This window comes from Staphylococcus coagulans (assembly GCF_002901995.1).
In the GTDB taxonomy this organism is placed as follows: Bacteria; Bacillota; Bacilli; order Staphylococcales; family Staphylococcaceae; genus Staphylococcus; species Staphylococcus coagulans.
On record NZ_PPQN01000020.1, the window covers coordinates 1 to 54,157 of the forward strand.

Below are 54,157 nucleotides of genomic sequence, written 5' to 3' on the forward strand. Positions count from 1 at the left end.
CCCCCGCGAGCCGTTAAGCCCCTGTCGGTTTTCAAGACCGATCCCTTCAGCCAGACTTGGGTATTCCTCCGTGTAACGAGCACATAAATATATTATTATAGCTCGTTCACATTGTCAACAAGAATTTTACAAAAATGATACAAAACTTTTTTCATTAATATCATTAATATATTGATGGACTGAAGCAGCCACTTCACGCCCTTCTTTGATTGCCCAAACGACTAAACTTTGACCTCTTCGTGCATCACCAGCTGCAAAGTATTTCGCTTGATTTGTCTGATATTCCTTAGTATCAGCCACTATTTTTTGTCGTTCTACTTTCAAATTTAAGGCATGTGCAAGCCGAGGTTCTACACCTTCAAAACCAATCGCAAGTAACACAAGATTCGCAGGGATAAAAATTTCTCGATCATCACCTACGATTGTACCGTCAGCTCTATCTTGTTGGACTTGCGCGTATATACCGCGCACATTTCCGTTTCCATCCAAATCAAAGCGCATCGTTTGAATACCATATGCACGGGGTTCCTGACCATATTTTGCTTCATACTCTTGGTGCGCATAATCTTTTTTCAATACAGGTTGCGCTAATGGCCAACTGTAATTCATTTCAAAACGTTCTGGTTTTCGAGCTTTACGGTTAAATTGAACAATAGATTCACAGCCATCTCGTAATGCAGTTGCGACACAGTCGGCACCTGTGTCTCCATCACCGATGACGACTACCTTTTTCCCTTTTGCTGTAATCGTTTGTGTATCCAACTCGCCTAATAAAAGTTGTGTTTGTTCAGTTAAATAGTCCATTGCGAAGTGAATACCTTGTCCCATACGTCCTTCTAGTGGTAAGTCACGTGCTTTTTCAGCACCTGTACAAACAACAATGGCATCATATTGTTGATCCAATTCACTTTTAGTAATGTCTTTTCCAACTTCCACATTACATTTAAATGTGATACCCGCTTCTTCTAACAAACGAACACGTCGAAATACGACCTTTTTATCTAGTTTCATATTAGGGATACCATAAGTCAGCAAGCCGCCGGGTCTCGCATTTTTTTCATAAACGACTACGGTATATCCTAATGCGTTGAGCTCTTCAGCGGCAGCTAACCCAGCCGGGCCGCTTCCGATGATCGCAATTTTTTCATCTCGTCGTTGTTCTGGTTGACGTGCTTTGACCCATCCTTGCTCAAACGCTTCATCAATGATTGTTCTTTCAATACCTTTAATAGCGACAGATTCGCGATTAATCTTCATTACACATGATGCTTCACAAGGTGCAGGGCAAACGTACCCTGTAAAGTCAGGAAAATTATTTGTTTCTGATAAACGCGCATAAGCATTTTTAAAGTCACCGCGGTATGTGAGATCATTCCACTCAGGTACATAGTTCCCGAGCGGACACCCAACAGTTTCACGTCCTACGAGTTCACCGACCTGACAGAATGGCGTACCACAATCCATGCAACGCGCCCCTTGCTGTTGTGCCTCTTCTTTTGTAAAACGTGATTGATATGCTTCATAGTTTTCAATACGTGTTGTTAAAGGAACTTCCGCGAGCTTTTGTTTGTGATATTTCATAAAACCTTTAAATTCACCCATAGTTAGCCTCCTTTAGTACACTGGAATACGTTCTTCTTGCGTAGTTCCTTCTATAGATCCATTATCATTGAAAGCAGCTAATAGCGCTTCATCCTGTGAAGTCATCCGTTGCTGATGATAGTGAATTTTTTGCACCATTTTCTTATAATCTTTAGGAATTACTTTTACACATGCTTTTAATTTCGCATCAAAATCAGATAAAATGGCAGCCGCTTTTTGACTGTCTGTATATTTCAAGTGACGTTGAATCATCGCTTTTAGCATTTCTTTCTCTTCCTCATCCACAACTTCATCAAAATCAAGTGAATCCAATTGATTCTGTGCTTTGAAAGTAGCAACATCTGATGGGAAAATGTAACTCACGCCACCACTCATACCTTGACCAAAGTTTTTACCCACATCACCTAAAATGACCACACGGCCTCCTGTCATATATTCAAGACCATGGTCTCCTACACCTTCGACGACAACGTGGACACCACTATTACGAATGCAAAAACGTTCGCCCGCGCGACCATTAATATAAGCTTCTCCTTGCGTCGCACCGTAAAAACAAACGTTACCTACAATAATTTCATTTTCACGTGCAACATTCGGTGCATCAATGACAATCTTACCACCTGATAGCCCTTTACCTACATAGTCATTTGCATCTCCAGTATGTTGAAGTGTCAAACCTTTCGGCATCCATGCCCCTAAACTTTGACCACCATGTCCTGTCGTTTTTGCAACAATGGTATCCTCTGGCAAACCTTTCAAACCGTAATTCCGCGTAATTTCACTACCTGTGATCACGCCCACATTACGTTGTTCATTTACAATTTCAAATTGTCCGACAAAGTGTGTTCCTGCTTCAATATATGGTTTTGCGGCTGGCAACAACTGGTTCAAGTCAAAACCATGTTCTAATCCATGCTGTTGTTCAATCACTTTTGTACGTGTACCTTCATTTTGATAAAGTAAAGTTTCTAATTTCATCTCTCTTGCTTTAGGATGATGATAAGCGACAGAAGAACGTTTGAGTAAGTCTGTACGTCCAACCAGTTCATCCACTGTTCGAACACCTAATTCAGCCATGATTTCTCTTAATTCTTCGGCCACAAACCGCATATAATTAACCACATATTGCGCTTTACCAGTATAAAGCTTACGTAAATCACCATTTTGTGTCGCAATACCTACTGGGCAAGTATCTTTGTGACATACACGCATCATGATGCATCCTAGGACGACCAATGGCGCTGTCGCAAATCCAAACTCTTCAGCACCAAGCATACAAGCATAGGCGACATCTCGTCCTGTTAATAACTTTCCATCTGTTTCTAAACGGACACGTGATCGTAAATCGTTCAACATGAGGGTTTGATGTGTTTCAGCAAGACCTAGCTCCCACGGCAATCCCGCGTGTTGAATACTCGTTTTCGGCGAAGCACCTGTTCCGCCATCAAAACCACTGATGACAATTTTATCAGCAAATGCTTTTGCCACACCGGCCGCAATTGTTCCGACCCCAGATTTAGAAACCAATTTAACTGTAATATCCGCATCACGATTAACATTTTTCAAATCATGAATTAACTGTGCAAGATCTTCTATAGAATAGATATCATGATGAGGGGGCGGTGATATCAAACCGATTCCCGGTGTCGAACCTCGAACTTCTGCAATCCACGGATAAACTTTACTGCCTGGTAGCTGGCCCCCTTCCCCTGGTTTAGCACCTTGCGCAACTTTAATTTGAATCTCTTTCGCATGTTGTAAATAATGGCTCGTCACCCCAAAACGGCCTGAGGCAACCTGTTTAATCGCACTTTTGTAATCGCGGCCATCTTCTCTCTCTTCGTAACGTGAGCGTGCTTCTCCTCCTTCACCACTATTACTTTTTCCGCCCAATTGATTCATGGCTTCTGCAAGCGTTTGGTGGGCTTCTTGAGAGATAGAACCATAACTCATTGCACCTGTTTTAAAGCGTTTAACAATTTCGTCGACCGCTTCCACCTGTTCAATATCAATTGATTGTTGCGCTTTAAATGTGAATAAATCACGAATGTGACTACTTGTTTGTTCATTCGCCACTTTAGAAAAAGCTTTAAACTGTGCATAGTCATTCTCGCGACAAGCATGTTGTAACAATCGTATTGTTGTCGGATTAAATGTATGATGTTGTCCTTGTTGTCGCCATTGGAAAGTGCTTCCTGGGTCAAGCGTTTGACCTTCCACCGTTTGACGCGCTTTATTTTCTGCATCTAAAGTTTCAATTGAAATACCTGATAATTTCGAAGTTGTCCCCGTAAAATATCGATCAACCAGTCTCTCAGATAACCCTACTGCCTCGAATATTTGTGCCCCTTGGTAACTTTGTACCGTTGAGATTCCCATTTTAGCCATCACTTTAATCAGACCTTCAGACAGTACCGCATTATAACGTGCTACATTTTCAGCAACAGTGCCCTCAAGACGTCCTTGGGTCGTTAAATCAGCAACCGTATGTTGTGCTAAATAAGGCACTACTGCATTCGCACCATATCCAACTAAACAAGCGAGGTGATGTACCTCACGCGTTTCCCCAGAACTCACCACTAAGCTGGTCTGCATTCGTAAGTTTTCACGAATGAGGCGTTGATGTATAGCACTTAAAGCCAATAAGGCAGGCATTGCAAAAGTATCACTTTGACGAACATCACTGTCATCTAATACAATTACTGTCGCCCCGCGTCTTACTTCTTGAACCACATGATCCCCTAACGCTTCTAATGCCGTCTCTAGACCCTCTGTATATCCGGTTGAAAGATAGGATGTTTTTAGTGTTTTAGCAACTTCATCCAATTGCGCATGTGTTAACACAGGATGCTTTAACTGAACGCGTTGTAACGCCTCTGGACTAGGATTCAACAAGTTTCCTTCTCCACCTAAATAACTGAGCTCACTTGTAACAATTTTTTCTCTATAAGCATCTATCGGCGGATTTGTCACTTGCGCAAATAATTGTTTGAAATAATTGAAGAGTGACTCGGGCCGATGATTTAACACGGCTAAAGGGGCATCGTAACCCATCGCGCCGATAGGATCTTTACCACCTGACACTAATTCCGTTAAATATTTATCTAGTTCTTCTTTTGTATAGCCATATCGCTTTTGCATCGCGAAAGCTTCGTCTGTTGTTAATTTATCGTCTTGATAAGGAATTGTTTCCAAATTAAGGTTAAGTTGGTGTGTTTCAAGCCATTCTTGGTACGGATATTGTTGTGCGATTGTTGTTTTCAGTTCATAGTTTTCAATCACTTTATGTTGATTAAAATCGACTAAAAGTAATTTTCCTGGGTTCAACTGTCCTTTAAATGCTACGTCTGCTTCATCTACATCAACGACACCGACTTCCGAAGAAAATACAATTTCGTTCTGCTTTGTAATCGTATAGCGACCCGGACGCAAACCATTTCTATCTGTTAGTGCCCCTAGCTTGTCGCCATCGCAAAACGAAATCATAGTTGGACCATCCCAAGGTTCCATTAAATAGCTATAAAATTCATAAAAGGCCCGAACTTTCGGATCATTGCTTTTGTTATATAGCCAAGGTTCCGGAATGAGTAGCATGGCTGCTTGCTCAGGTGGCATCGCTAAACTTAAAAATTCAAGCGCATTATCAACAATTGCCGAGTCGCTTCCTGTTTCATCAAGTATCTCTTCCACTTTCTCATGTTCTTCGCCAAAAACAGTCTCGATTAAACGACGTTGACGTGCACGCATCCAATTCACATTTCCTCTAATTGTATTAATTTCACCATTATGCATAAGCAAGCGATTCGGATGGGCGCGTTCCCAACTTGGAAAAGTATTCGTACTGAAACGGGAATGTACTGAACCAAACTTGGATACATAGTCTTGTTGTTGTAAATCGATATAAAGACGTTTAATTTGATCTGAACGTAACCATCCTTTATAAACGATTGTTCGACGGGATAAGCTTGTAAAATAAAGGCCCAATCCCTGTTCATGACTATATTTTTCAATCTGTTTGCGAGAAAGATATAAGGCACGGTCGAAATTTTGGGCCTTCTGGTTTGAGACAAAGATTTGCTGAATGGCTGGCATCGTATCCGCTACGCGTGTAGCCAAGCATGTTATATCAACAGTCACTTCACGATAGCCCAACACTTGCAACCCTTCGCTTTCAAATATGGATGCAAATGCTGACGCGTGTGGCGTGTCAGAAATCAAGTCTCGTGAAAACATCATTCCAACAGCATAGGCGCCCTCTTTAGGAAGTGAAAATGATGTCACTTGGTTAAAATATTGATATGGAATTTCAGTCATAATGCCCGCGCCATCCCCAGTAATACCATCTGCGCTAATTCCTCCACGATGATCTAAGCGACGTAACATTTCTAAAGATTTTTCAACAATAGCATGTGAACGTTCATTATTCATGTTGGCATAAAATCCAATACCACATGCATCGTGCTCTTCGCGACTGTCATAGAGTCCAATTTTTGTATAGTTAGAATTATTAGACATTTCTGACACCTCTCTTTAATAGTATTCTAACTATAGCGGAATCCTATTCATCACATCAATATATACTTGAGATGAAATCTATCTCATTTTGAGATAATATAAAAATGAAGGGGGAATTTTTATGGAGCTTAAACAGTTGAAATACTTTGTAGAAGTGGCTAAGCGTGAACACATTTCAGAAGCGGCACTCGAACTCAATGTTGCACAATCAGCAATTAGCCGACATATGCACAACCTAGAAGTCGAGTTAGGAACTTCGCTTTTTTATCGTAGTGGCCGCAACATTTTCTTAACGACTGAGGGGAAACAATTATTAAAACATGCGCAATCGATACTTGAGCAAGTGGATCACACATTATCTCAATTTCAAACACAAGTTCAACAAAAGCAAAGCGTTTTTACAATCGGCTATGTCAATGGTTCAATTGGCCAAATTTTACCACAAGTGTTACAAACCATCGAAACAGAACTGGCTTTATCACTTGTACCTACCTTATTAGATGAAGAAACAACTTTACCCTCCTTGCAATCACAAGATATCGACTTAGCCCTGACAACAGCAACCATTCATGATAATACACTAGAAAGCCTGCCCCTTTTTGAAGAAACATACGTGCTTTATGGGGGTACACACGCCCCTATCATGAACGTTCCTAATCCACCGCTCAGCTATATACTCAAACAACCTTTGTACATACACGAGCCTTTGCCTACTGACCTAAAATTATATTTAACAACACATGCTGAGACACCCGTACATATCATTAATAATCCGCAATTTGCACGATTTATTTTACAAAATCAAAAAGGCTTTGTACTTGCACCTGCTTTCATCAACTTATATAGTCAAAATCAACAGTGGAAAAAAATTTCATTGTCACATACAGATATCAAAAAAACATTTCACCTTGTATATCGACGAGATTTACAAAAACCATTATTAAATGAGGTCATTAAAATTATAATGACCCATACACAACAACGTTCGATTTATCACTAAGGAGACTTATTATGAAACAAAAACGTCATTTATGGAATTACTTTATCGCGATTTGTATTATTCTCGCGTTATTGGCAATTCTCTTCACTCGAGTGAACACCTCTTTTTATCGGATACCGATTGGAGAAGTCGTTCATGTCGACCAACATCACAGCGAAAAATCTGTTGATGATCAACATAATCGAGACACTAAATATCATGATGTCCTGAAAATTAAAGTTTTAAATACATCTAAAAAGGATCAAATTGTACACGTCGATCACCTATATAACGCTTCTCAAACCGAAGCACAGGCTTACCAAGTGGGCGATAAAGTACTACTCCATATAGATAAAGCAGGTAAAGATAACTTTATTATCGAAAAGAAACGCGATACTGTAATTGTCACAATTGTAAGCTTCTTTCTCATTGCACTAATCATTGTGGGGCACCGCATTGGCTTGCAATCGATTATTTCATTATTGATTAATTCTGTTGCGATTTTACTAGCCATTAGCCTGTATCACGCAAATACGAATCTCAATTTGTTTCTATTGATGTCCGGATCTATAGTTATAGCAACCACCTTAACGCTTTGGCTCGTCATCGGTTGGTCTATGCGTACCGTTGTCACCATTCTTAGTACATTGTTAGGCACCTTTATTTGTATATTTATCGCATGGTCTGTTATTTCACTCACAAATAGCCAAGGGATTAAATATGAAACCATGAGCTTTTTGACAATTCAACCTAAAACAGTCTTTTTAACCTCTGTTATGGTAGGGACTTTAGGCGCAGTTATGGACGTGGCTATTACAATATCTAGTGGTATGTATGAAGTGCTACAACGGGCGCCTCATATTTCAACTGAGCGTTGGGTTTTGGCCGGCCGTAATATCGGACAGGATATCATGGGAACAATGACAAATATTTTATTATTTTCTTATCTCGCAGGTAGCCTCCCAATGCTCTTACTTTATTTAAAAAATGGGAATACCCTCACCTATAGTATTTCTATGAACTGGTCTTTAGAAGTTTCACGTGCCATTACAGGCGGTATAGGTATCGTCTTAACAATTCCATTAACAATCCTACTCATGCAAGTATGGTTGAAATGGTTAGGAGGCAAGCATCAATGAACGCAATTGTGATATTAAGTTTAATTTTACTCATACTGATGCTCGTTTTTGGAGGCCGCAGTGGCTTCGTTTCGTTTTTAACACTGTTTTTAAATTTTATTGTACTTTTCATTGCGATATTATTTATCGTATTTCGCGCGCCAATTTATTTAGTCACGTTTGTCTTTTGTATCATCATCGCTGTGATTAATCTTTTTCTACTTAACAAGTTCAATATAAAGACACTTGCAGCGTTCATTTCTAGTATCGTGACGACTTTATTAATGATTGCTGCGATTTATCTCTCCGTTCACTGGGGCCATTTACAAGGTTTTACGCAAGAAGAGCAAGACGAAACCTATGTCTTTTCATTGAATATTGGGATTGATATGGAGCAGTTTATGATTTTTACAGTCATTCTCGCCGTCATTGCTGCAGTGATTGACTTAGCCATTACCATCAGCTCGCCTGTTTTTGAGTTACACGAAGCGAACCCTTCATTGACAAGGCGTGAACTCTTCCAATCAGGCATGCGTGTAGGACGTGAAATATTAGCCACTTCAGCGAATACGATTTATCTCGCATTACTCGGTGGCTCAATGACAATCGTCTTTTGGTTTTTCAATTTACACTATAGTTTCGGTCATCTGATTAATGCGAAATTATTTGCACAAGAACTAGTAACTATCGTATTAGGCGGTATTGCCATAGCCGTTTGTATTCCAATCACTTCTATTATTACTGCATGGTTAGTGAAGCAATATCACCACTAAATCATCCTTATACAATTTCAAAAGCGTAAAGCAACAGGTTCGAGGCTGGGACATCATTCCCGGTCTCGCCTTTTCTTGTTTGAGTATATATTGAGTTAAACCTTCTCCCTCTAAAAAAGCGCGTTTAGAATGCTACTTATGCCCAGGTTCATGCCTTTTAACCGCTCAATTATTAATCGAAGCGCGTTTCGGGTAAAACTTATGACGAGGTGAAAAATAATGACAACGATTCATATCCACGGTGCACGACAAAACAACCTAAAAGATATTCACGTCAACATACCTAAACATCAGTTGACGGTTGTCACAGGAAGATCTGGTTCTGGTAAGTCGTCACTCGTTTTTAATACAATAGCAGCAGAATCCGAACGCTTATTAAACGAAACTTATTCAAGTTATATCCAACATCAACTCACACAATATGAAAAACCAGCCGTCGATCAAATTGAAAACTTACCTGTCGCAATGGTTATTAACCAGAAAAGGCTCGGCGGTAATTCTCGCTCCACAGTGGGCACAATATCAGATATTTACGCTTCTGTACGCTTATTATGGTCCCGTATCGGTGAACCTTTTGTCGGATATTCTGATATTTTTTCTTTCAATCACCCAAACGGAATGTGTGAAACATGCCAAGGACTTGGCTATGTTGAAGATATTGATTTGAACGAATTGATTGATTTCAATCGTTCTTTAAATGAAGGTGCAATACGTTTTCCTTCTTTTAAGCCAGACAGTTGGCGAGGAAAGCGTTATCGCTATTCTGGATTGTTTGATAATGATAAAAAATTAAAAGATTATACACCTGAAGAGTTTGATACATTTCTATATACAGAACCAACACGTTTGAAAAATCCCCCTCCAGAATGGCCTAAAACTGCAAAATTTGAAGGATTAATTCATCGTTTTCGTCGTTCGTTTTTAATCAATGATAATTTTGAGAAAAAACGCTTTCTAAAAGATGTCCAGCGCGTCGTTCATCAACATACATGTCCTGATTGTCACGGCCAACGCCTCAATCCAAAAGTGCTCAGTTGTAAAATCAACGGCTTAAGTATTGCAGACTTTACTGCATTAACGATAGATGAAGCGCTCCCTTTTTTAGAACAGCTTCAAAGTGATAAAGCTGCCTACATTATTGCACCATTAAAAAATCAGCTTCAGGCCTTACATGACATTGGTCTCAATTATTTAACCTTGAACCGTGAAACGCCTACATTATCTGGCGGTGAATCACAACGTATTAAACTGATTCGTCACCTGAATACACCGTTGACAGATTTAGTTTATATTATCGATGAGCCCAGTGTTGGATTACATCCTGCAGATATTGAAAAAATCAATGAAATCATGCTGAATATACGTGACAAAGGTAATACAGTGATTATTGTCGAACACGATCCTGATGTCATTAAAATTGCGGATCATATTATCGATATCGGTCCGGGGGCAGGTAAAAACGGTGGACAAGTTACTTTTGAAGGGACCTATGAGCAACTCAAAAAATCAAACACAGATACAGGACGTGCATTGACGCGCACACATCAACTTAAGCCTGCAGTCGCTCATTACCAAGATTGGTTTCATCTCAATCATATCAGTCATAATAATTTACAAGATGTGTCTGTCTCTATCCCTCAAAACGCACAGACTGTTATTACCGGTGTGGCAGGTTCAGGAAAAAGCTCCTTAATTAAAAGTGGCTTTGTACAAAACCCGAATGCAATTTTCATCAATCAAAAAGGGGTTCACGCATCTAGCCGCTCCAATTTATTAACGTATATGGGCGTATTTGATGAAGTTCGTGCCTTTTTCAGCCAAAACACAGGTTTGAAAAAGGCGATGTTTAGTTATAATTCTGATGGCGCTTGTCCAAATTGCAACGGTAAAGGGGTACTCAAAACAGAACTTGCCTTTATGCCGTCATTTTCTCAAACATGCGAAGTATGTCACGGTACGCGCTACCGTCCAGAGGTATTAGAAGCAAAAGTCGAGGGGTATTCTATTGCAGATGTATTAGCACTTACTGTCGAAGAAGCCATCTCACTTTTCAAAGATGAGACAACCATTTCAAAATCCTTGATTGCACTCCAAAAAACAGGACTAAGCTATATGACTTTAGGACAATCATTAGACACACTATCTGGCGGTGAAATCCAGCGATTAAAACTGAGTCGCTATATGACCGAACATGTTTCAGGAAAAATTTTTATTTTTGATGAGCCTACAACAGGCTTACATGAAGATGATATTCCTATTTTACAACAACGATTTGAACAACTTGTTCAAGATGGAAACACTGTGATTTTAATCGAACATAATTTAACAATGATGACCCAAGCAGATTGGTTAATTGATATTGGCCCGGGCGCTGGTACACAAGGCGGTCAGATTTTATTTAGTGGCCCGCCTCAACGATTAATTGAAACGACACATTCCGCAACAGCACAACATCTTGCCGACTATATCCATCGTCAGTCGTTTTAAAGCTTCATCTAATTTACGAGCATACGTATTATTTTCTAACATAAAAATATGGGTATGAGACTACGAAATCAAACTGATTTCTGGCTCACACCCATGTTTTTTTATAACATTATTATAAATAATTAGGCCATGCTACCTTTTGCTTTAATCACGATAGAATTACCTGGGTAAAACGCAACTTGTGTTGTTTTAGCATCAAAAATTTCTCCAGATTTTACATGATCGCGAATCGCTTTATCACTATGTTCTACTTTATCGACAAGTAATGTCAGATTAACTAATTTATTATGGTCATCAATGCCGATAATGACATCATTTTTTTCGTAATATGTGATGCCTTTTTTCGCATAATATTTTTTCAAGTCTTTTCCAAGTGCTTTTTCCACATCAGCACGTGTGGATTGACCTACTTTTAAACCTTCATATTTAAAGTTATCTGCTTTTAGTGCTTGATAAAAGTTTTTATCTTCTAAAGCATTGTTAGACTTATAATTAAATACACCTTTGTAAGTGTAGTATGGGGCTTTTTGCGCTGTTGCCGCATGCGCATCCGTAGGCAGTTGTGCTCCTACTGATGTTGCACCTAATAGTGTCCCCACAGATAAACTTGTTGCAATGACTACTTTTGTCATTTGATTCATTTTGTATCACTCCTCTATATTTCTCGACACAATCCAAACTGAATAAGATGACTCAATCATTCTCATATTAATCAAGTTCAAAAATTTACTCAATTTGCCTACAATTCAATCATTGATATATTAAATTGTTTCTTGATTAAATGATAACAAATTCATGTCATACTTTCACTTACAACAGTTTACGCTATGCAATATCCCTTTTCATCAGCCCTGAGTTGGGTATTTTAACCATTTTAGTATATTAAATGATTATTGGAACGCGAAAAATGATATCGCCCACACCCATTTTAAGTTTCCGAAAAGTCGTTTAACTCACACTATATAAAAGATACTAAAGGCGGATCGATTGATAAAGCGTAGCCCTCTACCTTTTGCTTAAAAATGGCGATAATTGGCAGTGTGTAGAGGTTATAAGCGTACAATGTATATATAAAGTTACCAAAAATGGTATACTATGTAGCATAATTCAATATAGATGGGGGTTATTATTCTATGGCAAAAAAACCTAAAAAAACGTTAAGTCTCTTATCAGGCGCATTGTCTGGCGCGAGTATCATTGTCGATGCTTACAACACTTATATCTATCGTTCAAAAAACAAAAAATTAAGCTATATTTCTATTGGCATCGGTGTAGCAGATGTACTGCTTGATTTTTACTTGTCATTCGGTGCCAAAAGCAAAGCTGGAAAAGCATGGTCTATGTTTTCAATAGGACGCCAAGTCTATAGCTCTGTGCAAAAACTTAAAGAAATTCAAGCGCGTTCATAATTTGTGAGAATGAGGCAGCTGACTTGGATTGGGCACAACTTGTGACTAACAACTGCGCAATCCAAATGTCGTCTGTCTCATGTTTTAGTTTTAATGATAAGCTTTATAAATAATCCGCCATGGCCCTTGATACATCAATTTATAAATATTTTCGACTTGTTCATCAATTGTACTCCGTGCCTCATCCATCACCCAAGCGCGCATTAACGACCACATACTCCCCAAAACAAAAGCATGGAAATATCGAAATGGAATCCCTGCTATCTCCTTGTCATTAGGTAAGAAACTTTTCAAATTAAGCGCAATCATTTCTCCAATCTTCTGTTCAATTTCATAATTGCGTCCCATGGTTAATAAAACACGATACCGATCAAGATCATCGTGCATGATTGTTAAAACTGCTCGTGGTATCTCTTTGAACACGATTGCTGCTTCCTCATCATTCTCAACTGCTTTAAGACGCACTATTTTTTCATTAAAATTGATCTGCATCTGCTCAATCATTTCTTGTTCAATTTGATCGAGTAAATCATACTTATCTAAATAATGTTGATAAAACGTAGCACGATTGATATCTGCAACATCTGCAATTTGATTCACGGTAATTTTATCTAACTTTTCCGTTTTCAAAAGTGTAATCATCGCATTTTTTATTGCCACTTTCGTTTTACGAACTCTTCTATCCATCAAAATAATCTCCTTTACACAACAATTTCATACTATATGTTGGTTAATCAGCACTTTGCCATCAATTGAACATTGTATCTATTTTAATATCTATTATAATAACATCACGAACAATAAACAACACAACGTTGCATAAAGGAGGTCATTTTATGAGTAATCGTAAATTATGGATTGTACCGCTCATTACGGTAACCATTTTATTAATTTTAGCTACTGCATTTTATCCTGCATATAACCCAAAACCTAACAACGTTCCTATGGCGATTGTTAATTTAGATAAAGGGACACACATACAAGATAAAGAAATCAATATTGGTAAAAAATTAACAGAAAAATTAAAAGACAACAAAAATGAAGAAATTCAATGGCATGAAGTCAAAGATGCCAAAAAAGCGCAAGATGAAGTACGTAAAGGCACTTACGCTGGCGCAATTATTTTAGAAGATCATTTTTCAGAACATGCTTTAAGCCCTGCTCAAACAACCATCATGAAATCTAAACAAAAAGAACTCCAACAACAAGTTGAAGAAGGTAAAATACCTCCTCAACAAATTCAAAAAATAAAAGCGCAAATGGAGAAAAAAGGACAAAAAGCTCCTTCAAAAATAGAACAAGCCCAAATCAGTACTTACATTGATGAAGGGGGTCAAGGTCAACTTGCAAACGTAACAAAACAAGTCCTGAAACAAATGAGCACGAATATTAATCAACAAGTCAGTCGTCAAAACGTTCAAGCACTTGCTCAAAGTAACGTCGATATCTCAGCTAAACAATTCGAACAGTTTTCTAACCCTGTCAACGTTGATCATCATACATTCCATCCAATTGCATCACATCAAGCTAACGGTAATGCAACTATGGTACTCTTTATGCCTGTATGGCTTGCATCAATGATTACAGCTGTCGTTTTATACTTTAATTTCAAAAACAGAAGTCAAATGTCATCTCGACATCGTCAAACTTTAACAGGCGCGTTGACTATAGGTATAGATCTCATCGCAAGTTTTGCTGGAAGCTTTGCATATGTCTATTTCCTAAGTTACGTTATGAATTTCAACTTTCCAAATCCATTCGTAACCGCAAGCTTTATTGGTTTAGCTATCTCTGGTTTCTCATTGCTTATATTAGGATTAATGGTTTGGATTGGTATACTTGCAGCACCTTTATTTTTAATACTGGTATTCTTTTCTATGCAAGCCATTTTATTACCTATTCATATGGTACCTAAATTTTATCAACAATATATTTTACCGTGGAATCCTTTCAAATTATACACAACAGAGATTAAAAATTTAGTTTACCTACACCAACCATTAGAATGGAATTCAACAATTATTGTATTAATCAGTTTTATCCTATTTGGCATTATCTCAGTGTTAATCAGTCACTACACTAAAAAACATATTCCTTATGTGAATACGATTTAAATTAAAATATTTAACATTTAAAGGATGCCCTCTAACACATCCAGATTGCTAGAGGGTATCCTTTTTATGACAATCACTTCACGTGGAACAAAAATACATTTAATTCATTGTCCCGAATAGCTGAAATCGTTCGGGATAATAAGTTAATTGACTGAAGTAAAATAAAGAGCCGGTTCTTTTGTATTAAAAATAGGACTGGTGATCCAATCAATCACCAGTCCTATTGAGTATAGAGCCAAAAAAGAGGATTTCACTCATCATACTGATGAATAAAATCCTTTTATATATTAATGGATATATTTAAAGTTCGCTACATTGTAACTTGGCACTGTACGATAAGTAAGCACACCTGGTCCAGCAGTAAAATTCATTTCAGAAACTAAAATACTACCATCTGGATTCACACGTTCAACGTATGAAACATGACCATAATAACCTAAATCTGATTGTAAAATTGAACCTACTGTTGGGGTGCGGTCAATTGTGTAACCGTCACGCGCTGCATTATCGTCCCATGCATTAGCATTCCACCAGTAAGTACTGATGCCTAAACCAGCTTCCTTACGTTTGTTGAATACATACCACGTACATTGACCCCAGTCATAGTAATTTTCATGATTAAAGATGGGTGTTTGGTATTGGCGGTTAGGTGCTGTTGTTGTACCTGTAGAAGCCGCCGAACCTGAAACCTTTAATTTCTGACCTGGGAAGATTAAAAATGAATTTAATCCATTTAACTGCATAATGTTTTGATACGTTGTGCCATATTTTGAAGCGATTAATGATAATGAATCGCCTGGCTGTACTGTATAATATGTTGTCGCACCATTTGCTGCGGGTCTTGAAGGTTTAGATGGTGTTGTATGGTTAGGTGTAGATGCTGTACCTTTAACTTTCAATTTTTGGCCTGGAAAAATTAAAAATGAATCCAAACCGTTTAAGTTCATGATATTTTGATAAGTAGTCCCATACTTTGAAGCAATAAGTGATAATGAATCGCCTGGTTGCACCGTATAATATGTAGTTGATCCAGAAGTTTTTGACGGTTTTTGATGACTTGGTGCAGAAACAGTTCCACTTACTTTCAGCTTTTGACCTGGATAAATCATAAAGCTATTTAACCCGTTCAATCGCATGATGTTTTGATATGTTGTTCCATAACGTGCAGCAATACTTGATAATGAGTCACCACTCACCACCGTATATGTTGATGAATTCCCCGAAGATGACACATGATTAGATCTACCTGCAGTACTTCCTGATACTTTTAATACTTGGTTCGGAAAGATTAAATTGGAACTCAAGTTATTATAAGATTTAAGTTGTGAAATCGTAATGTTGTATTTTGTTGCAATAGACCAAAGCGAGTCACCTGCTTTAACACGGTATGTTGAAGCATTGGCATCCGCGGCTACCATTGCAGTAACAGCTGAAGTCCCTATCACTGCCGCAATGATTTTTTTATGCATTGATTTCCCTCCTTATTTAAGATAGTTATTATAAACACACCTATACATTGATAAAGTATACACCCAACACTATAAAAAATATATTTCCGTTATATGACATTATCATTACAAAAAAGAAGCCAAGGTAGAACATGACCTTAGCTTCTATAACCCCTTAAATATCAATTTATTGCATACGTCTTAAATATTCATGATTCGATTACCTATACGGTGAATACAGTCGCCTTTTAACAAACTGTATTTCAATCAAATGCCTACTTTACAGCTGATCTAATGCCTGTTTTAAATCTGCTACAATATCATTCGTATCTTCAATACCTAAAGATAATCTAACTAACCCATCAGCAATCCCCTCTTTAGCGCGTACATCTGCAGGTATAGATGCATGTGTCATAAGACTTGGTACAGAAATTAAACTTTCCACTGCGCCTAAACTTTCCGCTAATGTGAAATATTGCGTTTGTTTAACCAAATATTTCGCTTTTTCTATATCAGACACTTCAAACGAAACAATACCTGTCGTGCCGTCCGCTTGTGCTTGATGAATTTCATAATTTAAGTGTGTTGTTAGACTTGGATGATAAACAGCTTTAACATTCTGATGTTGATTCAGCATTTCTACGACAGCTAAGGCATTACGTTCAATTTGATCCATACGCAAACCTAAAGTTTTAATACCACGTACAAGAAGATAGCTGTCTTGTGGTCCAAGCACACCACCCGTAGAATTTTGAATAAAACCAATACGCTCTGCCAAGTCATCGTCATTAACTGCGACTAAACCTGCAACAACATCACTATGTCCCCCTAAATATTTAGTAGCTGAATGTACCACTATATCAGCGCCTAAAGTAAGTGGTGTTTGATAATAAGGTGTCATAAAGGTATTATCAACCACAGTCAATAATTGATACTGTTTTGCTAATTCGCTCACTGCTTGAATATCTGTCACTCTCAATAATGGGTTAGACGGTGTCTCAATAAAGAGCATTTTCGTTTGATCGTTAATTTTTGCTTCGATGTTTTTAACATCAGTTGTATTTACAAAATCAAATTCGATACCGTATCTTGTAAAGACTTTTGTCATGGCACGATATGTTCCTCCATAAACATCTGACCCGACAATAATATGATCACCTTGATCTAAAAGCATTAAGACTGCACTGATAGCGGCCATACCTGAACCAAAGGCAAAACCATGTTGACCACGTTCTAAATCAGCAATCAACGACTCTAGAGCTGAACGCGTTGGATTTGCGGTACGTGAATATTCATAACCTTGTCTTAATGCGCCGATTGCATCTTGTTCATAAGTACTTGTTTGATATATCGGTGTGGTTACTGCACCTGTATATGGATCTGTCGTATTTCCACCATGTACTAATAATGTTTTTTTATTCATTTAAATCTCCTCCATATTGAAATATTTTTTTCGACATATAACGGTCACTTCCATCCGGAAAAATGACGACAATCTTACCCTTTTGAATACGTTGCGCCACTTGAAGTGCGCCTTCTAACGCTGCACCCGACGAACTACCCGCTAATATCCCTTCATATTTGGCGAGTTGTTTCACATGCTCAAATGCCACTTCATCAGAAACCACTTCAACGACATCAATCCATTCTTTTTTCAAAAATTGAGGCCATACCTCTACACCGATGCCCTCAGTATCGTGGCTTCCCTTTTCTTGTCCACTTAAAATAGATCCTTTTGGCTCAACAACAACGGATTTAACACCATAAGGTTGTAAAGATTCAGCGACACCAGAAAACGTACCTCCTGAACCTGCCCCTGCCACAAAGTAATCCAAATTCGGTATCGCTTCAATAATTTCTACCGCAAGCGTCTCTCTGTAGGCGTCTGGATTATCTGATGTTTCGAATTGGTTTGTATAATACGCACCTGTACGCTTCGCAAAGTTTTCTGCTGCTTGGCGCGCACCTAACATCCCTTCCTCTTTCGGTGTACGATGAATACGTGCGCCTAATGCGCGCATAATATCAATTTTTTCCTCTGAAAACCCCTCTGGCGCAAAAATGACACATTGGATTTGATAATGGTTTGCGACGATTGCAAGTCCAATACCTGTATTACCTGCAGTGGCCTCAACAACCGTATCTCCAGATTGAATTCGTCCTTCTTCTATCGCATGTTCAATTAAATACTTTCCAAGTCGATCTTTTACACTGCCCCCAGGATTATACATCTCGAGTTTCGCATAAATTTGAACATCGTCATTACTATAATGTTCTAATTGCACAAGCGGTGTATGCCCAATTAAATCGAAATTCCTCAAAATTGCGCCTCCTCAATCCATTCACTACCTTAATTCTTAGTTATTCAATATGAATTATAGGTTAAATTATAATGAGATTCAATGTAAAGGCCATCAATTTTTATATTCATATTTTTCTGATAATTTAAATGAGGTTTTGCGTTATAATATATAATAAAGATAAAGGAGGCTAAAATTGTGGAAATCATCTCAAAAACAACGCTGACATCGGAAGACATTCAGCAACTTTATAAGCTATATCAAGATATTGGTTGGTTTGGCCATACGCCCGAAAATATTGGAGTCATTTACAATGCAAGCACACATATTTTTGTAGCTGTCCACCAACAAAAAATCGTTGGCTGTGCCCGTGCCCTTTCTGACGGTGTTTTCAATGCTGCTATATATGATGTGATTGTCCATCCACGCTTTCAACGGCAAGGGGTTGGTAAAAAGCTTTTACATCAACTTTGCGACACCTTTCGTTCAGTTTCCTGTATTCATCTCATTTCGACTATCGGTCATACTGATTTTTATGAATCTTGTGGGTTTAAATTATTAAAAACGGGCATGGGAATTTATCAAAAAGAAAACTTAGCTGAAACTTATTTGTACAATTGAAGGAGTGAAAGGGATGCGTATTGATACGAGATTAGGAACAATTTATGGTAAATCATATGCTGGCTTTGACGTTTTTAAAGGTATTCCTTACGCACAACCGCCAACAGGCGCTTTACGCTTTAAACATGCCCAGCCCGTTACACATTATGAGAATGACCTCTATGCGACAGAATTTGGTCATACACCGATACAACCCTTTAATTCGCTTGAAGCTTTTTTCTCTCCTTTTCAAGAAGCACCTCAACAAAGTGAAGATTGTCTCACATTAAATATTTGGCGTCCTCAATCTAAGCACGATCAACTTCTACCTGTCATTATTTTTATTTACGGTGGAAGCTTTGTGAATGGTCATAGTGCCCAAGATATATATCAACCCCAAGCGATTGTTCAACAAGAGGACGTCATCGTCGTCACATTCAATTACCGATTAGGTGCTTTAGGCTTTTTGGACTGGTCTGCAATTCATTCTGACTGGCAGGCAAACAATGGACTTTCTGACCAAATCTGTGCATTAAAGTGGGTCTATGCGCATATTTCCAGCTTTGGTGGCGATCCGCAGCGTCTCACACTGATGGGACAATCCGCAGGCGCAATGAGTATTGAGGCACTGTTACGCATGCGAAGTGTCAGACCAATGATTCGAAATGCGGTACTGTTAAGCGGCATATTACAACTCGATACGCCATACGCCGCACAACAAAAAGCGCAAATATTCAACACATCAAAGCATCGACACTTCCCCAATCAAACATGGCAAGCGTTAGATAGCGACGCTATTTTAACGTTGATGGATACGCATCAGTCACATTATGGTCCTTCAAAAGGGTTAGAATTAATTTATCAACCTGTTGCGTCAAAAGAGATTGAACCCCATTATGACCTTGTCGATATACCTGTTTTATTAGGTATCACATCATCAGAAGGTGATATCTATATTAAAAATGAACAAAAAAAATTAGACCCTTTACAATTTCAAGCGATTTTGAATCGTGCTGGTTTACCAATACCGGACCTTCATGAGATGATGACAGCACAACAACAACGTCGACTTATCACAGATTTCTATTTTAAACAGCCTTTTTTCGATCTTTTTCATAAACTTTCAAAAACGGCACCCACTTGGAAAGCTGAGTTTAATTGGTTTCGTCCTGATCACCCACGCTATGCTTCGGCTTATCATATCTTAGATTTAATTTTTTGGATGGGACGCCTCGATATTTTAGAAGCAAATGGTTTAACCCTCACTTCACATGAAAAACAACTAAGCCACCGCATGATTCACGATTTATGCCATTTTGCAAAATATGGCGAACTGAGACAGCATCAATATTATATGTAAATTTCTTCTTGTCATTCATTTAAAAAGCGTGATTGCCTGCCTCTCATCATTGAGGCAAGTTCAACCACGCTTCTTTATATTGAACCTTATTAATCAGAAATGTGCTATAAGACAAAAATGTCGAAATTAATCTGTTCAAACGAATTGTAAAATAAATACTGCTAAAATAATACATGGCAATATCCATTTTACTAATATATACCATGGATAAAATAGTTTAAGACGGTAATCACCAAATGCCTCTCTTAATGTCTCTTTTTTAACCTTATGACCAATTGCTAATGTTGAAGCAAGTGCGCCAATAGGGAGCAAAATATTTGAAACAAGAAAATCCATATTATCAAAAAGTGTACCTGCACCAAATGTTAATCCGCTTAAGCTACTGAATGACAACATTGCCGGTATACTTATCATGACCACACCTGCACCTACAAGCATCGTCATTTTGAGGCGTTTTCGATTATCATTGCGTGTCAAATTAGAGATATTTAACTCTAGCAATGAAATTGAAGAGGTCAGTGCTGCAAACAAAAAGAGGACGAGGAAAATAATATAAAATAACGTACCAAATTGAATTTTTTCAAAAACAAGGGGTAACACTTTGAATAATAAACCAGGGCCCTCTTTAGGCTGATAGCCAAAAGCCTGTAATACCGGAAATATAGCTAGCCCCGCTAAAATGGCGATAACAATATTCATAGCAACAATCGTAATTGCAGACCGCTTAATTGGCATTTCTTTAGGTGCGTAACTTGCATATGTCATCATACCCGTCGTACCTAATGATAGTGCGAAAAAGGATTGGCCTAACGCAAATAAAATAGAATCCATCGTTATATCTGTCACGCGTGGTTCAAATAAAAAGCGCACCCCTTCCATAGCACCTTTTAAAGAAAGCGATTGGGCAACAATGACAATTAAAAAGACAAACAGCAGCGGCATCATCACTTTAGATGCCTTTTCTAAACCTTTTTCAACGCCTAGCATCACGATTAAACAAGTTAGTCCTATAAATATAAGCTGTCCTATCAATGTATAGGCAGGTTGGCTAATGATTGATTCAAAACGTATATCGCTCAAATGCACGGGGCCAAGATGGATCCATTGAAGTCCTACGATTCCAATATAGACTACAATCCAACCCCCAATTACACTGTAAAAACCGAACAACAAAAATACTGTTAGATTGCCAATCCAACCGATACTATTAAGCCATTTTTGGCCCGTTAACTTTCCAAATAATTGAGTTGTATAGGTTCTACCTAATTTACCCACCGCAAATTCCATAATCAGAAAAGGGAGACCTATTAAAATAGTGAATAAAACAAACATGAATAAAAAAGCGCCGCCGCCATACATCCCTGCCATATATGGAAACTTCCACAATGCGCCTAAACCAATTGCGGAGCCTGCACTCGCTAAAATAAATCCCGTCGACGATTTCCACTGTGACTTTTGTGACAATACCTTTCACCCTTTCACTTTAATGCGTTGAATCGTTTAAGCATACTTTGAAAATATAACATATTCATTGCTCAAGAACAATCTTCTGCGACTATTTATTGAAATGGTCAATGAAATTTCAAATAGCGATTGATTCATCACTTTAATTTGATATGATTAAAGTGAATAAAAGGGGTGAGAAATCATGTCAGAAAAATTGAAAGAACGCATTTATTTAATCGCGATTATTATTAGTACTTTATGTGTTATTTCTTCTGTGTTATTTAGCCTAAGTCCTGCCATTACTGCAGCAGTCACTTTTATTTCTATCATTATATTTGCGATATTGTATTTTGTTGTACCAACTAAAAATCAAAATACACGTAATTTAAAATAATTTAACCGCTACACATGGCAAAGAACTGGGAGATAAGGTTTCAATTTCCTAAAAAACACCCCAAAATTCATTCAAACGATTTTGAGGTGTTTTTTTATTTTGGCTAGGTTACGTCCTAGACTTTGTTTTTTTTATTTTTTGAGTATATTAAAAAGAGGACTGTAAATATTTTTCGATATAGAATGCCGACTCTTCAATCGAGCGATATTCTGTGTTAATCACGGTGGCATTCAACTTTTTGAATACTTCTTCCGCATAAGCCAACTCAACTTTGATCCGTTTTAAATCGTTATAATTGGCTTGGCCGTCGATGCCTAATATTTTCATTCGCTCTGTTCGAATGTTCATAATATATTGTGGGCTCGCTGTTAAGCCAAATACTTTAATTTGCTTCTTTTTAATCGTCTCGTATGGGATTGTCACTTCGGGAACTAGTGGTATATTCGCAATTTTATAGCCTTTATTTGCTAAGTACATGCTTAATGGCGTCTTAGATGTACGTGAAACACCTACAATGAGTGCGTCCGCTTCACCTATATCCGTAAAATGCTTACCATCATCATATTTAACCGAGTATTCAATCGCATCAATACGCTTGAAGTAGTCATCATCTAATTTTCGAATCATCCCTGTTTCTTTCGTAGGAATATGACCCGTTTGCGCTTGAATATGATGAAGGAGCGACGACATATAGTCAATATATGGAATTTGATATTGGTTTGCATACGCTTGTCCCATAACATTATATTCTTCTGTCACTAGCGTCGTAACGACAATCGCATCTCTTTCTTTTGCTAACTTTAACACATGAACTAACTCTTCCTCGCTTTTGATAAACGAAAACTTTTTAATTTCAATTTGCGTCAAATCTGGAAATTGACTGACACCGGCATGTACCATACGTTGTGCCGTTTCACCTAGTGAATCAGATACGATAAAAATCGTCAATTGCCTTTTCTCCATAGCCTTATCGCTCGCTCTCAACGACACTTTGTGCGGTAGCTAAAATGGCTCCTGGTACGCGGAAAGGTGAACATGATACATAATCAATCGCCATTTTGTTAAAGTGATGAATTGATTTAGGATCGCCTCCTAACTCTCCACATACGCCAATTTTGATTGATTCATTGACCTGTTTTGCTTGCTCAACAGCCATTTTAATCAATGCACCTACCCCATTAACATCTAAAGTTTGGAATGGATCAACTTCTAAAATTTGTTGATTTAAGTATTCATTGATGAATTTTCCAGCGTCATCACGAGAAAAACCATACGTTAACTGTGTTAAATCATTCGTACCAAAACTAAAGAAATCACACACTTCAGCAAGTTCATTTGCAATCATACATGCACGCGGTGTTTCAATCATTGTTCCCATTAAAAAGTGCAATGTCTGATCTGTTGTTGTTTCAATACGTTGGATGGCTTCCACAATTTGTGTCTGTAAAATTTTAAATTCTTCTACTGTAGATACAAGTGGAATCATAATTTCTGGTTGGCAATGGATTCCCTCTTGCTGTAATTGTGCCACACTATTCATAATCGCTTCTGCTTGCATCACATAAAGCTCTGGATAGGTAATGGCTAATCGACAACCGCGATGGCCCAGCATAGGGTTTGTTTCGTGTAACTCTAATATACGTTTGTTTAATTTTTCTACTGGAATCGCCAATTGTTGTGCTACATTTTGAATTTCATCTTCTGATTTTGGTAAAAACTCATGTAAAGGTGGGTCTAATAAACGAACAATCGTTGGACGCTCGCCTGATAAACGGAAAATCTGTTCGAAATCTTCTGTTTGGTAAGCACGTATTTTATCTAAAGCCGCCTTTCTCGTTGCATCATCTGAAGATAAAATAAAGCGACGCATTTCTACAAGACGCTCTGCACCAAAAAACATATGCTCAGTGCGAACTAAACCAATTCCTTTAGCATTAAATTGATAACCAGCTTCAATGTCTGGCGTTGTTTCAGCATTCATACGGACATTGAGGCGGGCCACATCTTCTGCCCATTGCATAAATTGTTCAAAAGCTTCACTATGTTCAGCACTTGTTGTTTCAATTTCACCAACATAAAGGTCGCCTTTTGCACCATCAACAGATACCATATCGCCTTCTTGCAGTGTTTTTCCCGCATACGATACGATTTTTTCTTTTGTATTGATTTCAAGATCTGAACAACCTGTCACACAACATTTCCCCATACCGCGCGCAACAACAGCGGCATGAGATGTCATTCCTCCGTGTGTCGTAACAATGGCTTCACTTGCGATCATCCCTTCAATATCTTCAGGAGATGTTTCGGGACGCATTAAAATGACTTTTTCTCCTTGCTCCGCTTGCAATTGCGCTGCTTCGGCTGAGAAAACAATCTTACCTGTTGCAGCACCCGGGCTTGCAGGTAAACCCGCTTTAGATATCACTTCTGCGACTTCAAGTGCTTCATCTTTAAAAGTAGGATGTAACAATGTATCAATCGATTTCACATCTACTTTGTGCATTGCTTCTTCTTTTGTGATGACGCCTTCGTCTACAAGATCCACTGCAATTTGAATTGCCGCTTTAGCTGTGCGTTTACCGTTACGCGTTTGTAAAATATACAGTTTTTCATTTTCTATTGTAAATTCAATATCTTGCATATCTTTATAATGGGCTTCAAGTTGTTCTGAAACTTCGACGAAAGCTTGATGCACGTGTGGCATTTGCGCTTGTAATGTTGCAATATCTTTCGGCGTCCGAATCCCCGCCACCACATCTTCTCCTTGCGCATTTAATAAGTATTCACCAAATAATTGCGCCTCTCCTGTCACAGGATTACGTGTAAACGCCACCCCTGTTCCACTTTTAGGACCACTATTACCAAAAACCATTTCTTGAACATTAACCGCCGTACCGATATCATGTGGAATCTCATTCAAATCACGATACACACGGGCACGATCGTTATCCCATGATTTAAATACAGCTTCAATTGCTTCTCGTAGTTGGTCTATAGGGGCTTGTGGGAATGGTTTGTAAACTTCTTCAATATAAACAGTTTTATAATGCTCACATATCTCTTTCAAACCTTCTGCTGGGATATCTGCATCATTTTCGTAGCCATGTGACTGTTTATACGCATTAAAATATGTATCGAAAGCAGACATCGGAATGTGATATACAACTTCACCAAACATTTGTAATAGACGTCTATAACAATCGTATGAAAAACGGGCATCTCCAGTTTTAGCTGCCAGTTTTTCAACATTTTCATCATTTAATCCTAAATTTAAAATTGTATCCATCATACCGGGCATTGAAATTTTCGCGCCACTCCGAACCGAAACAAGTAACAAATGATCATTTGATGAAAAAGCCTTGCCCGTTCTCTCTGAAAAAGCTGCGAGTTGGGTTTCTAATTGATTTTGAACCTCATCAGCAAGTTTTTCTCCATTTTTTAAGTATTCAATACAAGCTTCAGTTGTAATGGTAAAACCATCAGGAACAGGCAATCCTAAGCGCTTCATTTCAGATAAATTCGCACCTTTGCCACCTAATAAATCTTTCATATCTTTTTGCCCTTCATCAAAAGCATAGACGTATTTTGTCATACTTTACCACCTCATTAACGTTTAATATGTCATACTAATTAATAAAAGTATGTCATATTAAAACTAAAAACACAATCAAAAATATAAGAATCATTTGATATTTTTATTTTTTGTCATAAATTCGAGAAATAATTATTTTTACTAGACCTAATATTCACTATCAACTTTGTTTTAACGTTTCAAAACCAGCCATTTAATATAAATACGGATGATTAACAAATTAAAAAGGAACCATCATTAAATTTTTAACCTGATTCCATTTAATACAAAGGCGTAAAGAAATGAAAAAGATATTCGTCACAGGTGCAACTAGCCTTATGGGTATGAAGTTATACCAACACTTAATTTAAGAAGGGTATGAGGTTGCTGGTTTTACAACTTCGCAAAACGGTAAAGCACATTTGGAACAACTCGGCGCAAAAGCCTGGATAGGTAATAGTCTCGAGCCAAAAACAATAGAACCTGCATTGAGAGATTTCAAACCTGACGTTATCATGCATCAAATTACAGATTTAAAAAATGTCGATATGTCAGTAAATACAAAAGTTCGCATTGAAGGCACTCGAAATTTAGTGGATCTGACATTGAAATATAATATTCAGCATATCATTTCACAAAGTTTAGCCTCTATGTACGCACCTGGCACCTCATTAGCAGATGAGCAGACTACATTGGATACCGAATCTTCAGGAGATAGAAAAATAACCGTCGACGGTGTTATCGGTTTAGAAAGAGAAAGTCAGCGTTTATCACATGCGGTCATTCTTAGATACGGAATGATGTATGGTGAAGGGACTTGTTATGGAAAAGGCGGTATGATTTATAATCAATTTAAAGCAGGGAAAGCTCAGGTTTCAAAAGGTATTACCTCTTTTGTACATATTGAGGATACTGTAGAAGCAGCAGTTGCCGCACTTACGTTGGAGCCTGGTGTTTATAATATTACTGATGATGAACCCGTTGGCGGGGAAGAATGGGTAAAATGGTATGCCCAACAGCTTCAAGTTTCATCAGAAATTGAATTCTCCCCTGCTCTACCTTTCGAACGTGGTGCAAGCAATCAAAAATATAAAGCAAACCAAGGGGCACTTCGTTATCCTTCTTGTCGTGATGGCATGGTCATGGATGAAAACTAATTTTACTTGAAAGATGTTCGCTATTTGCAAATGTTGATTCACAAAAGCAATTACATCACGAAAAATATTCAAATTCAATCCAACACCTCTACGATTGTCTGCATTATGACAATCATAGAGGTGTTTGTGTTTTTTTATTAAAAACAATCTTTTATCTTCATGATTAGTTATACTTTCTTTGACCTTATACCTTAACGGTTTTAATTTTGAATTTTCTGATTTTTAAATATATGTTTATATTCAATATTTTGGATTTGCGGTAATAATCTATACGATTTGACATAGAGAAAATTAAACTTGCTATAATAAACAATCCTCCACCTATTACTAATGTAAAATTAGTTCCTATACTCTTTATAAGCAAGCCGCCTATAAAACTACCGATTGGTAAAGATATTGCTGAAATACTTGTTATAATCGTAGTTAATCTAGCAAGCATATATTCAGGAATAACTTTTTGTTGAATAGAAGCTAGAGATATATTGCTTACGCTAATCGTTAAAAAGACTATTGGGAACAAGATGATAAAAGCGATATTAGGCATATAATTTATAATAACTAGCAATAAACCAGATATAACATTTAAAAGTATGAGCAACTTCCCATATCCAATATTCAATTTTTTTATAATTGGTGTAACTAAAGAACCTATAATTAAACCAATTGAAAATAATGCCATTAATAAACCGTAATAATATGATCCCCCTAAATAATTTGCTTTGAAAGGAATCCATGTATAGATAAGACCGAGTCCAAAATTGATAACACCACTCACTAACGCTACTATCAGTAATAAAGAGGACTTAATTTCTATGAGTCCTTCTTTCAAATTTTGTAAATATGTAAAATTGCTTTTCACTTTATTATTTAATTTAGGTATTTTTACATTAAACATAAAAAAACAAGCTACTAAAAATATAAACGCGTTAGTGAAGTATAATGGAACAAAAGCAACCATTGCCACAACGATACCACTTATCGAATTCATAATCACGTCTGTACCTTGATAAGCAACGCTCATAGCTGAATTAGCATTAATCAACTTTTCTTTTTTCACTAACAAAGGTATCGCTTTAGATTGCGCAGGATATCCTAGTTGTGTAAAAAACATTGCAATTGTTACTAAAGCCATCAAGCCATATACGTTCAAATAATCAATTAAGTATAAAAATGCAATTAATGATAATATTATACATTGTATAAACGGCGTGAACCTGAGCATTTTCTTTAAAGGCATCGCATCAACTAGAGGTCCAAATAAAAATGACATACATATAGGAATCATTAACAAAGTATTGGTTAAACCTACTAACAATGGGTTATGTGTCCATTGTAAGACCACCCATGTTGTAGCTACAAAATAAAGACTGTCGCCCGCATTTATCATAATTCTTCCCGCAATCAAATTAGAAAAAGACCTATTTTTATATAACCCTTCCAAAATTATTCACCCCCTATTGATAATGATAATTGTAACACAATTCTGAAAAACGGAGTGTTATTACTTTATAAATTACCAATTACAACTGTCGATTTTTTTCAAGTCACAAATAAAAATACACCTGTAAATCAAATGACTTTGTATAATTAAAATCATTTTTTATGAATACAACAATAATCATTGAATCATTTTTAAATATTCAAATTCAGTTCAATACTTCTATAATTATCTTCGCTCTGACAATCATAGAGTTATCTGTTTTTTTATTATCAAAAATTAAAATAACGGTCAGTGAATGTCTCACCAACCGTTCATATTAACAACTTCTTGTATTGAAAACATCATGTTGTGCTAAGGAGAAAGTCCTTACATGACAATTGTATTTTCTTTTTCATGAATCATTTGCACGATTTCATTTTTTTCATTCATCACTGCAACTTTTGGTGCATGTGTTTGTAATTCCGTTTCGTTAAGTTGCGCATACGTCATAATAATGACAACATCATCTACTTCGACCAATCGAGATGCGGCACCATTCAAGCATATTTTGCCACTCCCACGTTCTCCTGCGATGACATATGTCTCAAAACGTGCACCATTATTATTATTTACAATCGCGACTTTTTCATTCGGTAAAATATCTACAGCATCAAGAATATCAGCATCAATTGTAATGCTACCGACATAGTTTAAATTTGATTCTGTAACACGTGCACGATGAATTTTTGCGTTCATCATAGTTCTAATCATTTCTCTTGTTCATCTCCAATAATGATATTATCGATTAGCCGTGCTTGTGTAAACTTCACAGCTAATGATATAAAAATACGTCCTTCTATCATAACCTGTTCACGCAATTCTGGGTAGCTATAAATTGCAACTTCTTCAACACGACCACTCGTATGCATCTGAAGATATTGTGTCACTTTATCTATAATAACGCTACTATTGCGCTCACCCGACTGATATAGCGATTTCGCGAGTTCTAAACTTTTGTGTAAATGAACCGCTTCTTCACGTTCTTCCGGTGTGAGATAAACATTTCTTGAACTTTTAGCCAATCCATCAGACTCTCGCACGATATCTACACCAACGATTTGAACATCATGGTTAAAATCTAATACCATTTGTTCTACGATCGCCAATTGTTGCGCATCTTTTTTACCAAAATAAGCTACATCAGGATGGACGATATTAAATAACTTGTTTACAACTGTCACAACGCCATCAAAATGGCCTGGACGTTGTGCCCCTTCTAGAACTTCTGCCAGTCGTCCCACTGTAACATGGATACCAATTTCTCCTGGATACATTTCTTCGACTGTTGGATAAAAGACATAGTCCACACCAATTGCTTCTACCATCGCCACATCTTGATCAATTTGGCGAGGATAGGCATCAAAATCTTCATTAGGTCCAAATTGTAAAGGGTTCACAAAAACACTGATTGCTGTCACATCATTTTCCGTTATGGATTGACGCATCATCGTTAAGTGTCCATCATGTAAAGCGCCCATTGTTGGTACAAAACCAATTTTCTGACCTTTTAATTGATGTTGTTTCATCAATTGTTGCATTTCTTTAACTGTTGTAATGACCTGTGTCATGCTTCTACCTCATCCATAATTTGTTTTTTATAAGTGTATGCTTCAGAAGGAAAGACACCTGTTTTCACTTCTTCATTATATTTTTCAAGCGCAGCCATACCAATCGAGAAATCTTCGTATTGTTTTACAAATTTCGCTTGTCTTTCTACGCCATAATTAAGCATATCGTGATAAACCAGCACTTGACCATCTGTATCTTTACCTGCACCTATACCAATAACTGGAATCGTAAGTTTTTCTGAAATCACTTTTGCAAGATCACTCGGAATCGCTTCTAATACGAGTGCGACTGCTCCTGCTTGTTCTACAGCTTGTGCATCTTGAATTAATTGCTGTGCTGCTTCTTTTGTTGTCCCTTGCATTTTGTAACCTAAAACACCGACACTTTGTGGTGTTAAGCCTAAATGTGCCACAATCGGAATACCCATTTGTGTCGCTTGTTTCATAAAAGGTGTTAGATGCGCACCCTCTACTTTCAAAGCATTTCCATGACTTTCTTGGTATAATCGAATGGCATTTTGAATATCTGTTGAAGCATCAATACCTACTGAACCAAAAGGCATATCTACTACAACAAATGTATTGGGTGCACCACGACGAACAGCACGACTATGGTGTAGCATATCTTCTAAAGTGACATCTACTGTACTTTCATATCCGAGGACTGTCATTCCTAATGAATCACCGACTAAAATCATATCGATTTGAGCAGCTTCCACTTGTTTGGCGCTCGGATAATCATAAGCAGTTACCATTGAAATTTTTTCACCGTCACGCTTCATTTGTTGGATATTATTTAAAGTTTTCAATTCATTCACCCTTTAATTTTTAATATATCAATCGTAAAACATATCGCCTTATTTTTCCATTTATATTTAATATATCACAAGAATGCAAACCACATTTTTGAAAAATATTTGAACAGACATATTTTCGAAAGTGATAAATCATTCGTTTATTATCAAAACGGCCTTTACAATGTATTTTAATCGTAATACATTAAAGCATATCAGTAAATCATCCTATATTTATAAAGAAAAGAGGGCAAACATGACTAAAATTGCAGTAATAGGGCCTGGCGCTGTGGGCGCATCTCTTACCTTTGCACTTTCGCACACATTTGATGTCACTTTAATAGGCCGTAAAAATCAAACCATTCATTTTCAAGAATCGAATGCGCAAGTCCAACAGGAACTGACTGTTCGTGCTATTGAAGCGGTACAAGAACCGTTTGATGTGATTTTTATTGCTGTGAAAACGCATCAATTATCCGCTGTCATTCCAGAACTCGTCCATTTGACACATGCAAACACATTGGTGATTTTGGCACAAAACGGCTATGGTCAACTCAAACAATTAGCAGATTATCATGCTTATCAAGCTGTTGTTTACATTAGTGGTCAAAAACAAGAGCAACGCGTGACACACTTTAGAGACTATAAACTTCATATCCAGGCAGACGCTCATACAAAACAACTTGCTCAACAACTAAAAGACGCCCCGTTAGAACTTGTACTCGAAGATCATATTGAAAATGCGATATGGTATAAACTCATCGTAAATTTAGGAATTAATACTATAACCGCACTAGGCCGTGATACCGCACGTGTATTACATGATGATGCGATGGTTCAACTTTGTCGACACTTATTAGAAGAAGGCACAGCCGTTGCGCAAGCTGAAGGCATTCAGTTGGATGACAATATCGTAGACGCCATTATGAAGATTTATGCCGGGTATCCTGATGAAATGGGAACAAGTATGTATTACGACATCATGCAAGGTCAACCTTTAGAAGTCGACGCCATTCAAGGTTATATTTATCAACGTGCTCAAGCACATCAAATAGCCGTTCCTCATCTTGAAACCGTTTATACACTACTTGCTTATCAAAACGCTAAGTAAGGATGAATTATTTCCTACTCTATTTATTATTGAGTAAAATTACTGCGCTGAAATCAAATGTAACAACCGTCGCATATTAATCACAAATATAATTAAGAAGATTGAGTTACAGCTTACTTGCAAGCCGAACTCAACCCTCTTTCATTTTTTATACTAATACAGGCCAATAATCTTTAAAGGTTTAAATATTCTCTAAGGATTTTTCTGTAATCTGACTCATTTTAATATTTCTGCGTTAAGTTCTTATCAATCATCACTATTATCTCATCTACACTATAGAACTTAGGTTAGAATATATAAAAGAATTGGTTGTAATTTGTTGTATGTTGTTAACTTTCGTCAGCAACACTTTTTGACTTCGGTAACATTTAGTGATACTATAATGATAAGAAAAACACCTAGCCTAGGCTACCAACCGTGAACTAGGTGCAAAAACATAGCAACATATTAGTGATCTTCCAGACTCAAATATGTTAATCATTACAGCCTATTATATAGGTGCTCTCGTTACCCCAATAACGAGAGCCTATTTTTTTTGTATTTTTAAACAATAAGGTCACTGCATACAAAGTACCAATAATACTTATAGATATTGTTAAATAAATATCCAAGTTGATTATTATTGTCATCTGTTATCACCTCAAATCATTACATATTTAATAGCTGAGAATGATTAACACATGACTAATAGGCTTCTATGTTTTATAACCCTAATTATACCTATTCTATTATCAGATAAGTATGTCCTCCCTATTACTCGTTTTAGAAAATATATAATTTGTATCGATTGATTTCCGCATATACTTTGATTATCCATCTACCTCTATAAACTGCAATTCATAAACTGAACGGTCATCGTAACGATTAAAACTATCGATATTCCCTTTTAAATATAACGTTTGCGTTTTCCGACTCACATTATGTTGATATGTCATTTTAATTTGTAAATTTGATTCATACCCATTATTTTCAATAGTGCGATTTAACTCATCGAATACAGCTTTATTAATAGGTAATAAATAACTCTCTTTACTTGGCAAAATACTAACATACTTTCTTTGTAAAACTTGGCCTTCGTCGATAAACACTTCTATTTTAATTTGTTTTGCTGCACCCGCACCAAGATTAAATAACTTCAAAAAATCGTCTCCTATATCTGTAGAAGTTGTTGAAGCCGTATTTTTTAATTTTAATCTTTCGCCATCTCGTGTCATCAAAATCTGATTGAATCCTAGTGCAGGTAAAAAACTCATTTTCATTTGATAGAGTTGGATACTCACAGATACAAAATAAAATAACGCCATAATAAACGTCCCAATGGAACCAATTGCAGAGATTAAATTGATCATCACATACTCCTTTCGACAAAAGTTTAAAATAGTGGTTCGTAATTTCCACATTTGAGACCACTTTAAACCTTACTACACCTTGCGGACAATATAATGGATGAATATATTAAAAATTATTGACGCTTTTCTATCCCCACCGTTCATTTTCCTTACGATGCCGTTTAACAAGAATCCACTACCATATAGCAAGAGCAGATAGTATTTTTGGGTTTTCTTTGGTTTACTTAATACAAGGAGGTTAGCGCCTATGAAAGTTAGCATTACGCTTGATCCAGCGATGGCAGAGGATCACATCCATATCACTACAAAGTCTATGACTCCTGATTTACAAAAAATAGTTACAGAAATTCAAGAAGATACGCCCTATTTGAGTGTAAAAACAGAAGATAACGCCATTTACTTTGTAGACACAACAGATATTATTGCTATTTATACGGAGCAACAAAAACTTAAAATCATAACAGTAATTAGGACATTTACAATGGTAGAACGACTCTACAAAATTAAAGTTAAATTGCCTGCATCATTTATTCAGATTTCTAAAAGTGAGTTGATTAATCTCAACTATTTAAATCACATTGAAATCACATCTAGTGGTAGTTTAAAACTGATTTTCAAGCACGACTATTTAACTTATTCCTCGCGCCGTTATGTGAAATCTATTAAAGAGAGGTTAGGTCTATGAAAACAATTAAAAATAGTTTTTGTATCGGAGTGACAATCGGTGTGTTAATTTCAATTTTCATTTCGATGATTTTTAGCAATCATGAATACCATCCTACAAATCCTATTTCTACAATTGGCGAGTGGTATTATCAAACTTTTACTGAAGCGCAAATCATGCTCATTATGATGATTCTATGGGGTATTATTGGCATCTTGTTTCAATGGGGTGCAAAAATATTCGAATACGACGATACTTCATTAACAAAACGGACATTATGTCACTTTTCCTTTATGTTTTTACTTTTTCTTCCGCTCGCTTGCTTAGCAGGATGGTTCCCTTTGAAAATCACTGCCTTTGTATTTTTTGCCATTATTTATAGCTTTATATATTTCATCATTTGGGGTATCAACTACTTAATAATTAAGAAAGAAATTCAACAAATTAATCAATCGTTACAACAAAAAACTCATACGTCTAAAAAGTAACTCTTCTGTTCATCCTATTCAAGAACCACTGTGGCTGAGGTCAGGACATAGCCTATACTTCTATCAATTGTTCTAACTTAATGTTAGAAGCATCACTGTCCTACCCAACCACATGCTTTTTATATTTAAGATATGTTACTCGATGGTATAAGCTCTTTTTCTAACACTAGCATATCTCGGCATTGAATGCCTTCTTCATAAATAGGGGCATAACCTTGTCTGATAAAATAATCATGTTGTATAGCAACAATTCGGAATCCATTTTTTTGGTAGATTTTCAATTGTCTTAAACTTGAATTTCCTGTACCTATGCTTAAGTAGTGATAACCTTCATCGGCGTATATTTTTGTCAAAGTATCGAGGATTTTACGCGCATAGCCTTGCCCTTCAAATTGTGAGGACACACTCAAATTCATAATCTCCGCTTTTGTGTCTCTCTCATGCACCACAGCAATACCTACCAACGTCTTCCTTTCAATCCATCCATAACATTTCCCTGCTTCAAATACTGCTTTTACTTTTTCAAGATTTGGATCAGCCGTAAGCATTAATGTTTGAATATCCTTTGTTAAATCTGTATATTGATGCAGCATTGTTTTATCTCCCCTTTATTATTCATTCTCTCTCTATTTAAATCTGTTAAAAACAACTTTAACGTTTCACTATTATAATGAGATTTTATAGTTTAATACAACAAAATTTACAGTTACAAAATTTAATTTATGCAATTAAAGCGTGCAATAACGGGTATAAGTTATAAAGGATAAGGAGGATGTATAAAAATGATACTCTCTCATAAAGATCACCTTTATCAGATTGAAGAAAATGATTTAGAAACCACGATTTATAAAAATAATGATGCAAAAACATATACGGCCATTGAAAACATTGGTATGCTTTCACCTGACCATTTCTGTGTGATGAATTATATTAAAGTTACTCGCTACAGTGAAGCTATTTTTGAGGAACGTTTTCTTAATCGAACGTCCTACTTAGATGAAACGCCCGGGTTCGTCGCTTTGAGAGTATTGAGACCCTATGACCCACAAAATCACTACATTATTTTATCCTTATGGGATGACCGCGACAGTTTTGAAGCGTGGCAAACGTCTTCACATTATGAAAGTATACACAAAGAACATCATCAACTTGAAGGTCTCGATCAAGAGGTTATAGATTTAAATGCTTCATACCTCATTAAATTCGACATTTATTAACGCCAGTATGCAAAAGGCGTCATTCTTACAACAACACACATATAACGCTATATATGGGTTTAGGATTAAATATATGCATATGATTGAATCACAAAAACGCTCCCTTATTAAGCAGTGTATATCAATCAGCTTAATGAAGGAAGCGTTACTCATTTTTAACGTTCTATAAATTGTGGTCTACGGTCAATGCTCATCACAGTAATGATGGCCATTAAAATACCGCATATGAGATACATATTTGCATAACCTGTTAAATCGGCGATAGGTCCCATTAAGGCAGCACCTAATGATACGCCTAAATCTGCAGTTGCAATAAATAGTCCGAGAAGCATGTTACGCCCTTGCTTCGGTAACTTGAAACTCAAGAAAGACGTGAGCGTTGGATAAACCATCGCTTGTGTAATACCTATCATGATTGCACTCACATAAAGAATCAGTGCACCTAGATAAGGTCCCATCGCAATCAAGAATAAAGCAATCGTGAGCAATCCGAGTACTTTCAGCATAAATCCAACGTGCCATTTCCCGTCTGAAGGAATATACTTTCTTAAAAAGAATCTCGAAAATACGACTGTAATCGCTTGAATTGCTAAAAAGACACTGGCATGCCCAACTTGATATGTATTCACATACAATACAATAAATGTAGAAACTGCACCAAATCCAATAGAGGCAATGAGCATAATCATACCTGATTTGAATAAAAATGGGTTTTTAAACAGTTGTAAAAATACCGTTACAGGTCCATAAGGTGGTTTCTCAGGTTGTTCGGCTTGTGGTTCGTGATCTTGATTTAACGTTGCACTGAAGCCGACTACACCTGTTGTCACTGCAATGATAATCATCGCGAGTGCAAAGTAACTGAGGTTATCTAAATTCCAAATACCTACCGCTATGATGGGTCCAATAATTCCTGGTATGTAAGAGAATAGAGAATATAATGAAATCCCTTGTGAACGGTCTTCTTCAGGTAATGCATCAATAATACCAATTTGTAATGACATTGAGAAAAAGGCTGTACATACCCCTTGCATCACACGTGCTACGAAATAACCTTCAAGTCCTGTGAAGCCATACAGGATAAGTGCAAATCCATTGATCACTAAAATCCATCTCAATATTTTGATAGGTCCAATTTTAGCTATTACTTGTCCCGCCCATGGTCTAAAGAGCATCGCAGTGAGCATGTAAGCCCCCATCACGATACCAATTGTTGCGTTTGTTGCGCCTAAGTCATGACCGCGTAAAGGAATCATAACGTTAAGGATCGCATTCGCACTAAAGAAGAAGAGTGCGAGTATATATAATCTTAGAAAAGGCCATGCCAATGCACCTTTCATACAATTGCCTCCTAGTTCATAAATTGTTTTGCAAAAAGTTCGCGTGTATACGCGTGTTGCACATTGTTTAATGTATCACGATTCAATCGCTCTTGAATCTGTCCATCGTTAAAAATCACTAAATCTTCACATAAATATACAGCTGCTTGTATATCATGTGTGATAAAAATAAAACTCAATTGATGAACATCCCTTAAATGAATCAACAAATCTAAAATCTGTGATTGAATTGACATATCTAATGCACTGATGGCTTCGTCCAAAACAATATAATCGGGCTTTGTGCTAATCGCTCTCGCAATGGCAACGCGTTGTGCCTCTCCTCCAGACATCATTTGTGGGTATTTATCAAGATATTGCGCATCTAAACCAACACTTTTTAATAAATCAACCATATACGCCTCTTTATCGTTCACAGGTGATTCACATTGCCGTAACGCTTCTCTTAAAATTTGCCTCACATTGAAGTATGGGTGTAAAGAAGATTTATAATCTTGGAAAACGACACTCATTTTCCCCAATCTAACTTGGCGATGACAGACATCACGGCCATTGAGTAATACCTTTCCACTATCTGGTTTTTCAATACCTAAAATCATGCGTGCTAAAGTGGATTTCCCACTCCCACTTTCACCTATGATTGCAATACTTTGGCCTTTATCGCATTTAAGGCTAACAGATTTTACAATTTGACGCTTACGTCGTCTTTCACCACTGCGATATGATTTCGTTACATTTTGAACTTCTAACATGTCATATCACCTCTTAGCGCCTTAAAATGCTTTGAAACGCGATCACGTGCCGCAATTAAAAATTGCGTATATTCATGCTGCGGTTGATTAAAAATTTGTTCCGCTGGTCCAGACTCAACGACATCTCCATGACGCATAACGAGAACCGTATCGGCAATACTTTTAACCACTGCTAAGTCATGCGAAACAAAAAGCATGGCACAGCCAATTTTTTCTTTAATTTCGCGTAGTTCTTCAATGACTTCATACTGCGTAATTGCATCTAAAGCTGTTGTAGGCTCATCAGCAATAATCATATCCGGTTTGAGTGCAAGGGCAAGAATAATCATCAACCGTTGCAACATCCCACCAGACAATTGATGGGGATAAGATTTTAAAATACGGTTAAAATCTCTTAACCCCAACATGTCAAAATAATGTTTTAACGTTGCTGTCTGCTCTTTTTTAGACATTTTTCGATGCTGTTGCAACATCATTTTCATTTGTGTCCCAACCGTGAAAGTCGGATTAAATGCCGTACCGCCCTGTTGCATAATCATCGCAATACGTCGCCCTCTTATTTTTCGAAGTTCCTGTTCTGAGGCTTGATGAAGATTTTGATCTTGGAAAGTGACTTGGCCACTCATTCGTATATTTCGATCATTGATACCTAATAAGGCTTTACATGTAACCGATTTTCCACTCCCGCTTTCACCGATAATCGCGATGACCTCGCCGCGATGTAGCGTAAAATTACAGTGGTGGACTAAGACATCGTTTGTGTTGCCATCAATTAATGTTAAGTCTTCTACATGCATCACAGTATCTTGCATTATATCCACCCTTTCTTAATCCGTTGCTTCATTTGTTGTTTAGACAACTTAGGATCGATTGCAATTTGTAATGCATCAGATAAAAAGTTGACAGCTAATACGATAATAATAATCGTAATGCCTGGCGCAAACATAAGCTCTGGGTGACTGAACATGACTTTTCGTGCTTCATTCATCATCATGCCCCATTCTGCAGTAGGCGCCTTGACTCCTAATCCTAAAAATGAAAATCCGGAAATTTGTAATATCATGGATACCATTGAACTTGTTGAAATAATCGCAATATCTGCTAAAGTTCGTGGCAAAATATGGGTCGCAATAATACGACTGTGTGATAAACCAATTGTTCGTGCAAACTTCACATCATCTGAGTCTCTATATTGCATGACACTCGTCCGAATGATACGGCAAAACCATGCCCAACGTGTGATAATGAGCGCTACGATAATACTTTTCAAACCGATGCCCAGTACGCCGATGAGTGCTAACGTCATGACATAAGTCGGAAACGATAACATGATGTCGCAAGCACGCATAATGATCGCATCAACCCACTTACCGAAGTAACCAGAAATGAAGCCTAAAACCGTGCCTATAAATACTGAACATATAAGCGCAAATAAAACTAAAATAAAGCTCGGTCGAATCGCAAAAATAATACGCGTTAAGATATCACGACCTAAATGATCTGTACCGAGCCAATGTGCGAATGACATTCCTGCAAATTTATGATCAATATCAACTTCATTCGGCTGATAAGGTGTGACAAAAGGTGCAAAAACGCCAAGCAATAAATACATAGCGATAATTGCCAATGCCCATTTTGCGCCTGTATCTTTTAATAACCTTTGAAAGACAATCATATTAGCCTTCCTCCCTTAACCTTGGATTCAGCCACATATTGATGACATCTGCAAGTGTATTAAAAAGTATAAATAAGACAGAAACAACAAGCACATAAGCTTGGATAATTGGAAAGTCTTGTTCAAGTACGGCTTTCACGCTTAACTGCCCCATACCCGGCCATGCAAAGACATTCTCTATCACGACCGAACCACCTAAAATCAATGGTATAGACATACAAAAGATAGAGACAACGACTTGCATCGCATTACGTGCAACATAAAGCAAAAGTTTAGATGTCGGGACACCCATTGCACGCATATATAAGACATAATCTTGATCCAATTGTTGAATAACAGCACTACGCACATTTCTAAAATATATCCCTGTATACCCTAACGTAATAACAAGTACCGGTAGGATATAGCTTTCTGGTCCTGTCAATCCTGATGTTGGAAGTATGTTCAGTTTGACTGAAACAAAAATAATTAAAATCGCAGCAAGCCAATATGAAGGGATTGCAGTTAAAACAAATGCTGTACTTCGTGTGACACGGTCGAACCATGTCCCACGAAATAAAGCAGTCACAATACCAAGTAACATAGATAATAGAATAATGACTACACTTGATACGAGTGTTAATTTAAGCGTGTTAAAAAATGCTGGCCATAATCTTAAACTCACATCTTCGCCGGTCACAAAACTATGACCAAACTTTAACTGCACTGCCGATTTGAACCACTCCCAGTATTGCACAATAAAGGGATCATTCAGCCCATACTTTTCACGTGTCTGTTCAACCAAACTTTGTGAAATATTTGGAACTTCTTGTGCATGTAAAATAACTACAGCTGGATCTTCATTCGACAAATGTGTTAAAGCAAATGTGAGAAAGCTAATCACAATTAACAATGGTACGGTCAGTAACAAACGTTTGATTACACTGTATACCATACGTTAGGCATCCTTATTTATATTCCATTTGCTCAAATGGTAATTCATATTGTGATTGTTTGAATGAGATATCTTTTAAATCTTTAGGTGCAACAACTGTCATACCACCATGAGAAATCGGAATGAAAATCGCTTCGTCATGAACAGTTGTTAAAATATCTTTATATTTTTCTTTTTGAGTTGTAGCATCTTGTGTTGATAATGCTGTATCAATATCATCGAATAATTTTGATTTTTCTTTAATACCAGAAACTGCTGATTTGTATCCTGTATCTGCTTTAAATGCAGAAATTGTACTTTGTGGGTCATATTGTAAGCCCCAAGTTTGGTTGAATAATAAGTCATAATCACCTGAAGTACGGCGTTCAGCAACTTTATCAGAAGTTTCGCCTACAATTTTCAATTGCATACCGATATCTTTTGCTTTCGCTTGTATAAATTCAGCTTCTTGTTTTTGTGAATTTGAGTGGTTGTCATAATATAACTTCATTTCTAGTTTTTTACCATCTTTTTCACGAACTTCGCCTTTTTTAGATTGTTTCCAACCTGCATCGTCTAAAAGACTTTCAGCTTTTTTCAAATCAAATTCACGTTTTGGTAAATCGATATTCGCATGTGGCACGTTTTTTGAGAATAATTGTGATGCAGGTTTTTCAGTTTTATCTAAGATTTTTTCTGAAATTCGTTTTTGGTCTACACTATGCCATAATGCTTCACGAACCGCTTTGTCTTGCGCAGGACTATCTTTTTTACCAGAGTTCGCAACAATCATTTTAGTGTTCATTGGTTTACTACGCTTCAACTGGTAGTCGCCTTCGTCAACTAATTTTTTCATTGCTTCATTATCTACGTTGTCAGTTCCACGGTCATCTGTAAATGCAAAGTTAACTTCACCTTTTTGAAGAGCTAAGAATGATGTTTCACCTGCTGGTAATACTTTTGCAACGATTGATTTTAATTTAGGTTGTCCACACCAGTAATCATCATTACGTTCGAATTTAGCTTGTTCGTCTTTTTCATGTGATTTCAACTTATAAGGACCTGTACCTACATAAGATTTCAAACCATCTTTCGTACCGCCATCTTTAAAAGCTTTTGGTGACACAAACACAAATGGGCGTGTCATCGCTAATTCTTCTAAAGTTGCATTGTAAGGTTCTTTAAGTTTCAATACGAATGTATAATCATCTTTGACTTCTGTTTTATCAATTAAAGTAGAAACTTTAATCCATGAGTGTAACTTTTTATTGGCTTGAACAGCATCAAAATTCTTTTTAACGGCTTCTGCATCAAATTTTGTCCCATCATGGAATTTTACACCTTCACGTAAATGGAATGTATAAGTTTTACCATCTTTAGAGACATCCCATGATTTGGCTAATAAAGGTTCAATCCCCTTTTGTGTATGATCAACTAACGATTCATAAACCATACCTTGCGCGGACATAGAACCACCATAGACGTGTGGATTCATATCTCCAATGTCTTTAGATGTTGCATATGTAAGATTTTTCTCTTCTTTTTTCTCATCTAATGCCTTTGAACTCCCACAAGCTGATAAAACAAGTAACAAGGCCATACATAAAGTCAGCCACTTCAAAGTCTTTTTCATAATCTTTTTCCTCTCTTTTCTCCTTGACCCTTTTTTGGGGTATATGAAGTTTATATTTAGTCATATCATTAAACAGGCACGCAGTGATTCAATTTAGACATCTCTCTATGTGACCATTCGAGACGCATAATAAGAAAGCCTTTTTTAGTGCGACATTAATTGTGATTCAATGCATGCAATATCATGCGCAAAATCTTGCACTTTAAATTGTGATGAAAAACTATCATTCCGATGACTGGCTTGAAATGCTTCTAACTGTGCTTCATATCGATGCATAAAGGTGTCCATCATAGGTGTGTTAATTTTGAGCACACGTGCAATTCCGCGCATAATCTGTGTTCGATAGTAATCTTCACTCGGCATACGTGGAATTTGCCATTCCCCTGATTCATTTTGAAAGACATGCTTAAATGGAACGGCAGAAAAATCAAAATATTTACCCGTCGCATCTGGTTTTGAAAATGGATCAATCAGAATACCTGTATAACGTACATATAAAAGATACTCTTGCTCCACTGGCGATAATGTTTCAAATGCTTCGATTTTGGAAGCATCGATTGTTTCTTCACGGAGTGGGTAATTTTCTTTCACCATAAATTTCAATAAATTCAAAGTTTCAATATTCATTTCCTGCAAAATATGCATCACTTCTTGCCACATTAGGCGCATTTCCGTGATACATTTCATCGTTATTGGTCCTTCTGGGAACAATTTGTAAACAAAAAACGGCACATCGGTACCTTGAAACACCGCTTTAAGTGCGTGCATATTCATAAATAATGCTGGGTGGACATAGAGCGAGCTATTGCGTGACTCCGCTTGAAGTGGATGTTCCACCACTGTCACTGGCACGCCAATTTGAGTCATTAATGCAACCATTTCCTGGAAAGTTTGAGTATTTGATTGAGTCGAGCCGATATAAAGACGTTTCTTCACCCCTTTAGTGATTACACGGTGCGGTTGATCTACATCCATCACACCCGTATCTCCTAAATAAGTTGAAAATGAAATGACTTCTATATTCGGTTGGTACGCTTGCAATTGCTGTTTCACAATCATATGCGATCCAAATGTTGGTGAAATAAGCACAACGCTTTTCAATTGCGTTAAAACACGTTCCGAAATCTGAGATAACACTTCACTATATGCATCCGCTGTACAAGCAAGGACGAGCACATCATATTGCTTTTGAATGTCATGATAACTTTCATAGACCTCGGCTAACATTGCTTCTCCAGCTAATTGTTGATGTGCTTCATTTTGAACAGAAACTTCAACTTTTTGCGTTTGTTGATAAGCCTCAATAAATTTGCGTGATTTCTCTGATTGTAAACTTCGGCTTGCCATCGCAATCTGATTATCTGAGTATTGATCAAACAACACTGCCAGTTGAATGGCCACAGGGCCTGTTCCTGCTATCAATACTGACTTTGACATTACGATACGCCCCTTTCATCTGCTTTTTGATAAAGTGCAATATCAAAAATCTGATCGGGTTGCGTAATATCAGCCACACATGTCCAATGATGTGGATATATGTCCTGTTTTGGATAGTTAAAGATAGATTTTAAGTCATTTCCATAACGCATAGAAACCACAACGTCTCGATTTGTTAACTCATAGAGCTCTGCGAGAATATCATATTTCATTTTAACTGTAGAGCTGAAAATGATATGCGTCACATCTCGAATCGCCTCTAACTCATTCACGTTTTTACGATGAATCTCAATGGTTTCATTCGGTGCTAAGATTTCAATCACTTTTTGGCCATAGTTTACGGCATCTTCATCAATATCAATACCAATCACATGAGCACCTGTTTCCTGTGCAATCTGAACGAGTGTCATGGGATACGCACCAGAACCTACGAGTAATACCGTATCTTCCGGTGTTATTTCAAACTGGCCAAATTCTTCCACAATGCAGTGCTCTATATTTTCAAAATAGCCTGATGAACCTGCATTTCCTGATATTAATCGACGTGCACGTGTCGATTCCATTAATTTCACGCAACGTGAAGTAATCTCAGCTAATACGTGAATCAACTGTGTATTAGATACTGGATGTGTATACCACTGTTGGTATACTTGTGCTTGTTGCTCATCAAGAATATAAGCACTGTAATCATCTACCAATTGTTCTAAATCTCGTACTGCGTGTTCGCTTGCTTGTGCTTTTTCGTATAATTGCTCGAATTGTTGCGCATAGTTTTCTAACTGCGCTTCAAATTGTTTAATCTCTTGTCGCATGTCGATCATGGTTCTCTCCTTATTCTAAGTATGCTAATCCCGTTGCAACTGTAGAAACATGACCCTTTATGGAAATTTCATAGCCCTCATCTTGTCGACGAGTTGAAACAGATAATGCGCCACCCGGCTGCAAAATCTCCTCTTCAATATGTGAACTGTGTCGGCGATATGCTTCATAAACGCCCACTGAACCTGTTCCAGAACCACAGCTCTGCTCCCAAATGATACTGTCAACTTGAGGTATGTATATCAGTGGATGCAAACGTCGTTGATGTGCTTCATATAGCATGATACCAATCGCAGTGAAATGCTCCGGCCATTGATGTTGACGCACGAATTTTTCAACTGATATTGCCAAACGATCTGACCATACTGAAATCGGACAGACAAAATGTTGATATGTATCATATTGAATTTCTAAACCATCAAAAATAACATCATCAATTGTATATTGTTTCTCAAGTATTTCCGTCGGTCCAGGTAACGCAACTTCATATTCTCCTGTTTCTTCATAAAAAGCACACTGCGTCGGTTCGCTCAAACCTGAAACTTGAAGTTCAAATGAAGAAGAAGGTAATAGATCTCGCGTTTTCAAATAATGAATAAATGACAAAGTGCCATTACCACAAAATTCTTGTCCGCTCATAACAAGTTGATGTGGAATATCACCTTTGGCATCAACAATAAACCCAACTTGTTCACACCCCACGTGTGATGTTTGCATTAATTGCTGCGCTATACCCGCATATTCTGAAGGATCATGAGTAGAATCTACTAAGACTGTCATATTTCCAGATGGATTAAATTTCGAAAAATGAACGATTTCCAAATGTATTCAATCTCCTTTTTAAATAAATATGCTTTGTTACAAATCGTAATCATAACGATTTAAAAATATCCTACTCTCTTCTTTTTAAATTGTCAACAATGATAATCATTATCGATTTAAATGCTTATAAAAAAAGAACCATAAAATGACAATTGCTTGACATTTTATGATTTCCCTTAATAATATTTAATTTATTTTTTTAAAATTACATTTAACTTATGCGTCATCGAATAAGATGAACTTATTATAATAAGGAAGTAAGACGTCACATCATCGTGCAGACGTCTTGATTTTTAACGCAAAACGGCTCATCTAATCCCTCACTGGCTGATTGACATCTTTGCCGTAATGTTGTGTAAACGTGGGTCATTGTGATGCGCTTCATATAATGGAAGCAACGGCATTTCTTTACCTGAACTTAATAACATTTGATAATCAATCAGTGCACTTTGTGTGCCACCAATAAATAAAGTATTCGGACTCACACCAACAATCGTCACAAAATTCCCTTTAGGTGGCGACACCATATAAAACTGCATGCCTTCAGGTGCATTGGGAACTTGACTGGCAGACGTCACCTGTAAATGATTTACAGTTCTTGATTCTGTTCCAGCTGCTCCCACATATTCATACATTCCTTGATCGATTTCTGTTGCTGTGATTGTATAATGGGCCGCATCTTCCACAAAGAATGCGAGCGCAATTTTCTTTTTAATATCAATCCGGTCTATGTCTGACGGGTTCGGCTCCGATTGGGGCTTCGTTTCACCTTTCTTTTCTTGTTGAACTTTTTCATGATGTTCCTTGTGACTTTCGCTTGGTGATTGTGCTTCTTCTTTCTTATCTTTTGGTGCTGCTTTCTTACTCGATTGTTGTTGATCTGTTGTCGTTTCTTTTTCTTGAGTAGCCGGTTCAGAAGTTTGAGGCTCGGCTTTGTTTACTTTTTCTTCCTTTTGATGATTGTCCTCACTGCATCCCGTTAAAATGACTAATAATGATATACATGTTGTAATTAATTTTTTCATTCTGATACCTCACTTTATAAGCGTTGCACTATACACTTATAAATATATCAAATAAAATTAAATATACAATATGCTGTTATCTTTTTTAACGCTTCTCCCAAAAAAACGACGAAAGCGAGACAGAAATCAATTTGATTCCATTGTCCCGCTTTCATACACAAAGCTTTAATAAAGACTTCTATCTTTCAATTAAATCGTTATTCTGTGATTAACGTGTTTGTTTTTGTTGCTTGCGTCGTTTGTATGCCAATAATGATACGCCTGAAACCATTAATAATAGAGACCATAACGTTGATGCCTTCTCTTGACCTGTCTCTGGTAATACAGATACAGATTTTGGCTCAGCCTTGGCTATATGTGGTTTAACTAAATAATCAACGGGTGTTGTTGGCATTGTAGATTGAAGTTGAAACCCGTTCACATGGCCTATACTTCCTTTTTCATGATGTACTAACTTTAATGTTGCTAAATGCTGTCTGTATGGAACCATGTCTTCCATATCTTGCGTAAAATCAGACTCTACAGATACCGATGCATCTGCCGCTTGTTCGTTCTCACCTTGACTTGGTACAGACGCAGGTGTCACGTGTTCAGGCATTGTTGTTTTTGTGACTGAAGTGGGTTGCGTCATTTTGGGTGTTTCAGCGCTTGCTTGATGATGTTCAGACGCATCACGCTTTTGCTCCGCTTTGACAGCTGGGCTTGCGTCATTTTTATCAGTTTCTTTTGCCGTTTCATGTTGCACTGCAGCTTGCGTATCTTGTTTCACTTCTTCTTGTTGTGCTTCGTCGTGCTGCTTTGTTGCTTCTTCTACTTTAGGTGCTACGACTTCGTTAGCAGGTTTAAAACTGCGTATTTCAAATATATCGTCGTCTTCATCTGAATAGTCGTCAAATACTTCGTCTTCCATGATTTCATCAATATCAACAGGTTCAATATATTTTTCAATTTGCGCTAACGTTTTTTGTGTCGTTGGGTCTACTACAGTTAACGTTAACGTTTCACCATTGTACATACGATAGCCAGCTTCTTTAATATTGAAAGTAAAGTTACCCTCTTGATCTGCTTGAAGCGTTGGGAAGTGTCTATACTCGCCTAAGTTTGAATCAATTCGAATAAGTGCATTTGCATATTTCGTACGACCTGTCATCTCTTTTGTACCTTCTAAGATTAACTTGTCTTCACCACGAATCGCTGTTTCAATAACATCTCCAAAAATGTCATTAATTTGAATCGCTTCATCTACATCTTTTAATTCTTTTACAGGTTCAATCGCATTATGATCAAATAATGTATGGGCTTTTTCAACCGCTTCAAATGGTTCTGTTAAAACATTAAATACAAATGAAGGCATTGTATCTTGTTCATTGTCTGATTTAAAAGAAAGTGACACGAGGTCCCCTTTTTTCAATGCATAAGATTTATCGAAAAGACGGTTGAATTCGAATTCAAAAAAGCCTTTAGGATCAATAAATTTCCAAACGCCATCATAACGTGTTTCATACGCTTCTTTACTCAATTGTTCAAGCGTTGAAGTTGAATCCCCTAAATTAATAAACTTACCGTTAATCGCAAGTGCAACCTTGCCTTTAACTGATGTATGACCTTTAACCACACCTGTACCTTCTAAAATAGGTTCAATCCATACTTGGTGTCGACCGTTAATTTGAGGAATACGTGTTTCTGGAATTTCGTATGCTTTTTCATATCTAGGCGTTGTATACGAAGCTTTAGGACCTTCGCCTTCAGCGTCTAGTAGTAATCCTTCTAACGATAAATCACTTTCTTCATGGTCTCCTGCTGTTACCTCTTCTTTTTCTTCTGAATCTACCGCATGCGTCGCAGTATCTTGCTCTACTTCATGAGGCGCCACTGTTGCTTCTTCATCAGAAGTTTCCAACGCTTCTTCATCATCTTCTAAAGCATCTAAGTCTAGAGGTTCCGTTGCTTCAACATCTACTTTTTGGTTATAAACGATTTTTCGCCCATTCAAATCATACGTAAATTTCCCGTTCTCATCAGACACCACTTCTTGAAAGTCATCTTCAAGATTAACGACATCTTTATTATCAATTTTAAGTGAAATAGCTTTGTTAGGCTGTGTGTAGCCTGAAACTTGTGTATCGCCTGGGCGCACTTCATCTAAATGTATAAAACTTTCATTTTCCGCTTGTTCTGATGCCGTATTGTCTTCCACTTGTTGATTTTCATTCACTTGTTTCTCATCAACAGACACGGCTGATGCTTCTTGAGCCGTTGTATCTTCTGAAGCTTCCGCTGTACCATTTGAAATCACAAAAATTGCTGCCGCTGCTGTAGAAACTAAACCGATCTTCAATTTTCTTAATTTATAATTTTCCTTTAACATCTTTAACCTCTCTACTAGAAAAAATCATTACTGCTTAACTTTAATATACTAAAGAGGTAAATCATATTAACTGAATATTAACTAGAACTTAAAAATGTGTAATAGCAATGGAAAACAATTTTATTCTTTAAATCAACTATTTAAAATAATGCATTATCTATTGCCATTTTATATTGTACGAGATAGTCATCTCTCAAATCTATTCACATTTTGTTGTATAATTACAATTAGGTGATGAAACAATGAAAGTCAATAAATGGATTTACGCTATACTCGCGATTGTTCTAGGGAGTAGGCGTTCACAAATTCTATTCGCATAAAATCGGACTCGGCATCTTATACGCTCTATTTTCTTGGACAGGTATACCCAGCCTAATTGGTTTTATTGAAGGTGTCCTCATATTACTCAAAACACCATATGAAACAAACGAAATTATTGTATAACACTCGCCAAATATTCTAATGTACTCAAGAAGAGCTTCGGGAAGAATGCGTCTTGCTTTCTACCCGTGCCCATTCAACATTTCAAAGGGGAGATTCTCGTGACTGTTAAGATTGAACGTATCTATACAAAAGCGCAAGAAAATAATGTTGTTCGTGTGTTGGTCGACCGAGTGTGGCCAAGAGGCATTTCTAAAGCAGAGGCAAATTTAGATTATTGGTTAAAAGAGATCGGTCCGACCTCTCAATTAAGAAAATGGTTTCATCATGATCCTGAACGTTTTGCCGCATTTAAAAATCAATATTTAAAAGAACTACAAACACTGGATGAACAACGCGCCGCATTTGCAGAATTACAGGAAATTGTAGGTCAAAATGAACATGTAGTCTTACTTTATGCAGCCAAAGATACTGAGCATAATCATGCTATTCTTCTACAAAACTGGATCAATCATCCACCCCAAACTCTTAAAAATAAAAACCAATCTTAGAGATTATCCTCTACAAGATTGGTTTTTGTACTTATGACACAACTTTGAAGCGATACCATATTAATCCGATTAAAGCAGAAGCTGCGCAAGAGACAAACAATAAGAGAATAAGATGATGAGCTATTAATCCTCCGCCAAGCCATGACCCTATAGTAATCCCTACATACATCGCAGTCTGATTCCACGCCATAATACTCCCCGAAAAAGCAGCATTCCGCTTCGAAATAAAAGATTGATACGCTGAGAAAAATAAATAACCACTGAAAGCCCATAACGTGAGAGATGGAAATAATAATAAAGGATGTGTAACGATCAATCCCACAACAATGAGTAGTACAGCTAAACCGGTCATGCCTATTTTGATAACGCGATCATTACCCAGATGATCTGAAAACCATCCCCCAGAAACACTTCCAATTAGGGCACCCATTCCGTAAAAGGTAAATGCAACACTCGTCATGAGGCTAGATAAACCTGTCACACTTTTAAAAATTTCACCAAGAAATGTATAGACACCATAGACAGCTAAAGCCCAAAACGTAGTAACAAGTACATCACGAATCATACCTTTAAATTTCTCGAAATCTGGTGACCGATGTGATTGCGAATGCATATGCTCTGGTAAAACAAAGCTATTTAAAGCACTTAATGCCAATGTCCCTATTGCTAAAATAATAAATACCGTTCGCCAGTTCGTAATGTTGCCAATTAAATTCCCTAAAGGTGCACCCACCCATATCGCTGTTAGAAAACCCGAAGTCGCTATAGAAAGGTATAAGCCATTTTTATTTTTAGGCGCTAAATCACCTGTAAGTGCAAAAACAGAAGAAGTAATCATGGCTGCAGCCCCACCTGCCCATACACGACTTAAAACGAGCACAAAATACGAGCTTGCGATAAAAGTAAGCCCATTCGCAAAAGAGAATAAAATAAGCCCGATAACAATATTTTTCTTTTTGCCCCATCGATCGGCTAAAACACCAAATAGCGGTGCCATAACCGCATACATAACTGCGAACGAGGTAACAATCCAACTGGCTTGTTGTGCAGATATATTAAATTCACGAATCATATTCGGGAGTAGCGGTGATACCACGAATAAATCTGTACCCACTAAAAAGAGCGTCAACCATGCGATACTTAAGCGTAATTGACTACGAACTTCATTGTACATATTCATACCTTCTTCAATTGTTTTTCTTTCATTACTTTAAGTCTATGACTAAAGCCACACGCCTTCAATATGAAAGCCACTTTACACACCCTATAAACACGCATGAATCTCTCTATTTTTAATTGTATTCTTAGAATGTCACCACGTTATTCTATGTACATACTTCCTTTTCCCCCTACATACTTCTTATCACTTTATTGGACAATCGTATCGAGGGCATGTATCTTTAAAATAAATAAAATATCATCAATATATAAACCACTTTTATGTAAAAATTTCTCTGAAATAAGACAAATCGCACACACTCATTTCTTTCCTGTATGATGACAATAATGGATAAAGGAGACATGTTTATGTATTTATTAGAATTACATCAATTTAATACTAAGCAAGTAGTCGGATTGTTTGAAACTGAAGCGGATGTTAAATCGTGGCTTCATGCAGTAGAGGGTATCAAAGTGGATAAAGAAGTTTTAGATGATGTCACTTTTGAAAATTACTATTTAGACTACAATGACCTTCCTAAATATCAAGAAGTGTATTGGCAGGAAAGTCAATATGTTCTCAGTCGATATACTTTCACATCCGATGGGGGTGACATTGTAGCTGTGTGGAACCCAATAGAAGTCATATCAGATGTCCACGGTCGTGTATCAGGACAAACGAGAGTGGGTGCATATGTTATCGATAATGATGAGGTAGAGTCTTATATTAACGCATTTGAAGAAATGAAAGCTTATCTTATTGATTATTTTGAACAAGCCCATCATGATGTAGGTGTATATGGTCAAGAATCTGAAGATGGCGCTTACCTCGAGGTCGATGGTCAATTTTGTGGTCATTTAGAAGGCTATTTAGTCGATGAATGGCAAAATAAACTATCAAAAACAGCTTTTATCGAGACGCATTTTGAAGATTTAAATAACGCCTCATTTTAATCAAACAAACGAGATTGGAGGCGACCTCTATTGAAATAGAAATTCGCCTCTAAATTTTTGTCTTTTTTGTGTTACCCATAAATAAACAGCTCGCCTATCGTTACTCTTTAACTGTCCACTTTGACTTACATACTTTCATCGAGAAGTGAGACAACCTTTCCTCTTATAGAGATGTCGATTTCACATTGCATCTAATATTTAAGAAGACAATCTATAGGTATCCATCTGATTAACTTTGATACCTTTCCGATGCATGGGTCTCTAATGCTTCAACACCTAAAAGATGATTTACGATTCCCATATAGAAATTCGCCAATTCTGCACCCGTATGTTTTAAATCAGTCGCATCAATACCAATAAAGTCTACATGATCCCAGCCTTGCAAGATAGGCCTCACTTGCCAAATCCCTTTTCTTGTACCAGAATCTTCTGCTGTAATATCTATAAATGCCTGGTTAAATGGGTGCAAAGAAGAAATCACAGGTACAATACCATCATTTTTACGCCATGCGACATTAGCATCATGCCCAATAATTCTACTTGTTAAATCCATAAGTGGAAATTGACCAATACTTGGGTTTTCATTACCTAGCGGACCAGTATGAGAAGCTAGTCCTGTATATGTTGTATACGTGATGTTTGGATTTAGACTGGTCATTTCATTCAACTTTGCCGCTCCTTCAAGGGTTAAATCATAAGCAGCATTATCCGTTGTTGTCCAAATGCGACTATTACTGACACGATTAATATATTCAAGACGTGTTTCACCCGGCTGTTGTTGAAACCCCCACTGCCTCAAACCAAAGTCTACTGTTGAATTTTTATTACCAGCTAACCTGTTTAAGGCATACATAATATTTCTTACGATATCTTTATTACCAATCTTATCAGCAGCTTGTGAACCATTATGTGGTGTTCCCAAAGTCGTAATAGAGGCAATCATATTATCCTGACCCCCAAGAAACAATGATGAAATTTCTCCACCATGTTGCTTATGATAAGCAATTTCTTCTTGGTTCCCATTTCTCAAAAATTGCTCCATTAAACGAATCGTTTGACCTCCCATACTATGACCAATCAAGTGGATTTTTTTACCTGGTTGCCAATCGCGCATAATACCTTCATACGTTCTACCGTAGCGTTCATGACCATATTTTGCTGCATGGGCAGCACCGTAGTCCACACGTCCACCTTTAATATAATAATACAATTCTACTGCGCGATCATAATTACTAGCAAAAGCCCCTACACTCGCTTGATAGATATCATATCCCTTGTTTTTCAGTTCATCCACTACCTTGAACTTATTGCCACCCCAATAATTAGGATATAACGGAAAAGTATTCTGATCGACTAATCCTAGGAATCCATGAACTAAAACAATAGGGTACTTATTAATATGTTGGGCTTGCCGTAGTTTGTGACTATACGTTTTTTGTGTATCAGCCACTGTCGCCAACGTTGAAGTGCGTGCTACTGGCTGACTTTGAGGAACAGCCTTAGCTTTATTTTCATTTTTATCATCAATATGTGTCGCTGGTTGTTTGGCTTTTCCATTATGATGGTTAACATCGTTCGCTTTTGGCGCAACGCTTCCTGCAGTTTGTTGATCTTGATTTTGCGCTGTTATATCTGAATTGGTTTTATCTTTAACTTGCAAGAGCGCGCGTGGTACTTGATTAGAAGATGTTGCATGTTGTGGGTCATTGTTCTTATTAGTGATCGTATTTGTTGCGTTGTCATCATTTCCTGGGTGATTGTCATTAACTTCTGTGTTTTTTTCTGTCTCTTTTGCATCAGGTTTAATATTATTTGCTGGTTCAATCGATGTAAGGGGGATTTCTTTATTAGTTTGTCGATCTGTTAACGATGTTGCATGTGACGCGTCGGCAACCTTGTTGATATGATTTTGATTAGTATTTGTGTGATTTTGTTGTTCAACCAGAGTTAGCTCAGGTGTCGATTGAACTTCTGGCTTAACCGCATTTAATCGCGTTAAGTCTGTTAGTTTAACATTTGCCTGTTGATCTAGTTGTTGATTTGTTGCTGGTTGTAACTTTTCTGCAGGAATTTCTTTTTTTGTTACGCCGTTAACATCATTAGGGGTTGATTGCTCACCTTTTTGAACCACTGCTGCAGGTGCATGATTTCCATTTGTAACTTGTTCAGCTGCTTGTGCCTCATGGGTACTCACAAAGAACGTCGTTGCAGCTAAAACAGAGACGACACCAATAGAATACTTTCTGATAATATAACGCTTATTTCCTTGATTATTTTCCACTTTACCACCTCAAATGTTTTTCATCCCACATTTAAGATTGAATAACTGATAACTATAATATAACATCATTCATCGTATTTTTTGTTTTTTGGTTATAAAATTGC

45 protein-coding genes and 1 pseudogene are annotated in these 54,157 nt (G+C 37.1%); 17 read left to right on the forward strand and 29 right to left on the reverse strand.

The window, feature by feature from the left end; genetic code table 11:
* Positions 1-126 precede the first annotated feature (126 nt).
* Both CD118_RS05480 and gltB read right to left on the reverse strand, forming a co-directional pair.
* On the reverse strand, positions 127-1,602 hold the full coding sequence (locus CD118_RS05480; protein WP_060830400.1) for a glutamate synthase subunit beta: 1,476 nt from the start codon (positions 1,600-1,602) through the stop codon (positions 127-129).
* A 12-nt stretch (positions 1,603-1,614) separates the two neighbouring features.
* Positions 1,615-6,117: a glutamate synthase large subunit gene (gene gltB, locus CD118_RS05485; RefSeq protein WP_103356366.1), complete on the reverse strand. Its 4,503-nt coding sequence runs from the start codon at positions 6,115-6,117 to the stop codon at positions 1,615-1,617.
* Positions 6,118-6,238: 121 nt separating this feature from the next.
* On the opposite strand from gltB, the gene gltC reads away from it, so the two are divergent.
* The 4 genes from gltC (at position 6,239) to CD118_RS05505 (ending at position 11,474) form a co-directional block, all read left to right on the forward strand.
* Positions 6,239-7,117, forward strand: coding sequence for a glutamate biosynthesis transcriptional regulator GltC (gene gltC / locus CD118_RS05490; protein ID WP_060830402.1), 879 nt, complete (start codon positions 6,239-6,241; stop codon positions 7,115-7,117).
* 11 nt (positions 7,118-7,128) lie between these two features.
* Positions 7,129-8,235, forward strand: coding sequence for a YibE/F family protein (locus CD118_RS05495; protein ID WP_060830403.1), 1,107 nt, complete (start codon positions 7,129-7,131; stop codon positions 8,233-8,235).
* A complete protein-coding gene (locus tag CD118_RS05500) occupies positions 8,232-8,987 on the forward strand; it encodes a YibE/F family protein (RefSeq protein WP_060830404.1) in 756 nt (251 codons plus the stop codon). The genes CD118_RS05495 and CD118_RS05500 overlap by 4 nt, the downstream gene beginning before the upstream one ends.
* A 219-nt stretch (positions 8,988-9,206) precedes the next feature.
* Positions 9,207-11,474, forward strand: a complete 2,268-nt coding sequence (locus CD118_RS05505) for an ATP-binding cassette domain-containing protein (RefSeq protein ID WP_060830405.1) — start codon at positions 9,207-9,209, stop codon at positions 11,472-11,474.
* Positions 11,475-11,596: 122 nt separating this feature from the next.
* Here CD118_RS05505 and isaB read toward each other — a convergent pair whose 3' ends face one another.
* Positions 11,597-12,115: an immunodominant staphylococcal antigen IsaB family protein gene (isaB, locus tag CD118_RS05510; protein WP_050331823.1), complete on the reverse strand. Its 519-nt coding sequence runs from the start codon at positions 12,113-12,115 to the stop codon at positions 11,597-11,599.
* 492 nt (positions 12,116-12,607) lie between these two features.
* On the opposite strand from isaB, the gene CD118_RS05515 reads away from it, so the two are divergent.
* Positions 12,608-12,883, forward strand: a complete 276-nt coding sequence (locus CD118_RS05515; protein WP_016425611.1) for a hypothetical protein — start codon at positions 12,608-12,610, stop codon at positions 12,881-12,883.
* A gap of 90 nt (positions 12,884-12,973) precedes the next feature.
* On the opposite strand, the gene CD118_RS05520 is transcribed toward CD118_RS05515, so the two are convergent.
* The gene (locus CD118_RS05520) at positions 12,974-13,570 is read right to left on the reverse strand and encodes a TetR/AcrR family transcriptional regulator (RefSeq protein ID WP_060830407.1); all 597 of its coding nucleotides are present in this window, start codon (positions 13,568-13,570) and stop codon (positions 12,974-12,976) included.
* A gap of 149 nt (positions 13,571-13,719) precedes the next feature.
* On the opposite strand from CD118_RS05520, the gene CD118_RS05525 reads away from it, so the two are divergent.
* On the forward strand, positions 13,720-14,997 hold the full coding sequence (locus CD118_RS05525; protein WP_060830408.1) for a YhgE/Pip domain-containing protein: 1,278 nt from the start codon (positions 13,720-13,722) through the stop codon (positions 14,995-14,997).
* Positions 14,998-15,284: 287 nt separating this feature from the next.
* On the opposite strand, the gene CD118_RS05530 is transcribed toward CD118_RS05525, so the two are convergent.
* The 3 genes from CD118_RS05530 to CD118_RS05540 all read right to left on the reverse strand — a co-directional run bounded on the left by CD118_RS05530 (position 15,285) and on the right by CD118_RS05540 (position 18,766).
* Positions 15,285-16,466, reverse strand: a complete 1,182-nt coding sequence (locus CD118_RS05530; RefSeq protein WP_103356367.1) for a LysM peptidoglycan-binding domain-containing protein — start codon at positions 16,464-16,466, stop codon at positions 15,285-15,287.
* 259 nt (positions 16,467-16,725) lie between these two features.
* Positions 16,726-17,868, reverse strand: coding sequence for a bifunctional cystathionine gamma-lyase/homocysteine desulfhydrase (locus tag CD118_RS05535; RefSeq protein ID WP_103356368.1), 1,143 nt, complete (start codon positions 17,866-17,868; stop codon positions 16,726-16,728).
* Positions 17,861-18,766 carry a PLP-dependent cysteine synthase family protein gene (locus CD118_RS05540; protein WP_060830411.1) on the reverse strand — a complete coding sequence of 302 codons (906 nt, stop codon included), beginning with the start codon at positions 18,764-18,766 and terminating at the stop codon, positions 17,861-17,863. Before CD118_RS05540 ends, CD118_RS05535 begins: the two co-directional genes overlap by 8 nt.
* A 177-nt stretch (positions 18,767-18,943) precedes the next feature.
* Here CD118_RS05540 and CD118_RS05545 point away from each other — a divergent pair, with 177 nt between their 5' ends.
* Together CD118_RS05545 and CD118_RS05550 are read left to right on the forward strand one after the other, a co-directional pair.
* Positions 18,944-19,366, forward strand: coding sequence for a GNAT family N-acetyltransferase (locus tag CD118_RS05545; protein WP_060830412.1), 423 nt, complete (start codon positions 18,944-18,946; stop codon positions 19,364-19,366).
* A gap of 13 nt (positions 19,367-19,379) precedes the next feature.
* Positions 19,380-20,705, forward strand: a complete 1,326-nt coding sequence (locus CD118_RS05550; protein ID WP_060830413.1) for a carboxylesterase family protein — start codon at positions 19,380-19,382, stop codon at positions 20,703-20,705.
* Positions 20,706-20,840: 135 nt separating this feature from the next.
* Here the strand turns inward: CD118_RS05550 and CD118_RS05555 are convergent, their stop codons facing one another.
* The gene (locus CD118_RS05555) at positions 20,841-22,169 is read right to left on the reverse strand and encodes a sodium-dependent transporter (RefSeq protein ID WP_103356369.1); all 1,329 of its coding nucleotides are present in this window, start codon (positions 22,167-22,169) and stop codon (positions 20,841-20,843) included.
* Between the two features lie 184 nt (positions 22,170-22,353).
* Here CD118_RS05555 and CD118_RS05560 point away from each other — a divergent pair, with 184 nt between their 5' ends.
* Positions 22,354-22,545, forward strand: coding sequence for a hypothetical protein (locus CD118_RS05560; protein WP_050331831.1), 192 nt, complete (start codon positions 22,354-22,356; stop codon positions 22,543-22,545).
* Between the two features lie 147 nt (positions 22,546-22,692).
* On the opposite strand, the gene CD118_RS05565 is transcribed toward CD118_RS05560, so the two are convergent.
* Entirely contained in the window at positions 22,693-23,508 is an 816-nt protein-coding gene (locus tag CD118_RS05565; protein WP_060830537.1) for a pyruvate, water dikinase regulatory protein, read from the reverse strand.
* Between the two features lie 4 nt (positions 23,509-23,512).
* The gene (gene ppdK / locus CD118_RS05570) at positions 23,513-26,137 is read right to left on the reverse strand and encodes a pyruvate, phosphate dikinase (RefSeq protein WP_060830416.1); all 2,625 of its coding nucleotides are present in this window, start codon (positions 26,135-26,137) and stop codon (positions 23,513-23,515) included.
* 281 nt (positions 26,138-26,418) lie between these two features.
* On the opposite strand from ppdK, the pseudogene CD118_RS05575 reads away from it, so the two are divergent.
* Positions 26,419-27,273 (forward strand): annotated as a pseudogene (locus tag CD118_RS05575) (NAD-dependent epimerase/dehydratase family protein).
* Between the two features lie 184 nt (positions 27,274-27,457).
* Here CD118_RS05575 and CD118_RS05580 read toward each other — a convergent pair.
* The 4 genes from CD118_RS05580 to panB all read right to left on the reverse strand — a co-directional run bounded on the left by CD118_RS05580 (position 27,458) and on the right by panB (position 31,130).
* A complete protein-coding gene (locus CD118_RS05580; protein WP_231909487.1) occupies positions 27,458-28,714 on the reverse strand; it encodes an MFS transporter in 1,257 nt (418 codons plus the stop codon).
* Positions 28,715-29,080: 366 nt separating this feature from the next.
* The gene (panD, locus tag CD118_RS05585) at positions 29,081-29,464 is read right to left on the reverse strand and encodes an aspartate 1-decarboxylase (protein ID WP_016425624.1); all 384 of its coding nucleotides are present in this window, start codon (positions 29,462-29,464) and stop codon (positions 29,081-29,083) included.
* Positions 29,461-30,321 (reverse strand): pantoate--beta-alanine ligase, encoded by an 861-nt coding sequence (panC, locus tag CD118_RS05590; RefSeq protein ID WP_050331834.1) that lies wholly within the window; start codon positions 30,319-30,321, stop codon positions 29,461-29,463. Before panC ends, panD begins: the two co-directional genes overlap by 4 nt.
* The gene (panB, locus tag CD118_RS05595) at positions 30,318-31,130 is read right to left on the reverse strand and encodes a 3-methyl-2-oxobutanoate hydroxymethyltransferase (protein ID WP_060830418.1); all 813 of its coding nucleotides are present in this window, start codon (positions 31,128-31,130) and stop codon (positions 30,318-30,320) included. The genes panC and panB overlap by 4 nt, the downstream gene beginning before the upstream one ends.
* Before the next feature lie 241 nt (positions 31,131-31,371).
* On the opposite strand from panB, the gene CD118_RS05600 reads away from it, so the two are divergent.
* A complete protein-coding gene (locus CD118_RS05600; RefSeq protein WP_103356370.1) occupies positions 31,372-32,226 on the forward strand; it encodes an oxidoreductase in 855 nt (284 codons plus the stop codon).
* 809 nt (positions 32,227-33,035) lie between these two features.
* Here the strand turns inward: CD118_RS05600 and CD118_RS05605 are convergent.
* Positions 33,036-33,575, reverse strand: coding sequence for a hypothetical protein (locus CD118_RS05605; RefSeq protein WP_050331837.1), 540 nt, complete (start codon positions 33,573-33,575; stop codon positions 33,036-33,038).
* Positions 33,576-33,822: 247 nt separating this feature from the next.
* On the opposite strand from CD118_RS05605, the gene CD118_RS05610 reads away from it, so the two are divergent.
* The gene (locus CD118_RS05610) at positions 33,823-34,260 is read left to right on the forward strand and encodes a LytTR family DNA-binding domain-containing protein (protein WP_050346123.1); all 438 of its coding nucleotides are present in this window, start codon (positions 33,823-33,825) and stop codon (positions 34,258-34,260) included.
* Positions 34,257-34,727, forward strand: coding sequence for a DUF3021 domain-containing protein (locus tag CD118_RS05615; protein ID WP_060830420.1), 471 nt, complete (start codon positions 34,257-34,259; stop codon positions 34,725-34,727). Before CD118_RS05610 ends, CD118_RS05615 begins: the two co-directional genes overlap by 4 nt.
* 125 nt (positions 34,728-34,852) lie before the next feature.
* Here CD118_RS05615 and CD118_RS05620 read toward each other — a convergent pair whose 3' ends face one another.
* Positions 34,853-35,320 carry a GNAT family N-acetyltransferase gene (locus CD118_RS05620; protein ID WP_103356371.1) on the reverse strand — a complete coding sequence of 156 codons (468 nt, stop codon included), beginning with the start codon at positions 35,318-35,320 and terminating at the stop codon, positions 34,853-34,855.
* 189 nt (positions 35,321-35,509) lie between these two features.
* On the opposite strand from CD118_RS05620, the gene CD118_RS05625 reads away from it, so the two are divergent.
* The gene (locus tag CD118_RS05625) at positions 35,510-35,944 is read left to right on the forward strand and encodes an antibiotic biosynthesis monooxygenase family protein (RefSeq protein WP_103356372.1); all 435 of its coding nucleotides are present in this window, start codon (positions 35,510-35,512) and stop codon (positions 35,942-35,944) included.
* A 155-nt stretch (positions 35,945-36,099) separates the two neighbouring features.
* Here CD118_RS05625 and cntE read toward each other — a convergent pair whose 3' ends face one another.
* The 11 genes from cntE to CD118_RS05680 form a co-directional block, all read right to left on the reverse strand.
* Entirely contained in the window at positions 36,100-37,284 is a 1,185-nt protein-coding gene (gene cntE, locus CD118_RS05630) for a staphylopine family metallophore export MFS transporter CntE (RefSeq protein WP_050331839.1), read from the reverse strand.
* Between the two features lie 11 nt (positions 37,285-37,295).
* Positions 37,296-38,036: an ABC transporter ATP-binding protein gene (locus tag CD118_RS05635; protein WP_060830423.1), complete on the reverse strand. Its 741-nt coding sequence runs from the start codon at positions 38,034-38,036 to the stop codon at positions 37,296-37,298.
* Positions 38,030-38,848: a staphylopine uptake ABC transporter ATP-binding protein CntD gene (cntD, locus tag CD118_RS05640; RefSeq protein ID WP_050346127.1), complete on the reverse strand. Its 819-nt coding sequence runs from the start codon at positions 38,846-38,848 to the stop codon at positions 38,030-38,032. The genes CD118_RS05635 and cntD overlap by 7 nt, the downstream gene beginning before the upstream one ends.
* Positions 38,848-39,711, reverse strand: coding sequence for a staphylopine uptake ABC transporter permease subunit CntC (gene cntC, locus CD118_RS05645; RefSeq protein ID WP_050331842.1), 864 nt, complete (start codon positions 39,709-39,711; stop codon positions 38,848-38,850). The genes cntD and cntC overlap by 1 nt, the downstream gene beginning before the upstream one ends.
* A gap of 1 nt (position 39,712) precedes the next feature.
* Entirely contained in the window at positions 39,713-40,645 is a 933-nt protein-coding gene (gene opp1B, locus CD118_RS05650) for a nickel/cobalt ABC transporter permease (RefSeq protein WP_060830425.1), read from the reverse strand.
* Between the two features lie 13 nt (positions 40,646-40,658).
* The gene (gene cntA, locus CD118_RS05655) at positions 40,659-42,257 is read right to left on the reverse strand and encodes a staphylopine-dependent metal ABC transporter substrate-binding lipoprotein (protein ID WP_060830426.1); all 1,599 of its coding nucleotides are present in this window, start codon (positions 42,255-42,257) and stop codon (positions 40,659-40,661) included.
* A 144-nt stretch (positions 42,258-42,401) separates the two neighbouring features.
* On the reverse strand, positions 42,402-43,694 hold the full coding sequence (cntM, locus tag CD118_RS05660; protein WP_060830427.1) for a staphylopine biosynthesis dehydrogenase: 1,293 nt from the start codon (positions 43,692-43,694) through the stop codon (positions 42,402-42,404).
* Positions 43,694-44,515, reverse strand: a complete 822-nt coding sequence (gene cntL / locus CD118_RS05665) for a staphylopine biosynthesis enzyme CntL (RefSeq protein WP_060830428.1) — start codon at positions 44,513-44,515, stop codon at positions 43,694-43,696. The genes cntM and cntL overlap by 1 nt, the downstream gene beginning before the upstream one ends.
* A gap of 10 nt (positions 44,516-44,525) precedes the next feature.
* On the reverse strand, positions 44,526-45,335 hold the full coding sequence (gene cntK, locus CD118_RS05670; RefSeq protein WP_050331847.1) for a histidine racemase CntK: 810 nt from the start codon (positions 45,333-45,335) through the stop codon (positions 44,526-44,528).
* A 320-nt stretch (positions 45,336-45,655) separates the two neighbouring features.
* A complete protein-coding gene (locus tag CD118_RS05675) occupies positions 45,656-46,360 on the reverse strand; it encodes a midas domain-containing protein (RefSeq protein WP_060830429.1) in 705 nt (234 codons plus the stop codon).
* Positions 46,361-46,568: 208 nt separating this feature from the next.
* Complete coding sequence (locus CD118_RS05680) at positions 46,569-48,728, reverse strand: LPXTG cell wall anchor domain-containing protein (protein WP_060830430.1); 2,160 nt, start codon at positions 48,726-48,728, stop codon at positions 46,569-46,571.
* A 333-nt stretch (positions 48,729-49,061) separates the two neighbouring features.
* On the opposite strand from CD118_RS05680, the gene CD118_RS12330 reads away from it, so the two are divergent.
* Both CD118_RS12330 and CD118_RS05690 read left to right on the forward strand, forming a co-directional pair.
* Positions 49,062-49,172 carry a TM2 domain-containing protein gene (locus tag CD118_RS12330; protein WP_342587134.1) on the forward strand — a complete coding sequence of 37 codons (111 nt, stop codon included), beginning with the start codon at positions 49,062-49,064 and terminating at the stop codon, positions 49,170-49,172.
* A gap of 98 nt (positions 49,173-49,270) precedes the next feature.
* Positions 49,271-49,660 carry a DUF488 domain-containing protein gene (locus CD118_RS05690; RefSeq protein ID WP_060830431.1) on the forward strand — a complete coding sequence of 130 codons (390 nt, stop codon included), beginning with the start codon at positions 49,271-49,273 and terminating at the stop codon, positions 49,658-49,660.
* Between the two features lie 31 nt (positions 49,661-49,691).
* Here the strand turns inward: CD118_RS05690 and CD118_RS05695 are convergent, their stop codons facing one another.
* Positions 49,692-50,834 (reverse strand): MFS transporter, encoded by a 1,143-nt coding sequence (locus CD118_RS05695; RefSeq protein ID WP_060830432.1) that lies wholly within the window; start codon positions 50,832-50,834, stop codon positions 49,692-49,694.
* Between the two features lie 353 nt (positions 50,835-51,187).
* On the opposite strand from CD118_RS05695, the gene CD118_RS05700 reads away from it, so the two are divergent.
* Complete coding sequence (locus CD118_RS05700) at positions 51,188-51,772, forward strand: hypothetical protein (RefSeq protein ID WP_060830433.1); 585 nt, start codon at positions 51,188-51,190, stop codon at positions 51,770-51,772.
* Positions 51,773-52,001: 229 nt separating this feature from the next.
* Here the strand turns inward: CD118_RS05700 and lip are convergent, their stop codons facing one another.
* Complete coding sequence (lip, locus tag CD118_RS05705) at positions 52,002-54,053, reverse strand: YSIRK-targeted triacylglycerol lipase (protein ID WP_103356374.1); 2,052 nt, start codon at positions 54,051-54,053, stop codon at positions 52,002-52,004.
* Positions 54,054-54,157 lie beyond the last annotated feature (104 nt).

What these genes read in the sequence shown, in the direction of transcription:
- CD118_RS05605 (WP_050331837.1), bottom strand. Translation starts at nt 33,575, where the DNA reads ATGATCAATTTAATCTCTGCAATTGGTTCCATTGGGACGTTTATTATG.
- isaB (WP_050331823.1), bottom strand. Translation starts at nt 12,115, where the DNA reads ATGAATCAAATGACAAAAGTAGTCATTGCAACAAGTTTATCTGTGGGG.
- CD118_RS05530 (WP_103356367.1), bottom strand. Translation starts at nt 16,466, where the DNA reads ATGCATAAAAAAATCATTGCGGCAGTGATAGGGACTTCAGCTGTTACT.
- CD118_RS05620 (WP_103356371.1), bottom strand. Translation starts at nt 35,320, where the DNA reads ATGCTGCATCAATATACAGATTTAACAAAGGATATTCAAACATTAATG.
- CD118_RS05635 (WP_060830423.1), bottom strand. Translation starts at nt 38,036, where the DNA reads ATGTTAGAAGTTCAAAATGTAACGAAATCATATCGCAGTGGTGAAAGA.
- gltB (WP_103356366.1), bottom strand. Translation starts at nt 6,117, where the DNA reads ATGTCTAATAATTCTAACTATACAAAAATTGGACTCTATGACAGTCGC.
- CD118_RS05495 (WP_060830403.1), top strand. Translation starts at nt 7,129, where the DNA reads ATGAAACAAAAACGTCATTTATGGAATTACTTTATCGCGATTTGTATT.
- CD118_RS05560 (WP_050331831.1), top strand. Translation starts at nt 22,354, where the DNA reads ATGTCAGAAAAATTGAAAGAACGCATTTATTTAATCGCGATTATTATT.
- CD118_RS05625 (WP_103356372.1), top strand. Translation starts at nt 35,510, where the DNA reads ATGATACTCTCTCATAAAGATCACCTTTATCAGATTGAAGAAAATGAT.
- CD118_RS05505 (WP_060830405.1), top strand. Translation starts at nt 9,207, where the DNA reads ATGACAACGATTCATATCCACGGTGCACGACAAAACAACCTAAAAGAT.
- cntC (WP_050331842.1), bottom strand. Translation starts at nt 39,711, where the DNA reads ATGATTGTCTTTCAAAGGTTATTAAAAGATACAGGCGCAAAATGGGCA.
- CD118_RS05525 (WP_060830408.1), top strand. Translation starts at nt 13,720, where the DNA reads ATGAGTAATCGTAAATTATGGATTGTACCGCTCATTACGGTAACCATT.
- CD118_RS05480 (WP_060830400.1), bottom strand. Translation starts at nt 1,602, where the DNA reads ATGGGTGAATTTAAAGGTTTTATGAAATATCACAAACAAAAGCTCGCG.
- CD118_RS05675 (WP_060830429.1), bottom strand. Translation starts at nt 46,360, where the DNA reads ATGAAAAAATTAATTACAACATGTATATCATTATTAGTCATTTTAACG.
- CD118_RS05695 (WP_060830432.1), bottom strand. Translation starts at nt 50,834, where the DNA reads ATGTACAATGAAGTTCGTAGTCAATTACGCTTAAGTATCGCATGGTTG.
- CD118_RS05565 (WP_060830537.1), bottom strand. Translation starts at nt 23,508, where the DNA reads ATGGAGAAAAGGCAATTGACGATTTTTATCGTATCTGATTCACTAGGT.
- CD118_RS05615 (WP_060830420.1), top strand. Translation starts at nt 34,257, where the DNA reads ATGAAAACAATTAAAAATAGTTTTTGTATCGGAGTGACAATCGGTGTG.
- CD118_RS05700 (WP_060830433.1), top strand. Translation starts at nt 51,188, where the DNA reads ATGTATTTATTAGAATTACATCAATTTAATACTAAGCAAGTAGTCGGA.
- CD118_RS05550 (WP_060830413.1), top strand. Translation starts at nt 19,380, where the DNA reads ATGCGTATTGATACGAGATTAGGAACAATTTATGGTAAATCATATGCT.
- CD118_RS05515 (WP_016425611.1), top strand. Translation starts at nt 12,608, where the DNA reads ATGGCAAAAAAACCTAAAAAAACGTTAAGTCTCTTATCAGGCGCATTG.
- CD118_RS05600 (WP_103356370.1), top strand. Translation starts at nt 31,372, where the DNA reads ATGACTAAAATTGCAGTAATAGGGCCTGGCGCTGTGGGCGCATCTCTT.
- opp1B (WP_060830425.1), bottom strand. Translation starts at nt 40,645, where the DNA reads ATGGTATACAGTGTAATCAAACGTTTGTTACTGACCGTACCATTGTTA.
- cntE (WP_050331839.1), bottom strand. Translation starts at nt 37,284, where the DNA reads ATGAAAGGTGCATTGGCATGGCCTTTTCTAAGATTATATATACTCGCA.
- panC (WP_050331834.1), bottom strand. Translation starts at nt 30,321, where the DNA reads ATGACACAGGTCATTACAACAGTTAAAGAAATGCAACAATTGATGAAA.
- cntL (WP_060830428.1), bottom strand. Translation starts at nt 44,515, where the DNA reads ATGATCGACATGCGACAAGAGATTAAACAATTTGAAGCGCAGTTAGAA.
- cntM (WP_060830427.1), bottom strand. Translation starts at nt 43,694, where the DNA reads ATGTCAAAGTCAGTATTGATAGCAGGAACAGGCCCTGTGGCCATTCAA.
- CD118_RS05520 (WP_060830407.1), bottom strand. Translation starts at nt 13,570, where the DNA reads ATGGATAGAAGAGTTCGTAAAACGAAAGTGGCAATAAAAAATGCGATG.
- panD (WP_016425624.1), bottom strand. Translation starts at nt 29,464, where the DNA reads ATGATTAGAACTATGATGAACGCAAAAATTCATCGTGCACGTGTTACA.
- CD118_RS05535 (WP_103356368.1), bottom strand. Translation starts at nt 17,868, where the DNA reads ATGAATAAAAAAACATTATTAGTACATGGTGGAAATACGACAGATCCA.
- cntD (WP_050346127.1), bottom strand. Translation starts at nt 38,848, where the DNA reads ATGCAAGATACTGTGATGCATGTAGAAGACTTAACATTAATTGATGGC.
- CD118_RS05500 (WP_060830404.1), top strand. Translation starts at nt 8,232, where the DNA reads ATGAACGCAATTGTGATATTAAGTTTAATTTTACTCATACTGATGCTC.
- CD118_RS05680 (WP_060830430.1), bottom strand. Translation starts at nt 48,728, where the DNA reads ATGTTAAAGGAAAATTATAAATTAAGAAAATTGAAGATCGGTTTAGTT.
- gltC (WP_060830402.1), top strand. Translation starts at nt 6,239, where the DNA reads ATGGAGCTTAAACAGTTGAAATACTTTGTAGAAGTGGCTAAGCGTGAA.
- cntA (WP_060830426.1), bottom strand. Translation starts at nt 42,257, where the DNA reads ATGAAAAAGACTTTGAAGTGGCTGACTTTATGTATGGCCTTGTTACTT.
- CD118_RS05610 (WP_050346123.1), top strand. Translation starts at nt 33,823, where the DNA reads ATGAAAGTTAGCATTACGCTTGATCCAGCGATGGCAGAGGATCACATC.
- ppdK (WP_060830416.1), bottom strand. Translation starts at nt 26,137, where the DNA reads ATGACAAAATACGTCTATGCTTTTGATGAAGGGCAAAAAGATATGAAA.